This window comes from Mycobacterium sp. SMC-21 (genome assembly GCF_045310825.1).
Lineage (GTDB): Bacteria > Actinomycetota > Actinomycetes > Mycobacteriales > Mycobacteriaceae > Mycobacterium.
The window spans coordinates 1-57,671 of record NZ_JBJIAO010000025.1; the positions used below are offsets into that span (position 1 = coordinate 1).

Sequence of the window (57,671 nt, forward strand, 5' to 3'; positions counted from 1 at the left end):
CACCCACTACATCGCCCGATCCCTACTCGAAACCGGCGGATTCAGACCCCAACTACACCGTCAATCATGAAGAGCCGAATTACACCGAATTCGGGGCCCTTGGAAAGGCTTTTATTAGCTGCTCGGTCAATAAGTGTTGTGCACCGGTCCGGCAAAGTCATTTGCCGGACGACGCAGCGCTGTCGTGTGCGCGTTGGGCACCGCGGTCCGGGCGTCGGGTGCGGGGCCGGAAATCGGGCCCCGATACAAAAGGACCGGCCTGGTCAGGCCGGTCCCATGGAGCGGGCGACGGGAATCGAACCCGCGTAATCAGTTTGGAAGACTGAGGCTCTACCATTGAGCTACGCCCGCGTGCGCTGCTGCGATCACAGTACCGGCAGACAGTACCGGGACAGCGGCCGCCAATCCAATTGATGGTGTCGCGTGTCTAGGACGTAGTATCTCGACCGCGGTAATGCGACCGCGACGAGGCACGGGGTGTAGCGCAGCTTGGTAGCGCATCCGCTTTGGGAGCGGAAGGCCGCAGGTTCAAATCCTGTCACCCCGACCACCGACTGATGGCAAGTATCAAAAAACAAGGAGTAACGCTGTGAAGAGCACCGTGGAGCAGTTGAGCCCGACTCGGGTTCGCATCAACGTGGAGGTGCCCTTCACCGAGCTTCAACCCGAGTTCGACCAGGCCTACAAGGAGCTGGCCAAGCAGGTCCGCCTGCCCGGCTTCCGTCCCGGCAAGGCCCCGGCCAAGCTGCTCGAGGCCCGCGTCGGCCGCGGCGCCGTGCTGGAGCAGGTCGTCAACAGCGCCATCCCGGCCCGCTACGGCGAGGCCGTCACCGCCCAGGACGTCAAGCCGCTGGGCCAGCCCGAGATCGACATCACCAAGCTCGAGGACAACGACGAGCTCGTCTTCACCGCCGAGGTCGACGTCCGTCCGGAGATCACCCTGCCGGACCTGAAGGCCATCAAGATCACCGTCGACCCGATCGTCATCAACGACGACGAGGTCGATGCCGAACTGCAGAACCTGCGCGCTCGCTTCGGCACCCTGACCGGTGTCGAGCGCGCCGCCGCTGACGGCGACTTCGTCTCCATCGACCTGTCGGCCACCGTCGACGGCGAGGACGTGCCGGAGGCCAAGACCGAGGGCCTGTCGCACCAGATCGGTTCCGGTCAGCTGATCGAGGGCCTCGACGAGGCCATCATCGGCCTGAAGGCCGGCGAGTCCAAGGACTTCCCGACCACGCTGGCCGCCGGCGAGCACGCCGGTAAGGAAGCCCAGGTCACCGTCACCGTCAAGTCGGTCAAGGAGCGCGAGCTGCCGGAGCCGGACGACGACTTCGCCCAGCTGGCCAGCGAGTTCGACACCATCGATGAGCTCAAGGAGAGCCTGGTCACCCAGGTTCGCCGCGTGAAGCAGATCGGTCAGGCCGAGCAGATCCGCGACAAGGCCGTCGAGGCCCTGCTGGAGCAGATCGAGGTGCCGCTGCCCGAGGCCATCGTCCAGGCGACCGTCGATGAGACCGTCCACAACGCGGTCCACGGACTCGACCACGATGAGGCCAAGTTCGAGGAGCAGCTCAAGGAGCAGGGCAGCAGCCGCGAGGAGTTCGACGCGGACACCCGCACCAACGCCGAGAAGGCCGTCAAGACCCAGCTGCTGATGGACGCCATCGCCGACGAGCTGGACGTCAAGGTCGGCCAGGGCGACCTGATGGAGCGCATCGCTCTGATGGCCCGCCAGTACGGCATCGAGCCGCAGCAGCTGATCCAGATCCTGCAGCAGAACAACCAGCTGCCGTCCATGTTCGCCGACATCCGTCGCGGCATGACGATCGCCGCTGTCGTCTCGGGCGCGACCGTCACCGACACCGACGGCAACACCGTCGACACCGCGGAGTTCTTCGGCCCGGCCGGCGACGCCGCTGAGGCCGAAGCCGCCGATGAGGCCGAAGCCGAGGCCCCCGCCGCGGACGAGGCTCCGGCCGAGGACGAGAAGCCGGCCAAGGCCAAGAAGGCCAAGGCCGAGGCGAAGGACGAGAAGCCGGCCAAGGAAAAGAAGGCCAAGAAGGCGAAGGACTCTGAGGACTGAGTCCTCGAACTCTGATCGTGGTACAGGTGCCGCAGGTGTCTTCAGTGATGCCTGCGGCACCGTCCGCTCTCCGGCGACTGTGACGCTGTGAGCGAACTAGACCGCGTCGGGGAGTCGCGGCCGTCGGCCGTTGGTTAATGTCGTGTGGACGAACTCGAGAAAGCAGGTATCCAGTCGTGACTGACATGCGTTCAAGCGCACCGGGGCTCAACCTCACGGACTCGGTCTATGAGCGTTTGCTTGCCGAGCGCATCATCTTCCTGGGCTCGCAGGTCGACGACGACATCGCCAACCGGCTGTGCGCCCAGATCCTGCTCCTGACGGCGGAAGACCCGTCCAAGGACATCCACATGTACATCAACTCGCCGGGTGGCTCGATCAGCGCCGGCATGGCGATCTTCGACACCATGGAGTTGTCGGAGTGCGACATCGCCACCTACGCGATGGGCATGGCCGCGTCGATGGGTGAGTTCCTGCTGGCCGCCGGCACCAAGGGCAAGCGCCACGCGCTGCCGCACGCCCGCGTCCTGATGCACCAGCCGCTCGGTGGCGTCACCGGTAGCGCGGCGGACATCGCGATCCAGGCCGAACAGTTCCACGTCATCAAGAAGGAGATGTTCCGGCTCAACGCCCAGTTCACGGGCAAGAGCGTCGAGCAGATCGAGGCCGACTCCGACCGTGACCGCTGGTTCACGGCGCAGGAGGCGCTGGAATACGGCTTCGTCGACCACATCATCACCCGTGCAAACCTCAACGGCGGCAAGGGAGCCTCGAAGTGATCTCCAAGCATCTGAACCCTGAGCTGGCTCCGCAGGCGCGTTACATCCTGCCGCAGTTCAGCGAGCGCACCCACCTCGGTGAGCGCATCGTCGACCCCTACGCCAAGCTGTTCGACGAGCGCATCATCTTCCTGGGCGCCCAGGTCGACGACGTGTCCGCCAACGACGTGATGGCCCAGTTGCTGGTGCTCGAGTCGCAGGACCCCGATCGCGACATCACCATGTACATCAACTCGCCGGGTGGCTCGTTCACCTCGCTGATGGCGATCTACGACACCATGCAGTACGTCCGCGCCGACATCCAGACCGTCTGCCTCGGTCAGGCCGCGTCGGCCGCCGCGGTGCTGCTGGCGGCCGGTACGCCGGGCAAGCGCATGGCGCTGCCGAACGCCCGCGTGCTGATCCACCAGCCCTCGCTCGGTGGCGTCATCCAGGGTCAGTTCTCCGACCTGGAAATTCAGGCCGCCGAGATCGAGCGCATGCGGACCCTCATGGAGGAGACGCTGGCACGGCACACCGGCAAGGAAGCCGCCGTCATCCGCAAGGACACCGACCGCGACAAGATCCTGACCGCGGCCGACGCCAAGGAATACGGGATCATCGACACGGTCCTGGAGTACCGGAAGCTCTCGGCCCAGAAGGCCTGAGTCTCACAACGCACAGCGGCCGCCAACCTGTTCAGGTTGGCGGCCGCTGACGTTTGTTCAGTCCTTGGCCGAGGAAGCCTTCGAGGCGGCGGACGATGCGCCGCCCTTGGCGGCCTTCTTGTCCTTGGCCTTCTTGTCGGAGGCCTTCTTGCCCTTCGTCGAATCGTGTTGCGGTGCCGACGAATTGTCGGTGCCGGGCTTCTCCGACTTTTCGGGCTTGTCCGACTTCGCGGGCTTCTCCGGCTTGCCGGCCGGCGCCGGATCGCTGTCGGTCTTGGTGGGTGAATCGTCCGTCGCGTCGGTCGTCTTGGCCGGCGTGGTGCTTGCGGTCGGCGTAGGCGAGGTCCGACGGGTCCGCGGCATGCTCACGGTCTTGGTGGACTTCTTCTCGGTCTGGGTGGACGGCTTCTCGGCGCCGGCGGCGTCGTTCGTGCCGGCGTTACCGGTCGCGGGGGAGTCCGGCTCCGACGACTTGTCGGTCGCCGCCGTCGCGCGCGGAGCGGTGGCCGCCACCGACAAGACGGACGACAGCTGCGGCTTCACCACGTTGAACGGCAGCGCCTTGCCCGTCACCAGGACCGAGATGAAGTTCGCGACGGCGATCGCCGGTGACAGGGCCGCGTAGGCCGCGCCGGCGATGGGTGCGAGCGGAGCGAGTGCCGACGGCAGCTGCAGCCCGGATGCCAGCGCGGACGGCGCGGCGGCCAAGGCCGAGCCGGCGGCGTTGGTCGCGTCGGTCACGCGCGTCTTGACGGTGTCGATGGCCTGTTGGACCGGGTTGGCCGCGGTCGGCGACGGGTTGGCCGCGACCGATGCCGGGCTGTCGGCCGCGGCCGGTGCCGGGCCGGCGGCCGCCGGCACCAGTGCCGTCACCACCTGCGTCAGGTTCGCGACCAAGTCGTACGCGAACGTTCCCACCACCTGGAACGGGAGCGTGAACGCATAGGCCACCAACCCGATCGGCAACCACGGGAGGTAGAAGGGATCGGTGGCCGCGCGATTCAGCATGATCAGCGGTATGGAAACCACGGACACGGCGGTGCTCTTGGCTGCCTCGACAACGGCCACCCCGAGGGCTTTGATCGCGTCGACGACAACACCGCCGGCCGTCGCGAGCGGGTCGGTGGCGGCCAGGGACACCGGCCCCGCGAACGTGTTCGTCGCCGCAGCGGCAGTGAGCTGATCGCGCAACTCCTGCTCGCGGGTCGTCATCTCCTGGACGAACGCGGCGAACTGGACCGCGCGAGTATCCAGTCGCGGGGCGCTGATGGGCGCGGCGTGCGTCTGGATTGCGAGCTGGCCGTTCGGCGTCAGGACGCAGGCGGCCGCGACGACGCCCGCCAAGAATTCACCAAGACGCCCACCGCACCCTGTGACGCGACCACGAATTCCGGCCACTGAACAGGACCTGCCATGAGCCGACACTCACACCGCACCGCCGCGCTGGCCGCAGCCGCGCTCGCAGTGTCCATGACGGTCGGATTGCCTGTGGCCCAGGCGAATCCCACTCCTGAGACCGCGAAGCAGGTGCCGTGGAACGAGGTGGGCGACGGCTGGACCCTGGCGACGTGGAACCCGGTCGCCGGGCACCGTCCGGGTGAGCGCCCGGCGCCCGACGAGCCGCGGCCCGAGAACGCCGCCAACACACTGTTTCTGATCGATCCGGTGGGGCGCCGGTACGCCGTCACGACGTTCGCGCCGAACGACAAGGGGTGGAAGCCGCACCTGCTGGACTGGTCGGGCGACGGCGGCCGGGCGCTGTTCTCGATGGGCGACGACACCGTCATCGTCGTCGATCTGCACACCGGCCGGCAGACGTCGTTCCCGTCTCGGGCGTCCGCGCGGTTCAGCCGCCCGAACGGTGAAGCGATCGTGCTGTCGAGCAGCAGCCAGGGCCAGCCCAGCACGCTGCAGCGCGTTGACCTCGCGGGCAACGTCCAACTGACCTACCCGACCGAGAACCTCGCCGGCGCCGGCCGATTCGGCGGCGACTACCTCGAGACTCCCGACGGCACGACGCTCGTGCTGTCGACGGCCAACCGTGGCAACGACGCGGCCCCGCGAACCGACAACAGCTTCGTCCTCATGGGCAACGACGGCACTGTCGGGCGGGTGCTGCCGGTACCGATGCCGAATGGCGTGTGCATGACGACCCGCTGGCTGACACCGACGGATTTCGTCGCCCGGTGCAACATCGAGAACTCTGCGGCAAGCCAACTGTGGAAGGTGCCGCTCGACGGATCGGCGCCGACCGCGCTCACTGCCCTCAACAACGCCAAGAACGAACCCGGATTCGACGGCGACTACGGCGACGTCGGGCTCTGGCAGTTGCCCAGCGGCACCTTCGTGCAATCCCTCGGCGCCTGCGGCGTCGTGTTCCTGTCGCGCGTGACCAGCGACGGCCACACGCAGCGCGTCAAGGTGCCGAGGGCCGGCAACAACATCGACGTTGTCGGTTCGTCCGGCGGTTCACTGGTTCTGAAGTCGACGACAGGTTGCAGCCCGTCGACGGCGCTGCTGTCCTACGACCCGGCGGCGAACGCCACGAAGGTACTGCTCGGCCCCACCGTGAACGACGGCCGCGTCGTCGACGCCATGACCTTCGGGCAGGGTTACCGGTCATGAGGCGGCTCGCGTCCGCACTGACGGCAATGGCCGTCGCGGTCACCCTGTCGGCGGCCGCGCACGCCGACGCCGACACGACCACCGAAGCCTGCAGCTGGGTGCACACCGATGAAGCCGCGGTCTTTCTCGAAGGTCCGGCGACTGCCGAACCGATCCGAACCCAACTCCCCGAATTGTCTTGCGCCTACCGGGTATTGGACGGACCGGTGGGTGGCCGCAGCCTGCTGTCCGACGTCCGGTTCGCCGATGCGTTTCCTTGGGACGCGGCAACGACATTCAAGGAGGTGGCTGCGTGGCCCAGGGCCACCGAGGTCGATGGCGTGGGCCTGCGAGCGGTCTGCACGTATGAACCGAACGTCACGCCGCCGTCGACGACGCTCACGGTGTTGTTGACGGGCGAACGGCTCTATCGCGTCACGGGCAGCTACGTGTGGCGCTGCGACACTCTGAAGACGTTCGCGGAACTGGCAATAGCCCGCATCGGCCGATAGCACCGGATACCCTCGGCCCATGCGGCCGACCGGAATCGATTTCGGTGTTCTGGGCACGCTGCGGATGGCCGTCGACGACCGCGTCGTCCCGCTGGGCGCACCCAAGCAGCGTGCGGTGTTCGCGATGCTGCTGCTCAACCGAGGGCGCCCGGTGTCGGTGGACGCGTTGATCGACGCGGTGTGGGAGCAGTCCCCGGCCGCGGCCGCCCGTACCGCATTGCACTCCTACATCTCCAACCTGCGAAAGATCTTGGCGGAGTCCGGAATGCCGCGAGAGACGCTGGCCGCCGCTCCGCCGGGATACCGGCTCGACGTGCCGGAGGACGCCACCGATCTGGGGCGCTTCGAGAAGGAGAAGGTCGCCGGGGTACGGGCGGCGGCCGCCGGCCACTTCCCGTCCGCGGCGGTGCACCTGTCGGCGGCCCTGGCGCAGTGGCGGGGTCCGGTCCTCGGCGATCTGTCCGACTTCGCCTTCGTCGACGCCGTCGCCGCCGCCCTGGTCGACGAGCGCATCGTCGTGGAGACCGCCCGTGCGGAAGCCGAAATCGCCTGTGGCCAGGCAGCTCTGGTGATCGGGCCGCTGGAATCCCTGGTCGCCGAGCAGCCCTACCGCGAACCGCTGTGGGTGCAGCTGATCACCGCCTACTACAGCTGCGGACGGCAGGCGGACGCACTCGAAGCGTTCCGGCGCGTGAAGTCGATCCTGGCCGAGGACCTCGGCATCGATCCCGGTGCGGCGATAAGTGCCCTGCAGCAACGCATTCTGCGGCAGGAACCACTCGACGTGCAGGGCACCGCGCAGGCGACGGCGGTGCACACCATCGGCCGGCTCCGGTCGGGCTCCACGCGGACGAGCGCGTCCAGGGCGGGCCTGCGCGACGCGTCGGGGCAGTGGTTCGCCTTGCGCGCGATGGCAACCCGCATCGGTCGCCTCGCCGACAACGACATCGTGCTCGACGCCGCAGACGTCAGCCGGCACCACGCCGTCATCGTCGATGCGGGCAGCGGGTCGGTGATGGTCGACCTGCGCTCGGCCAACGGCGTCTATGTGCAGGGCACTCGCATCGAGGCCAACACCAATCTGTTCGATGGCGATCGCATCCGCATCGGCGCGCATGAATTCACCCTCGAACTCGGGTAGCCGCACACCAAGAATCTGCCAAGGGCAGCGGCCAACCATGAGGGCATGAGGATTTCGGCTCTTGCCCTGGCCGCGACGGCGGCGTTCCTGAGCCTGGCGCCGGCTGCGTCGGCGCAGCAGTCGTGTGGCGCGCTGGGCGGGACGCCCGACGTCACCGGCATCTGCCGCATGCATGAGGTCGGCACCGGGTATGAACGGACCGCCGCCTTCCCGGTCGACTATCCCGATCAGCAGGCGGTCGCGGACTTCCTGGTCGAGGACCGCGACGGCTTCGTCGGCTGGGTGGAGCAGTTCGGCCGCGGCCGGGTGTATGAGGAGACCGTGACGCCGACGATGTACCGCTCGGCGCGGACGCAGAGCCTGGTGCTCAAGATCGTCGACCCGACGGGGCTGGCCCACGAAGGACATCCCGATATCCGGTACCGGACCTTCACCTACGGGGCGGGCGGGCCGATCACCATCGACACGCTGTTCGGTCCCGGTTCTGATTCGGCGGCGATCCTGACGCCGGTGGTGCAGCACGCGTTGAAGGCGCGCAATGCGGCGTTGATCGAACCGGACCGCGGCTCGTACCGGAATTTCGCGATCACCGACGAGGCCGTCACCTTCTTTTTCGGCGAGAGTCAGCTCGTGGGCAACGGCGGCCCGCTCACGGTCGCGGTGCCGGTCGGTGAGCTGGGCGGTCGGCTGCAGGGATAGGCAGCCGGGCCGCCGGCTTGCGCTGGCCGCGAAATGCGTCGGCGGCTTCGATGTGCACACGGTAGGGTTGCGGATAGGTGAACAGCCCTGATCAGAGGCCTGCCGAGCCAACGCCACCCGGCGCCGGAAAGACACGCCAGAATCACGGTCAGCGCGCCGAGGGGTGGCAAGCCACCGATCGGGCTATGTTCTCCTGCACACGGATAAATACCACCGGAGCGATTCGGCCCTTTCGGTCGCACCGCAACGGAGCGAACGGGTAGCGTCGGGATCACACCCGGAATAACCCACTATCTGGTGTAACGACTGACGGAGACCGGAGAAAGTAGGGCCTCACCCCATGGCGCGCATCGGAGACGGCGGTGACCTGCTGAAGTGCTCGTTCTGTGGAAAGAGCCAGAAGCAGGTCAAGAAGCTGATTGCTGGACCTGGCGTCTACATCTGCGACGAGTGCATCGACCTCTGCAACGAGATCATCGAAGAGGAGCTGGCCGACGCTGACGACGTCAAGCTCGACGAGCTGCCCAAGCCCCAGGAGATCCGGGACTTCCTCGAGGGCTACGTCATCGGTCAGGACAACGCCAAGAAGACGCTCGCCGTGGCTGTCTACAACCACTACAAGCGCATCCAGGCGCAGGAGAAGTCGCGTGACTCCCGGGGTGAGCCGGTCGAGCTCGCCAAGTCGAACATCCTGATGCTCGGGCCGACCGGCTGCGGCAAGACGTACCTGGCGCAGACGCTCGCCAAGATGCTCAACGTGCCGTTCGCCATCGCCGATGCGACGGCGCTGACCGAGGCCGGCTACGTCGGCGAGGACGTCGAGAACATCCTGCTGAAGCTGATCCAGGCGGCCGACTACGACGTCAAGCGCGCCGAGACCGGCATCATCTACATCGACGAGGTCGACAAGATCGCCCGCAAGAGCGAGAACCCGTCGATCACCCGCGACGTGTCCGGTGAGGGCGTGCAGCAGGCACTGCTGAAGATCCTCGAGGGGACGCAGGCGTCGGTGCCGCCGCAGGGCGGTCGCAAGCACCCGCACCAGGAATTCATCCAGATCGACACCACGAACGTGCTGTTCATCGTGGCCGGTGCGTTCGCGGGCCTGGAGAAGATCGTGTCCGACCGGGTCGGCAAGCGCGGTCTGGGCTTCGGCGCCGAGGTGCACTCCAAGGCCGAGATCGACACGCAGGACCACTTCGCCGAGGTGTTGCCCGAGGACCTGATCAAGTTCGGTCTGATCCCCGAGTTCATCGGCCGGCTCCCGGTCGTGGCGTCGGTGACCAACCTGGACAAGGAATCGCTGGTGTCGATCCTGTCCAAGCCGAAGAACGCGCTGGTCAAGCAGTACGTGCGGCTCTTCGAGATGGACGGGGTGGAGCTGGAGTTCACCGACGACGCCCTCGACGCGATCGCCGACCAGGCCATCCACCGCGGGACCGGTGCCCGTGGCCTGCGCGCCATCATGGAAGAGGTCCTGCAGCCGGTGATGTTCGACATCCCGAGCCGCGACGACGTCGCCAAGGTGGTCGTCACCAAGGAAACCGTGCAGGACAACGTGCTGCCGACCATCGTGCCGCGCAAGGCGCCCCGCTCGGAGCGTCGCGACAAGAGCGCCTAGCTCTCTCAAACGGAAAAGCCCCCGCTTCCCGGCGGGGGCTTTTGCGTATCACGGCTACCGGACGATGCGGTCCGGCCGGGTGTAGACGTTCATCGACTCGCCGCGGAGGAAGGCCACCAACGTGAGCCCGGCCTGGCTGGCCAGGTCGACCGCCAACGACGACGGCGCGGATACGGCCGCCAGCAGCGGGATGCCGGCCATGACCGCCTTCTGCGTCAGTTCGAACGACGCCCGGCCGCTCACCAGCAGGACGGTGCCGGTCAGCGGAACGCGGCCCTGCTCCAGCGCCCACCCGATCACCTTGTCCACCGCGTTGTGCCGCCCGATGTCCTCGCGGGCGACGAACATCTCACCCTCGGCGCTGAACAGCGCGGCGGCGTGCAGCCCGCCGGTGCTGTTGAACACCTTCTGGGCTTGGCGCAGCTGCTGGGGCAGCGCCGACAGGATGGCGTTGGTGACGGTGGTCGGGTCGTCACCGGGGGAGTAGTGGCTGACGGTCCGGACGGCGTCGATGGAGGCCTTGCCGCACACGCCGCACGACGAGGTGGTGTAGAAGTTGCGGGTCACGTCGACCGACGGCGGCGGGACGTGCGGCGCCAACATCACGTCGAGCACGTTGTAGGTGTTGCTGCCGTCTTCGGTGGCGCCGCGGCAGTAGGCGACGCGGGCGATGTCATCGCGGCGGGCGATCACGCCCTCGGTGAGCAGAAACCCTTGGGCGAGTTCGACATCCGAGCCCGGCGTCCGCATGGTGACGGTGAGGGGAGTGCCGTTGACCCGGATTTCCAGGGGCTCCTCGACAGCCAGGGTTTCCGGGCGGGAGACGGCGCCGCCGGCGGTGACGTGTTCGGCTCGGCGCCGTGCGGTTACCCGACCCATGGTTCCAACCTGATCACCACGGCCTTGGACACCGGCGTATTGGATTTGCGGGCAGTGTGGTCCAACGGGATCAAGGGATTGGTCTCCGGGTAGTAGGCCGCGGCATTGCCGACGGGTGTCGAATAGGGCACCACCAGAAAGTCTTTCGCGCGGCGCTCGTGGCCGTCGAATTCGGAGACCAGGTCGACGCGGCTGCCCTCGGCGAGACCGAGGGCAGCGATGTCGGCCGGGTTGACGAACACCACGCGCCGGCCGCCCTTGACGCCGCGATAGCGGTCGTCCAAGCCGTAGATGGTGGTGTTGTACTGGTCGTGGCTGCGCAGGGTCTGCAGTACCAGCCGGCCCTCGGGCACCGGCACCCATTCGACGGGTTCGACCGAGAAGTTGGCTTTGCCTGTGTGCGTGGGGAATTCGCGGGAGTCCCGGGGTGGGTGAGGCAGCTGGAAGCCATCCGGCTGACGGACCCGGGTGTTGTAGTCGGCGCATCCGGGAACCACGTCCGCGATGGCGTCGCGGATGCCGTCGTAGTCGGCGTTGAAGGCTTCCCACGGCACCGGGTGCGCCGGCCCGAGCAGGGTCCGGCCCAGTTGGCAGACGATCGCGACCTCACTGCGCACCTGGTCACTGGGCGGTGTCAGGCCGCCGCGCGACAGATGCACCATCGACATCGAATCCTCCACCGACACCACCTGTTTGCCGCCGGCCTGGAAATCCTTGTCGGTGCGGCCCAGCGTGGGCAGGATGAGTGCGGTGCGGCCGTGAACGACATGGCTGCGATTGAGCTTCGTCGAAATCTGCACCGTGAGAGCGCAATTGCGCATGGCTGCGGCGGTGACGTCGGTGTCCGGGGTGGCCGAGACGAAGTTGCCGCCCATCCCGATGAAGACCTTGGCGTGCCCGTCACGCATGGCCCGGATTCCGTCGACGGTGTCGTGACCGTGCTTGCGCGGTGAGGTGATGCCGAACCGGGCGTCCAGCGCGGCCAGGAACTCTTCGGGCATCTTCTCCCAGATGCCCATGGTCCGGTCGCCCTGCACGTTGGAGTGGCCGCGCACGGGACACACGCCCGCGCCGGGCTTTCCGATCATGCCGCGCATGAGAAGCAGGTTGGTGGCCTCGCCGATGGTGGCCACCGCGTGCTTCTGCTGCGTCAGGCCCATCGCCCAGCAGATGATGGTGCGCTCCGAGCGGATCAACGCGTCGGCGACCCGCTCCAACTGGTCCCAGCTGATGCCGCTCGCCGCGGTGACGGTATCCAGATCGACTGCGCGGGTGCGGCTTTCGTAGTCCTCGAAACCGGCGCAGTGCCGGTCGATGAAGTCGCGATCCAATACGGTTCCGGGCGAACGGTTCTCGGCTTCCAGCAGGAGCCGGCCCAGACCGGCGAACAGCGCCATGTCGCCGCCGATGCGGATCTGTACGAACTCGTCGGCGATGGGCACGCCGTGGCCGACGACGCCGTGCACCTTCTGCGGATCCTTGAACCGCATGAGTCCGGCCTCGGGCAAGGGGTTGATCGCGATGATCGTGGCGCCCCGCGCTTTTGCCTTCTCCAGCACCGACAGCATGCGCGGGTGGTTGGTGCCCGGGTTCTGCCCGGCGATGACGATGCAGTCGGCGTGGATGACGTCGTCGACGGTCACCGAGCCCTTGCCGATGCCGATCGACTCGACGAGCGCGGTGCCCGACGACTCGTGGCACATGTTGGAACAGTCCGGCAGGTTGTTGGTGCCGAAACTGCGCGCGAGCAATTGGTAGAGGAACGCGGCCTCGTTGCTGGTGCGGCCGGAGGTGTAGAACAACGCCTCGTCGGGGCCGGCGAGGGCGTTGAGCTCGCGGGCGATCAGTGCGTACGCGTCGTCCCAGTCGATCGGGCGGTAATGGCTGTCGCCGGGCGCCAGCACCATCGGGTGGGTCAGGCGGCCCTGCTGGGACAGCCAGTATTCGGGCTTTTCGGCGAGTTCGGCGACCGGATGCCGGGCGAAGAATTCCGGGGTGACCCGGCGCCGCGTCGCTTCCTCGGCCACTGCCTTGGCGCCGTTCTCGCAGAACTCGGCGAGCTTGCGTCCGCCATGTTCCTCTGGCCACGCGCAACCCGGGCAGTCGAAGCCGTGCCGCTGATTGATCCTGGTCAGTGTCTCGGCGGTGCGCAGCGGACCCATCTGCCGGAGCCCGCGCTGCATGCTGACCATCACGGCCTTGACCCCGGCGGCTTCGTGTTCGGCGCCGGTCACCGCTATGTCGTGTTCGTCGTAGGTGGCGTCGACATCGTGGCCGTCTCTGACGGTGGTCATCTCTCCAATCTAATCCGGGAAATCTGGGATTCAGGTCCGGAATGAGGCATCGGTCATCGGCATTTCAGATGCCCTGATAGGTGGCGCCTATCGCCGGGTGGTACGGCGCCCGTGACCAGCACCACCCGGTGCGCGGGACCTAAGCCTCTACGCCGGGTATACGGGCCGGGGTACTTTTCAGGAGAGCGCGACAGATACCCCCGCCCGTATTTTCGAGGTTGGAATAAGATACCCCCAGGGGTATATTGAATACCCATGAGGGTGTAGCTCGAAGTGGTGCTACCCAACGAGGAGAAAGAAGCCGCTGATGATCCTGCAGCAGTATTACCTGGATTGCCTGTCGCACGCGTCCTACCTGATCGGTGACGAAACCACCGGGCGCGCAGTGGTTGTGGACCCGCAGCGCGATGTGGCCGGATACCTTGCCGATGCCGAGGAGCATGGGCTGACCATCGAATTGGTCATCGAGACGCACTTTCACGCAGACTTCCTCTCCGGTCACCTCGAGCTGGCGAAGGCCACCGGGGCCAAGATCGTCTACTCATCTGTCGCCGAGACCGAGTTCGAGTCGACGGGTGTCGCCGACGGTGAGCGCTACTCGCTGGGCGACGTGATGCTCGAGTTCCGGCACACCCCCGGACACACTCCCGAGTCGATGAGCGTGGTGGTGTACGAGCACGCCGACGACCAGACGCCCTACGGCGTCATGACCGGAGACACGCTCTTCATCGGCGATGTCGGCCGCCCCGACCTGCTGGCCTCGATCGGTTTCACGCGAGAAGAACTGGCGGACAAGCTCTATGAGTCGCTGCACAACAGGCTGATGACGCTGCCCGATGCGACCCGGGTGTACCCGGCGCATGGCGCCGGCTCGGCCTGTGGCAAGAACCTGTCGACCGACCTGTGGTCGACGATCGGTGATCAGAAGGCGACGAACTATGCGCTGCGCGCCACCGACAAGGCCTCGTTCATGAACCTCGTCACCGAGGGGCAGCCGCCCGCGCCGGGCTACTTCGTCTACGACGCGATCCTCAACCGCAAGGATCGCGAGCTGCTGGACGAGACGAAGCTGCCGTCGGCGCTGACCTACGAGCAGGCTCGTGCGGCGATCGACGCCGGCGCCGTCCTGGTGGACGGCCGTGGCCCCGAAGATTTCGCGCTGGGTCACCTGCGCGGCGCCGTCAACATCGGCCTGCAAGGCCGTTACGCGGAGTTCGCCGGTTCCGTCCTGCCGTCCGACGTCGACATCGTGCTGTTCACCGAGCCCGGCGAAGAACTCGAGGGCAAGAACCGGCTCGCCCGGATCGGTTTCGACCGGGTGATCGGCTACGTGGCGGAGCCGTACGCGGCGTTGGTCGCCCACCAGGGTGACGTCCAGGGGGCCTCGCGGTTGACCGCCAAGGCTTTTGGCGAACGGGTCGCCGCGCTGCCGAACCTGCAGATCGTCGATGTCCGCAACCCCGGTGAGGTCGCTGCCGGGACCATCCCGAATGCCATCGGCATCCCGGTGGGTCAGTTGCCCGCGCGGCTCGGTGAGCTCGACCCCGCCAAACCGACCGTCGTCTACTGCGCCGGTGGGTACCGCTCGTCGGTCGCGGCAAGTCTGTTGCGGCGGAACGGATTCAACGACGTGAGTGACATCTTGGGTGGCTATGGCGCCTGGGCAGAAGCCGTCGAGAACGCCTGAAGACAGGAGACATCACAGATATGACCAGCACTGCCAAGCACCAGATCGTGATCGTCGGCGGCGGCACCGCCGGCATCACGGTCGCGGCCCGGTTGCTGCGCAAGGGCTACACCGACGTCGCGGTCATCGAGCCCTCGGACAAGCACCACTACCAACCGCTGTGGACCCTTGTCGGCGGCGGACAGGCGCAGGCCGCCACGACCGAACGCGCCGAGTCCGCGGTGATGCCCAAGGGCGCAACGTGGATCCGGAACGCCGCGAGCGCCTTCGATCCCGACGCCAACACGGTCACCTGTGTCGACGGCGCCACCTACGAATACGACGCGCTCGTGGTCTGCCCGGGCATCCAACTCGATTGGGATCGCACCGAGGGGCTGGCGGAGACCCTGGGACGTGACGGAGTCTCCTCGAACTATCGCTTCGACCTCGCACCCCGGACCTGGGATTTCATCCGGAACCTGCGTTCGGGCACCGCGGTGTTCACCATGCCTTCCGGAGCCATCAAGTGCGCCGGCGCTCCGCAGAAGATCGCGTATCTGGCCTCCGACTACTGGCGGTCACAGGGCGTGCTCAAGGACATTGACGTCCACCTGGTCATGCCGGGCGCGCGGCCGTTCGGGATTCCCGCGATCGCGGACAGTCTCGACAAGGTGATCGCCGACTACGACATCACCCTGCACACCAACTCCGAGGTGACCCTGGTCGACGCGGCGTCGCACAAGGTCGGCGTCACCAGTGTGGGGGAGGGCGGAACCGACGCCATGCTGCCGTACGACGTCCTGCACGCCGTGCCGCGGCAGTCCGCACCGGACTGGATCAAACGCAGCGCGCTGTCGACGGGTGACGCCATGGGCTACGTCGACATCGACAAGCACACCATGCAGCACGTGCGGTACCCCAACGTCTTCAGCCTCGGTGACGCCGGTTCGTCGCCGAACTCGAAGACCGGCGCCGCGATCCGCAAGCAGGCCCCGGTGGTGGTCGAGAACATCGACTCCTTCTTGACCGGCCGTCCGCTGGGGGCGTCGTACGACGGCTACTCGTCGTGCCCGATCGTCACGTCGTCGGACGCGATGCTGCTCGCCGAATTCGACTACGACTTCAACCTGAAGCCGTCGTTCCCGCTGCTCGATCCGGTCATCCCGCACCGGGCGTACTGGTACCTGAAGAAGTACGGACTGCCGTTCATGTACTGGAATCTGATGTTGAAAGGCCTTGCTTAGCAAGGTAATTGCTCGACCATGAAAGGAATTCGTCATGACCACCAAAACCCTGACCGCCGCCGACTTCGAGGCGACCATCACCGGCAATCCCATTGTTCTCATCGATTTCTGGGCGTCGTGGTGCGGTCCGTGTCGTGCATTCGCTCCGGTTTTCGACCGATCGGCGCAGTCGCACCCTGATGTGGTGCACGCCAAGGTCGACACCGAAGCGCAGCAGCAGCTTGCCGCGGCGCTCGAAATCCAGGCGGTCCCAACGATCATGGCGTTCCGCGACGGCATCCTCGTGTACCGCCAGCCCGGTGCGATGCCGGCCGCGGCGCTCGAGGATCTGATCACCCGGGTCAAGGCGCTCGACATGGCCGATGTGCGTGCCCAGATCGCAGCCAAGACGCACTGACCGAGATGTCGTCGCGCGCATGCGCGCGACGCGTCCCGCCGTTTCCGTTTGAGGAGAGTGACGTTCCGTGAATATCGTTCTCGCCCTTGGCCTGGGCGCCGTCATCGGCGTCCTGCTCGGCCTGCTCGGCGGCGGAGGTTCCATTCTGGCGGTACCGGCGTTGGTCTATGTGCTGGGGCTCGGCATCGAGCAGGCGATTCCGATGTCGCTATTGGTCGTCGGCATCGCCTCGGCGGTGGGCGCGCTGCCGAAGATTCGGGCCGGCCACGTCCAATGGCGGTTGGCCGCAGTCTTCTCGGCGGCCGGTATCCCGGCGACCTTCATCGGCAGCGCCATCGGCCGCCACCTGCCGCAGCCGGTGCTCCTCGTCGGCTTCGCCGCGGTCATGGTGCTCGCCGGAATCCGGATGCTGCAGGACAACGGCGGCACCGGTACCGCCTGCAGAGTCGGTGATTCCGGCATCGACTGGCGCCGCTGTGCCTCCAGATCGATTCCTGCGGGTTTCCTCGTCGGGCTGCTCACCGGACTCTTCGGCGTCGGCGGCGGCTTTCTGATCATTCCGGCGCTCGTGTTGATGCTCGGGGTGGAGATGCCCATCGCGATCGGTACCTCGCTGCTCATCATCGTCGCGAACTCGTTGGCGGGCCTGCTGTCCCACCTCAGCGGCACCAGCATCGATTGGACGGTCACCGCGGCGTTCGTCGGTACCGCGATCGTCGGTTCGCTGGTCGCCGGCCACCTGGGCACCCGGCTCGACACCGGGCGACTGCAGCGCTGGTTCGCCTACCTGGTCTTCGCGATCGCCGCGTATGTGCTCATGGACACCGTCGCCGTGAGCTTCTTGTGACGTGACCAGCGGTGTCCGCAAATCTTCACCGGACCGACATGTCGGCGTCCCGTCGCGTGACGTGCGCGGTTGCCCAGCTTCTGGACAATGGCCGTATGGATACCGATACCGGACGTGGTACGCCGGGTCGCCGCGCCTGGGCCGACCCGCTGGCGTTGGGGTTCCAGGCACACCGGCAGCTGATGTTGCTCCGCCTGCGGTGGCACGGCCGCCGTCTGGACACCCGTCCAGACGGGCAACCGGACTGACGCCTAATCGCTTGTGCCGCCGGATGTTTCCGATGCGGCCGAGTGCTAGCGCGGACCGCTACCGATCGGTAACCGCGTTCTTAGGAATTCCACCTGCCGGAACGTGATGAAAGCCACATTTTGACAGGTGTCAAGCGGCCGCAATCGATTTGACGTGCGCATTTGTGGGGCCGCCACACCGCCTGCAATGGCGCGTCCTGGCGAGTGCACCCTAAGAGAAGTGCAATAATCGGTACTAGCAGTGACATCAAAATTTTGGCGGGCGCCGGGCTGGCGATCGTGAGCACCGTTCTGCGGCGTCTCCGAAACAGTGCGACGGACGGTCGAAACAGAGTGTGAAAGGCAGGCGTCGTGGGTCTCAACGACGACGACAACGGCACCGGCGCCGGGAGTGGCGCAGCCTCGCGGCAGAAGCTCGAGAAGGTCGTCATCCGCTTCGCCGGTGACTCCGGCGACGGTATGCAGCTGACCGGTGACCGGTTCACTTCGGAAGCCGCGCTCTTCGGCAATGACCTTGCGACGCAGCCGAATTACCCCGCCGAGATCCGCGCACCACAGGGCACTCTGCCCGGTGTGTCGTCGTTCCAGATCCAGATCGCGGATTACGACATCCTCACCGCCGGTGACCGTCCCGACGTGCTGGTCGCCATGAACCCGGCCGCACTCAAGGCCAACGTCGCCGACCTGCCGCGCGGCGGCATGATCATCGCCAACTCCGACGAGTTCACCAAGCGCAACCTGGCCAAGGTCGGGTACGAGGAGAACCCGCTCGAGAACGACGAGCTGTCCGAGTTCGTCGTCATCCCGGTGGCGATGACCACGCTGACCCTGGCCGCCGTCGAGGCCATCGGCGCGACCAAGAAGGACGGTCAGCGCGCCAAGAACATGTTCGGGCTCGGCCTGCTGTCCTGGATGTACGGCCGCGAGCTGGAGCACAGCGAGGCCTTCATCCGTGAGAAGTTCGCCCGTAAGCCCGAGATCGCCGAGGCCAACGTGCTGGCGCTCAAGGCCGGCTGGAACTACGGCGAGACCACCGAGGCCTTCGGCACCACCTACGAGGTGGCCCCGGCCAAGCTCAAGTCCGGTGAATACCGCCAGATCTCCGGCAACACGGCCATGGCGTACGGCATCGTCGCCGCCGGTCAGCTGGGTGACATCCAGGTGGTGCTCGGCACCTACCCGATCACCCCGGCCAGCGACATCCTGCACGAGCTGTCCAAGCACAAGAACTTCAATGTCCTGACCTTCCAGGCCGAGGACGAGATCGCCGGTATCGGCGCGGCCATCGGTGCCTCGTACGGCGGCGCGCTCGGCGTGACCAGCACGTCGGGCCCCGGTGTCTCGCTGAAGTCGGAGGCCATCGGCCTCGCGGTGATGACCGAGCTGCCGCTCATCGTCATCGACGTGCAGCGCGGTGGCCCGTCCACCGGTCTGCCGACCAAGACCGAACAGGCCGACCTGCTGCAGGCGCTGTACGGCCGCAACGGCGAATCGCCCGTCGCGGTGCTGGCGCCCGCCTCCCCGTCGGACTGCTTCGACGTCGCGGTCGAGGCCGCGCGGATCGCCATCACCTACCACACGCCGGTGATCATCCTGTCCGACGGCGCCATCGCCAACGGTTCGGAGCCGTGGCGGATCCCGGACATCGCCGGCTACCCGGCCATCGAGCACACGTTCGCCAAGGCGGGCGAGCCGTTCCAGCCGTACGCGCGTGACCCCGAGACGCTGGGCCGCCAGTTCGCCATCCCCGGTACCGCGGGTCTGGAGCACCGCATCGGTGGTCTCGAGGCGGCCAACGGCTCGGGCAACATCTCCTACGAGCCCAAGAACCACGACCTCATGGTCCGGTTGCGCCAGCTCAAGATCGACGGCATCAAGGTGCCCGACCTCGAGGTCGACGACCCGAGCGGCGAAGCCGAGCTGCTGATGCTCGGTTGGGGCAGCTCGTACGGCCCGATTGGCGAAGCCTGCCGCCGCGCCCGGCGCAACGGCGTCAAGGTTGCCCACGCGCAGCTGCGCCACCTCAATCCGTTCCCGGCGAACCTCGAAGAGGTGCTGCGTAGGTACGACAAGGTCGTCGTGCCGGAGATGAACCTCGGCCAGCTGGCGCTCCTGCTGCGCGGCAAGTACCTGGTCGACGTCCAGTCGGTGACCAAGGTCGAGGGCATGGCGTTCCTGGCCGACGAGGTCGAGGGCATCATCAGCGCGGCGCTGGACGGATCGCTGCGCGAGAAGGAAACTGACAAGGCCAAGTTCGCACGGCTGGCAGCCGCCACCGTGGAAACCGGTGTGGGAGCAAACGCATGACGGATCTGATCGGTGCTGATCTGGGCCTGACCGAAGCCCTCAGCAAGACTGCCCTGGTTCCGACCACGGACCAGCCGCAGAAGGGCAAGGACTTCACCAGCGACCAGGAGGTGCGCTGGTGCCCGGGTTGCGGTGACTACGTCATCCTCAACACCATCCGCAACTTCCTGCCGGAGCTGGGCCTGCGCCGCGAGAACATCGCGTTCGTCAGCGGCATCGGCTGCTCGAGCCGGTTCCCGTATTACCTGGAGACCTACGGCTTCCACTCGATCCACGGTCGTGCCCCGACCATCGCCACCGGTCTGGCGCTGGCGCGCCCGGACCTGTCGGTGTGGGTCGTCACCGGTGACGGTGACTCGCTGTCGATCGGTGGTAACCACCTGATCCACGCGCTGCGCCGCAACATCAACATCACGATCCTGCTGTTCAACAACCGGATCTACGGTCTGACCAAGGGTCAGTACTCGCCGACCTCCGAGGTCGGCAAGGTCACCAAGTCGACCCCGATGGGCTCGCTGGATCAGCCGTTCAACCCGGTGTCGCTGGCCCTGGGTGCCGAGGCGACGTTCGTCGGCCGCGCGCTGGACTCCGACCGCAAGGGTCTGACCGAGGTGCTCAAGGCCGCGGCCCAGCACCGCGGTGCCGCCATCGTCGAGATCCTGCAGGACTGCCCGATCTTCAACGACGGTTCGTTCGACGCGCTGCGCAAGGAAGGCGCCGAGGAGCGCCTGATCAACCTGCAGCACGGCCAGCCGATCACCTTCGGCGCGGAGAACGAGTACTGCGTGACCAAGTCCGGCTACGGACTGGAGATCGGCAAGACCGCCGACGTCGATCCGTCGGACATCGTGGTGCACAACGCTCACCTCGACGACCCGGCGTACGCCTTCGCGCTGTCGCGCCTGTCGGAGCAGAACCTCGAGCACACCGTGATGGGCATCTTCCGTCAGGTGAACCGCCCGACCTACGACGACGAAGCGCGGGCTCAGATCGCCTCTGCGCGGGAATCCAAGGCGCACGACACCGCCGCTCTGCAATCCTTGCTGCGTGGCAAGGACACCTGGACCGTCGAAGAGTAACGACACCTTGAACGAAGACGCCCCGCTGGCCGCAGTTGTACTGGCCGGCGGGGCGTCTCGTCGTATGGGGCGCGACAAGGCCACCGTGCGGTTCCGCGGGCCGGCGGGGGAGATCACGTTCGTCGAGCAGACGGTGGCGACGCTGCGGTCCCGCTGCCAGGCGGTGTTCGTCATCGCCGCCCGCGGCCAGGCGCTGCCTGACCTGGACGCGGAAGTGCTGCGCGACGCGACCCCGGGGGTCGGACCGCTGCTGGCCACCGCCCGTGGTTTGCGCGCCGCGGCCGACGCCGGATACCCGCGCGCGTTCGTATGTGCCGTCGACATGCCGTATCTGACGGCCGAGCTGATCGACGAGCTCGCCGAACACGCGGCCCGGGTGGACGCCGACGTGGTGCTGCCCTGGGACGGGCGGGACCACTACCTGGCGGGCATCTACCGGACCGCACTGGCCACTCGGGCCGACGAGCTGGTGGCCCACGGGCGGCGCAGCATGCGGGCCCTGGTCGACACCTCCGACACCCAGCGCGTGGTGATGGACCGGCAGCGGGCGCTGGTCAACGTCAACAGCCCGGACGATTTCGTCTGACCCCTCAGCAAAGGTCCATCGCCCGGCTGTGAATCCCTGAATTCCTCGCTGTTCCACGAATTCGAATAACTGCTATTTCCGCGCTCTGCGCCCAATTCGGAAATTCATCGTCGCAATTCCGAACAATTCGTCAACTGTGACATTCGCGAATTCGTAACCTGTTGCAGTGCAACAGGTTTGGTTGTTCACCAGCGTAGGTGGTCGGTTAACGCTGCTCGAACAGCGCGCATCGGACGCATGAAAAGTGCTGATTGGCGGCGGTGTCGAGCGGCGCTGGCGAGTCCCGCGGGGATTGACGCGTCCGTCGGCAGCGAACTGCGGCGCCGGTGCAACTGGATTTCACCGGGCGACACGCCGGATGTTTAGCGGCGGCACTGCCAAAATGTGCCGCTGACCTGCGACAACTGTGACTCGTGTGAATTGAATTCTGTGTGCCACGCCACAATTTCATGGTGACCTCTATCACGAAATGTTGCCGAACCGTGATTTGTTAGGGGTGCTTTATACATCGCGTGACCTGCTTATGTTCCTCTCAGGTTCGGCTGTGATCTGCTTGTTATCTGGCTGGGACCGGTTCGACATTGCCGCGCGAATTCTTGCTACGGTCCTCGTGCTGCTCCAAGAGAGCAAACAACTGAAAAACCATGAACCTGCGTGTGAGCGGGATCGCGGTGGGACCAGAGCAGATGGCCTGTTGCCCGTGGCGTCCGCCGGCCTCGAGCCCGGACCGATCAAACCGCCCCCGCTGTCGTGTCCGACCGAGACGACACGATTCAGCCCCCTAACGCCTGCCCGGCAGGCAGCAGTTCGCACCGCCTATGCGCGGGCGATGTTTGGCGCGCGCTCGGCGAGAGGAACAACGTGAAGAACATCCGCACAACGCTTGGACTGGTTGCCGTTGCTGGGGCAGTTGCTGTGGCCCCGATGGTCATCGGAACCGGTACCGCGAATGCGGACGGCGGCCACAACTGGGACGCCGTTGCAGCCTGTGAGTCTGGTGGCAACTGGTCCATCAACACCGGCAACGGTTACTACGGCGGGCTGCAGTTCAACCTCGGCACCTGGCGTGCCAACGGTGGTTCGGGCATGCCCCACACCGCCAGCAAGGACGAGCAGATTCGAGTCGCCGAGAACGTCGCCGCCCGTCAGGGCATGGGCGCTTGGCCGGTCTGCGGCCGTCGGGGCTGATTCCCGAAGGCTCAGGGCGCCACAACCGCGCCGACGAGACAAGCAGAGGGCGCCGGACCACAAGGTCCGGCGCCCTTTGTCGTCGTCACCGCCGTTGCCCCGGCGTCCACGGATGATCCGTCACTTGATGAAACTATGGGGACATGGGCACGCATGACATCGCGACCGGCCTCGGCACCCTGCAGGTCCACGTCAGCGGCTCCGGTGCCCCGATTCTCCTGATGCCGAGCCTGCTGACCGATCACACGCTGTACGACGCTCAGGTGGCGCACCTCTCCGCCCGATACACCACGATCGCGGTCGACCCGCCGGGGCAGGGGCGCAGCGAGCCGCTGCGCAGCGCCTTCACCTTCGCGGACAGCGCCAGGGCGTATATCGACGTCCTGGACGCGCTGGGGCTGCCGTGGGCGCACCTCGTCGGCAATTCGTGGGGCGCCATGATCGGCGGCACGATGTCGGCGACGTTCCCCGACCGGGTCGGGTGTGCGGTCCTGCTCAACGGCACGGCGTCCGAGGGGCCTCGCTGGGACCGTCTGCAGCTCGCGCTCGCGGCCCGGATGACCCGGCTGGCCGGGCGCCCACTCCTCGTGCGGTCGACGGTCGTGCCGCGCTTCCTCGGGAAGACGACGCGGCGGCGGCGTCCGGATCTGGTCGCCGGGCTGGTGACGATGATCAAGCGCAACGATGCCCGGTCCGCCAGCTTCGCGGTGGAGAGCATCGTGGTCAGGCGTCCCGACCAGCACGCGCTGTTCGGCCACATCGCCGTCCCGACACTGGTGGTGGCCGGTCGCGAGGACGCAAGCTTCCCCGTCGCCGAGGTACGCCGGATGGCCGAGGCGATTCCGGGCTCGGAGTTGGTGGTCCTGGATCGGATCGGCCACCTGGCCGCCTATGAGGCGCCCGACACCGTCAATGCCCTCATCGACGACTTCCTCGACCGCCACCCCAGGTAATGATCGCGCGAGGCGGCGCCCCGTCATGTGCTAACAACGGAGCATGGCCCTGACACCGTTCGACGACCTGGATACGTACTTCTCACTGCCCCGGGTGTCCGGGCTCGCGGTCTCACCCGACGGCCGTCGCGTCGTCACGATGATCAGCGAGCTGAATTCCAAGGGCACCGAATTCGTCACCGCGGCTTGGGAACTCGACCCCGACGGTCAGCGCGAGGCGCGCCGGCTGACGTACGGAGCCAAGGGGGAGTCCCAGCCGGCCTTCACCGCGGCCGGTGACCTGCTGTTCGTCGCGGCCCGTCCCACCGACACCGACGACGACCCGCCGGCGGCGCTGTGGCAACTGCCCGCCAACGGCGGTGAGGCACAACGACTTCTGGAGCTGGCGGGCGGCGTCACGGGCGTGCACGCCGCCCGCGCAGCCGACGTCGTCGTGGTGACGGCGCCGATGCTCCCGTCGGCCGGCACGCCCGAGGACGACAAGCGGCTGCGCACCCTCCGCAAGGACAAGAAGGTGTCGGCAATCCTGCACACCGGGTACCCGGTGCGGCACTGGGACCACGACCTGGGTCCCGATCACGCGCACTTGCTCCGCGTCGAATCGGGTGCGGCCCATGACATCACGCAGCAGCCGGGGATGGCATTGAACGAGGCCGCAGTCGACGTCAGCGCCGACGGCAGCTTCGCCGTCGCGTCGTGGCAGGTCTCCGCTGCGGGGGCCGCACTGCGCAGCGTGCTGGTCCGCATCGACATCGCGACGGGGGAGCGCACCGTGATCGCCGACGACCCGGGTGCCGACCTGGGGCACCCGGCGATCTCGCCCGACGGCACCACCGTCGCGTACCTGCGGGAGACGCACTCGACACCCGAGCAGGCGCCGCGGATCACCCTGTGCCGCCAGGTCTTCGGTGCCGAGCCGGTGGAGCTCACCGGGCACTGGGACCGCTGGCCGGCCTCGGTGACCTGGTCGCACGACGGGTCGGCCCTGCTGGTCACCGCGGACGACAACGGCCGGGCGCCGATCTTCTCCGTCGACCCGTCGAGCGGCGTGGTCACCCAGCTGACGCGCGACGACTTCGCGTACGGCGAGGTGCGGCCCGTCGCCGGTGGTGCGCTGTATGCGCTGCGCAGCAGCTACCTGACGCCGCCGCATCCGGTCCGTGTCGACGCCGACGGATCCGTCACCGTGCTGCCGTGCGTCGAATTTCCGGCACTGCCAGGCGAATTGGTCGAGCTGACGGCAACCGCGGACGACGGCACGCCCGTTCGTTCCTGGCTGACACTGCCGGCCGGCGACGCGCCCGCGCCGCTGCTGTTGTGGGTGCACGGCGGGCCGCTGGGCAGCTGGAACACCTGGCACTGGCGGTGGAATCCCTGGCTGCTCACCGCGCTCGGCTATGCAGTGCTGATGCCGGATCCAGCGCTGTCCACCGGCTACGGTCAGGACTTCGTCCAACGTGGCTGGGGTGCTTGGGGTTTCGCGCCGTATACCGACCTGATGGCGGCCGTCGACGCGGCCTGCGCGCACCCGCGCATCGACGCCGGCCGGATCGCCGCCATGGGCGGCTCGTTCGGTGGCTACATGGCCAACTGGATCGCCGGGCACACCGACCGGTTCGCCGCCATCGTCACGCACGCCAGCCTGTGGGCGCTCGACCAGTTCGGGCCGACGACCGACGGCGCCTACTGGTGGGCCCGTGAGATGACACCCGAGATGGCCGAACGCAATTCGCCGCACCGCCATGTCGAGAACATCAGGACGCCGATGCTGGTGATCCACGGCGACAAGGACTATCGCGTCCCCATCGGCGAAGGACTGCGGTTGTGGAACGACCTGCTGACCCGGTCGGGGCTACCGGCCGACGACACCGGTGAAACTGTGCACCGCTACCTCTATTACCCGTCCGAAGGTCATTGGATCGCCGCGCCGCAGCACGCCAAGATCTGGTATCAGGTGGTGACGGCGTTCCTGTCCGAGCACGTGCGCAAAGAACACGTCGACCTGCCGGAGACCCTCGGTTAGGTTGGCACCATGACCGCACCGCAGCGCGAATTCGACATCGTCCTCTATGGCGCCACCGGCTTCGTCGGGAAGTTGACCGCCCAATACCTGGCCGAGAACGGAGGGCAGGCGCGGATAGCGCTGGCGGGCCGGTCGATGGACAAACTGGCCGCGGTCCGCGACTCGCTCGGCGCGGCCGGGCAGAACTGGGGCCTGATCCAGGCCGATGCCGCGTCGCAGCACACCCTCGATGCCATGGCCGAGCGGGCCCAGGTGGTCGTCACCACGGTCGGGCCGTACCTCAAATACGGCCTGCCACTCGTGGCAGCGTGTGCCGCCGCCGGCACCGACTACGCCGACCTCACCGGCGAGAGCCTCTTCATCCGCGAGAGCATCGACCTGTTCCACAAGCAGGCCGCCGACACCGGTGCGCGCATCGTGCACTCGTGCGGATTCGATTCCATCCCTTCGGATCTCACCGTCTACGCGCTGTACAAGGCGGCCGCGGCGGACGGCGCCGGCGAGCTCACCGACACCGACTACGTGCTCCGCGGATTCTCCGGTGGGGTATCCGGCGGCACCGTCGCCTCGATGCTCGAGCTGTTCACGCGGACGTCCGGTGACGAGGAACTGCGCCGGACCATGATGGACCCGTACACGCTGACAACCGATCGCGGTGCGGAGCCCGACCTCGGCCACCAGACCGACACCCCATGGCGCCGGGGCCGCGACATCGCCCCCGAACTCGCCGGCACGTGGACCGGTGCCTTCGTCATGGCGGTGGCCAACACCCGCATCGTGCGGCGCAGCAACGCACTGCTGGGCTGGGAGTACGGGCGCCGCTTGCGGTACGCGGAGCACATGAGCCTGGGGTCGTCGCCCATCGCGCCGGTGGCCTCCGCGCTGGGTACCGCGGCCAACGCGGCCGTCATGAACCTCGGCAGCCGATTCTTCAACAAGCTGCCCCGCGGCCTGATCGACCGTGTCGTGCCGAAGCCCGGGACCGGCCCCAGCGAGCAGGCGCGGGACAAGGGCTACTACCGCGTCGAGACCTACACCCGCACCACCAGCGGCGCCCGGTACCGCTCGGTCATGGCGCAGCAGGGTGACCCGGGCTACAAGGCGACCGCGGTGCTGCTGGGCGAGAGCGGGCTGGCGCTGGCCCTCGACCGCGACCGGCTGTCGGATCTGAAGGGCGTGCTGACGCCGGCCGCGGCGATGGGCGATGTGTTGCTGACGCGGCTGCCGGCCGCCGGCGTCACGTTCGAAACCGAGGCGCTGGGGCGCTGATTCGCGCAGCAAGCGCCGAAGTGCTGTGCCTCGCCGCCGACCCGGCTAGTGTCGGCGGCGAGGCGCTTCACACACATCGGTGACGAGGGGAACATGCCATGGCTGGTCTTGACGAACTGCTCAATCAGATTCCGACACAAGAGATTGCGGCCAAGCTCGGCGCTGATGAAGGGGAGGTGAACAGCGCCGTACAACAGCTGGTGCCGTTGCTGCTCGGCGGTGTACAGCAGACCGCGCAGGACCACCCCGACACCGCGGCCGGCCTCGAAAGCGAAGCCGCCGATCACGCGGCGAGCGGGCTGCTCGACGGTGGGGTGACGGTCGACCAGGTCAACCAGGACCAGGGCGCCGACGCCGTCGCGAAGATCTTCGGCGGCAACGACAGCGGCCAGGTGGCGTCGGCGCTGGCCGGCGGTGGCGCGGGTAACAGTGAGCTGATCCAGAAGCTGCTGCCGATCCTGGCGCCCATCGTGCTGGCGTACATCGGCAAGCAGCTCACCGGCGGCGGCGCAGCGTCCACTCCCGCGGCGTCCGGCGGCGGTGGTCTCGGCGACGTGCTGGGCAACATCCTCGGCGGCGCGCTGGGCGGTAACAACGCCGGCGGCAATACGAACTCCGGTGACAACCCGCTCGGCAGCATCCTGGGCAGCGTCCTCGGCGGTGGCGGCAACCAGGGCGCCGGCGGCGTGCTCGGCAGCGTCCTGGGCGGGCTGTTCGGCAACAAGAAGTAGGCCCCGAGGGGCAGTTTTACGTCCGGTCACCGGGTTTACCTAGAATTGGCCGGTGACTGCCAGCGATACGCCTGATCCCACGACCGTGAACGCGGCCGATGCCCTGCCCAAAACGTGGGATCCGAGCGCGGTAGAAGCTGACATGTACCAGGGCTGGGTCGACGCCGGGTACTTCACCGCCGACCCGACCAGCGACAAGCCGCCGTACTCCATCGTGCTGCCGCCGCCGAACGTCACCGGCAGCCTGCACATGGGCCACGCGCTCGACCACACCCTGATGGACGCGCTCACCCGGCGGAAGCGCATGCAGGGTTACGAGGTGCTGTGGCTGCCCGGCATGGACCACGCCGGTATCGCCACGCAGACCCTGGTCGAGAAGCAGCTCGCCGCCGACGGCAAGACCAAAGAGGACTTCGGCCGCGAGGGCTTCGTCGAGAAGGTCTGGGAGTGGAAGCGCGAGTCCGGCGGCACCATCGGCGGCCAGATGCGCCGCCTGGGCGACGGCGTCGACTGGAGCCGGGACCGCTTCACCATGGACGAGGGCCTGTCGCGCGCCGTCCGCACCATTTTCAAGCGGCTGTTCGACGCCGGCCTGATCTACCGCGCCGAGCGGCTGGTGAACTGGTCGCCGGTGCTGGAGACCGCGATCTCCGACCTCGAGGTGAAGTACGACGACGTCGAGGGCGAGTTGGTCTCGTTCCGCTACGGCTCGATGAACGACGCCGAGCCCCACCTGGTCGTGGCCACCACGCGACTCGAGACGATGCTCGGTGACACCGCCATCGCGGTGCATCCCGACGACGAGCGCTACCGCGCACTGGTCGGCAAGACCCTGCCGCACCCCTTCCTGGACCGCGACATCATCATCGTGGCCGACGAGCACGTCGACCCCGAATTCGGTACGGGCGCAGTCAAAGTCACGCCGGCCCACGATCCGAACGACTTCGAGATCGGACTGCGGCACAACCTGGCGATGCCGACCATCATGGACACCAAGGGCGCCATCGCCGGTACCGGAACCGAATTCGACGGCATGGATCGGTTCGAGGCCCGCGTCAAGGTGCGCGAGAAGCTGGCCGCCGAGGGGCGGATCGTCGCCGAGAAGCGGCCGTACCTGCACAGCGTCGGGCACTCGGAGCGCAGCGGCGAGGCCATCGAGCCGCGGCTGTCGATGCAGTGGTGGGTCAAGGTCGAATCGCTGGCCAAGGCCGCCGGTGACGCAGTCCGGAACGGCGACACCGTGATTCACCCGACCAGCCTGGAACCCCGCTGGTTCGCCTGGGTCGACGACATGCACGACTGGTGCATCTCCCGTCAGCTCTGGTGGGGACACCGCATCCCGATCTGGCACGGCCCGGACGGCGAGACCGTGTGCGTCGGCCCCGACGAGGAGCCGCCGGCCGGCTGGGAGCAGGACCCCGACGTGCTCGACACGTGGTTCTCCTCGGCGCTCTGGCCGTTCTCGACCATGGGCTGGCCCGACAAGACGCCGGAGCTCGAGAAGTTCTATCCGACAACGGTTCTGGTCACGGGCTACGACATCCTGTTCTTCTGGGTGGCCCGCATGATGATGTTCGGCACCTTCGTCGCCGACGATCCGGTGCTGGGCGGCGCGAAGGTGCCGTTCGAGAACGTCTTCCTGCACGGGCTGATCCGCGATCAGTTCGGGCAGAAGATGAGCAAGTCCAAGGGCAATGGCATCGACCCGCTGGACTGGGTCGAGACGTTCGGCGCCGATGCGCTGCGCTTCACCCTGGCCCGCGGTGCCAGCCCCGGTGGCGACCTGTCGATCGGTGAGGACCACGCCCGCGCGTCCCGCAACTTCGCGACCAAGCTGTTCAACGCAACGCGTTTCGCGATGATGAACGGTGCGGCGCCGGCTCCGCTGCCGGAAGCCGCTGAGCTCACCGACGCCGACCGCTGGATTCTGGGCCGTCTCGAAGAGGTCCGGGCCGAGGTGGACAACACGCTCGAGCGCTACGAATTCAGCCGGGCCTGCGAGGCGCTGTACCACTTCGCGTGGGACGAGTTCTGTGACTGGTACCTCGAGCTCGCGAAAGCCCAACTGTTCGAAGGTGGTTCGCGCGCCGAGCACACCAAGGCGGTCCTGGCCGCGGTGCTCGACGTGCTGCTCAAGCTGCTGCACCCGGTGATGCCGTTCGTCACCGAGGCGCTGTGGAAGTCGCTGACCGGTGGCGAGTCGCTGGTCATCGCGGAATGGCCGCAGGCCTCCGGTGTCGCGCTCGATCAGGATTCCGCGCAGCGGATCACCGACATGCAGAAGCTCATCACCGAGGTCCGCCGGTTCCGTAGTGACCAGGGCCTCAACGACCGGCAGAAGGTGCCCGCCCGCCTGGTGGGCATCAGCGAGGCCGACCTGGATGCCCAGGTGGCCGCGGTGACCTCCCTGGCCTGGCTGACCGAGCCGGCCGACGGCTTCAATCCCTCGGCGGCGGTGGAGGTCCGGCTGTCCAAGGGCACCGTCGTCGTCGAGGTGGACACCTCGGGCACCGTCGACGTCGCCGCCGAGCGGCGCCGGCTGGAGAAGGACCTGGCCGCCGCGCAGAAGGAACTCGCCCAGACCGCAGGCAAATTGGGTAACGAGGCGTTCCTCGCGAAGGCGCCGGAGGATGTGGTCGCCAAGATCCGGGCCCGCCAGCAGCTCGCCCAGGAAGAGGTCGACCGGATCAACACCCGGCTGGCCGGCCTGCCGTCCGCATGAGCACCCCCACACCCGACGAGATCGCCGAACTGCTGCAGGTCGAGTACCTGCTCGACCAGCGGTGGCCGGAGACCAAGATCGAGCCGAGCACCGTCCGGATCGAGGCACTGCTGGAGATGCTCGGTTCGCCGCAGCGCGGCTACCCGAGCATCCACGTGGCCGGCACCAACGGCAAGACCTCGGTCACCCGGATGATCGACGCGCTGCTGACGGCGTTCTCGCGGCGCACCGGCCGGACGACGAGCCCGCACCTGCAGGCCGCCACCGAACGCATCGCGATCGACGAAAAGCCCATCAGCCCAGCGCAATACGTCGCCACGTACACCGAGATCGAGCCGTTCGTCGAGATCGTCGACCGGCAGTCGGAAGCGGGTGAGCTGGGTGAGCCCGGCCCCAAGATGAGCAAGTTCGAGGTGCTCACCGCCATGGCGTTCGCCGCGTTCGCCGACGCACCCGTGGACGTCGCGGTCATCGAAACCGGCCTGGGCGGACGGTGGGATGCCACCAACGTCGTCGACGCGCCGGTCGCCGTCATCACGCCGATCGGCCTGGACCACACCGATTATCTCGGCGACACCATCGCCGCGATCGCGGGGGAGAAGGCCGGCATCATCGCCCGCCAGCAGCCCGACCTGGTGCCCGCCGGCACCGATCCCAGCACTGTCGCGGTGATCGCCCGCCAGGTCCCCGAGGCCATGGAAGTGCTGATGGCGCAGGCGGTTACGGCCGACGCCGCCGTGGCCCGTGAGGACTCCGAGTTCGCCGTGCGCGCCCGGCAGGTCGCCGTCGGTGGGCAGCTGCTGGAACTGCAGGGCCTCGGCGGTGTCTACACCGACATCTTCCTGCCGCTGCACGGCGAGCATCAGGCGCACAACGCCGTCCTGGCGCTGGCCGCTGTCGAGGCGTTCTTCGGCGCCGGTGCCGACCGTCAGCTCGACGTCGACACCGTCCGTCAGGGCTTCGCGTCGGTGACCACCCCCGGTCGCCTGGAGCGGATGCGCAGCGCCCCAACGGTGTTCATCGACGCCGCGCACAACCCGGCCGGCGCCGCGGCGCTCGCCGACGCGCTGCAGACCGAGTTCGAGTTCCGGTTCCTGGTCGGCGTCATCTCGGTGATGGCCGACAAGGACGTCACCGGCATCCTGGCCGCGCTCGAGCCGGCGTTCGACCTGGTGGTGGTGACGCACAACGGGTCGCCGCGCGCCATGGACACCGAGACGCTGGCGTCCCTGGCCGAGGAGACCTTCGGCCCCGAACGCGTCGTCACCGCACCGAACCTGCCCGACGCGATCGAGGCGGCGACGGCGCTGGTGGAGCAGTCGGGCAACGACTACGGCTCGTCCGACGGGTTCTCCGGCGCGGGCATGGTGATCACCGGTTCGGTCGTGACGGCCGGCGCGGCCCGCACCCTGTTCGGAAAGGACCCGGCATGACCGCCCCGAACCAGCCCGACCCCTGGAAGAGCTTCCGCGGCGTGATGGCCGGCACCCTGATCCTGGAAGTCATCGTGGTGCTGCTGGCGCTGCCGGTGGTGTCGGTGTTCCACGGTGGCCTGACGCCGCTCAGCAGCGGCTACCTCATCGGCATGGCGGTCGTGCTGGGCCTGTTGTCGGGCATGCAGGGCCGGTCGTGGGCGCTCTGGGTCAACATCGGGATGCAGTTCGTGCTGATCCTCGGCGCGTTCATCGACGTCACCATCGGCATCGTCGGCATCATCTTCCTGCTCGTCTGGGTCCTGATCGCGTACCTGCGGTCCGAGGTCAAGCGCCGCCAGGATCGCGGCCTGCTGCCCGGTCAGCAGTGAGCTGCGCCCGAATCGCTCGATTCGGTTACTGACTAGTACGCTGTCCGCCGTGACTGAGCAGACCCTTGTTTTGATCAAGCCCGACGGCGTCAAGCGCAACCTGATCGGCGAAATCATCAGCCGGATCGAGCGCAAGGGCCTGACCTTCGCTGCACTGGAGCTGAAGACCGTCAGCGTGGAGCTGGCGACCAAGCACTACGCCGAGCACGAGGGCAAGCCTTTCTTCGGTGACCTGCTGGAATTCATCACCTCCGGCCCGGTGGTGGCCGCCATCGTCGAGGGCCCGCGGGCCGTCGCCGCCTTCCGGCAGATCGCCGGCGGCACCGACCCGGTGGAGAAGGCCGCGACCGGCACCATCCGTGGTGACCTGGCCCTGATCACCCAGGACAACCTGGTGCACGGCTCGGATTCCCCGGAGTCCGCGGCCCGTGAAATCGCCCTGTGGTTTCCCGCTAACTGACACTGTGGTCCGCCGGTAGCTGAGCTACCGGCGGCACCTCGTCGGAGATTGGCCGACGATGTGGGATACTGGCCTACGGGTGACCTGCTTCATACCAGGAGCGGACGCCCGGATGAAGACTTAGACGACGCGACCACCCGGAGTAATCCGGGTGCGGCGCCGACCGTCCAGCCATCATTCAGCCAGGCACCGAGGGCTCCCCGTGGGCCGCTAGGTGCGAGACCACAACAATCTCGGGAGAAGTTCCCCGAGCCAATACAAGAAGCCCTCGCGTGGCCGCGTCGCACGACGCGCCCGGGGGCTTGAGGAGAATACGTGGCCGACGATGCCCAACTTGAAGCCCGATCCGAAGACGCCAGCAGCGCAGCGGAGCCGATAGAGCTCCCCGAGCGCCTGCGGATTTTCTCGCTCGCCCGGATCCTCGGGACGACCAGCAAGAAGATCACCGAGACCCTCGCCGGGGTCGACGGTAGGCCCCGCAACCCGGCGTCCACGGTGACGCGCGCCGAGGCCGAGCGGGTCCGTGACCTGCTGGGACTCGGTGGCGAGGCGACGCAGGACCCCGCACCGGCCGCGACCGTCGAGCCGGCGGCCGAAGTGCTGGTCGAGGTCGTCAGCGAAAGCACCGAAGTGACCGCCGAGGTCGCCGTCGAAGCCGTCGACGTCGCCGAAGCCGCCGTCGAGATCGCCCGCGAGGCGGCCGATGCCGGTGCCGCGGAGCCCGACGAAGACGAGCCCGAGTCCCGCCTGCTGCTCGAGACGGTCCCGGCGCCCGCTGCCGAGCCCGCCGACTACCTGCCGCTGTTCGTGGCGCCGCAGCCCGTGACATTCCGGCCGCCCGCCGAGCCCGACGACTTCGCCGACGACGACACCGCCGACGATGCGGCCGACGCCGCCGACGAGGGTGGCGAGGACGGCACCGACGAAGACGGCGAGCGGCCCGCCAACCGGCGCCGCCGTCGTGGCCGCCGGGGTCGTGGCCGCGGCCGGGGTGAACAGAGCAGCGACGACGCCACCGACGGTGACGCCGAAGGCGAGACGCAGGATGCGTCGGCCGAAGGTGACGAGGACACCGACGGCGAGGCCGACGAAGACGCCGGTGACGACGACGCGAACGCGTCCGACGGTGCCAGCCGCCGTCGCCGCCGTCGTCGCCGCCGCAAGTCGGGCGGTGCCGGCGGTGACGATGCCGACGGTGAGGCCGGTTCGCCCGACGACCCGCCCAACACCGTCGTCCACGAGCGCGCCCCGCGCACCAAGTCGGACAACAACGAAATCCAGGGCATCACCGGGTCCACCCGGCTCGAGGCCAAGCGTCAGCGCCGTCGTGACGGCCGGGACGCGGGCCGGCGCCGGCCGCCGATCCTGAGCGAGGCCGAGTTCCTGGCCCGCCGCGAAGCCGTCGAGCGCGTGATGGTGGTGCGCGACAAGATCCGCACCGAACCGCCGCACGAAGGTGCCCGGTACACCCAGATCGCCGTGCTGGAAGACGGCGTGGTGGTCGAGCACTTCGTGACGTCCGCCGCGTCGGCCAGCCTGGTCGGCAACATCTACCTCGGCATCGTGCAGAACGTGCTGCCCTCGATGGAGGCGGCGTTCGTCGACATCGGCCGGGGCCGCAACGGTGTGCTCTACGCCGGTGAGGTCAACTGGGAGGCTGCCGGCCTCGGCGGCAACAACCGCAAGATCGAGCAGGCGCTCAAGCCCGGCGACTACGTCGTCGTCCAGGTCAGCAAGGACCCGGTCGGGCACAAGGGCGCGCGCCTCACCACGCAGATTTCGCTGGCCGGTCGCTACCTGGTGTACGTGCCGGGGGCGTCGTCGACCGGCATCAGCCGCAAGCTGCCGGACACCGAGCGCCAGCGCCTGAAGGAAATCCTCAAGGAGGTCGTGCCCGCCGACGCCGGTGTGATCATCCGCACCGCGTCCGAGGGCGTGAAGGAAGAGGACATCCGCGCGGACGTCAACCGGTTGCAGGAACGCTGGACCGAGATCGAGACGACGGCTGCCGAGACCAAGGCCAAGGCCGCCGGCGCCGCGGTGGCGCTGTACGAAGAGCCCGACGTCCTGGTCAAGGTCATCCGCGACCTGTTCAACGAGGACTTCTCCAAGCTCGTGGTGTCGGGTGACGAGGCCTGGAACACCATCAACGGCTACGTGAACTCGGTTGCGCCCGAACTGCTTTCGCGCATCTCGCAGTACGAGCCCGCCGGCGGGCCCACGGGTCCGGACGTGTTCTCCGTGTACCGCATCGACGAGCAGCTGGCCAAGGCGATGGACCGCAAGGTCTGGCTGCCCTCGGGTGGCACCCTGGTGATCGACCGCACCGAGGCCATGACCGTCGTCGACGTCAACACCGGCAAGTTCACCGGTTCGGGCGGCAACCTGGAGCAGACGGTCACCCGCAACAACCTCGAAGCGGCCGAGGAGATCGTCCGTCAGCTGCGGCTGCGGGACATCGGCGGCATCATCGTCATCGACTTCATCGACATGGTGCTCGAATCCAACCGTGACCTGGTGCTGCGCCGTCTGACCGAGGCGCTGGCCCGGGACCGGACCCGCCACCAGGTGTCCGAGGTCACCTCCCTCGGACTGGTGCAGCTGACCCGCAAGCGGCTCGGCACCGGCCTGATCGAGGCGTTCTCCACGACGTGTCCGCACTGCGCGGGCCGCGGCATCATGCTGCACGGCGATCCGGTGGACACCGCGTCGGCGAACGGCCGGAAGGCCGAGGCCGCCGGCGGCGCCGGTGGTGGCGGCCGGCGCAGCAAGCGCGCCAAGAAGGCCGCGCCGCGCGCCGAGGAGACGCCGGTGGCCAAGGTGCCGTCGCATCCGCAGGGCGAGCACCCGATGTTCAAGGCCATGGCGGCCGCGAACGGCAAGCACGAGGACGAGCTCGACGACGAGGACGCCACCGAGGACACCGAGGGCCTGGCCGACGAAGCGGCCGACGGCGACGCCGTCGAGTCCGCCGAGGTGCTGACCGAGCTGGACGCCGACGAGGACGTCGAGGACGACGACGCGGACGAGTCGGAAGACGACGAGGACTCGGAAGACGATGAGCTCGAAGTCGAGCTCGACGAGGACTTCGAGGACGGCGACGACGACAGCGATGAGCTGGACCTCGACGACGACACCGACGAAGACGACGACTCGGACGAGGACGACTCGGATGAGGACGACGAAGACGACGAGGACGACGACGAGGACGAGGCTGATCAGCCCGCTGAACCGGTCGTCGCCCAGGTTCCCGTCGTCCGGCAGCGGCGCCGCGCTGCGGCCCGTCCCGCCGGTCCGCCGGTCGGAGGTGTCGATGGCTGATGCCGTGAGGGTCCACGCGGTTTGACCCTCGATTAACTGGTCACGTACCCTTGACCAGTTGTCGCCTGGCCGACACCGGCGACATGGAGAGCTGCGGACGCCCGCGCCGCTCCAACCTAAGACCCGCGCTCGCAGCCTTCGGGTGGCGCGCGCCCCGCAGTAGACGAAACGAAGAACAGAGGAACACCAACGATGGCAGCCGATAACGCCACGTACGCAATCGTCAAGACTGGTGGCAAGCAGTACAAGGTTGCCGTCGGTGACGTGGTCAAGATCGAGAAGCTCGACGCTGAGCAGGGCGCCTCGGTGTCGCTGCCCGTCGCTCTCGTGGTCGAGGGTGCGAAGGTCACCACCAGTGCCGACGCGCTGGCCAAGGTCGCTGTCACCGGTGAGGTGCTCGAGCACACCAAGGGCCCGAAGATCCGTATCCACAAGTTCAAGAACAAGACCGGCTACCACAAGCGCCAGGGCCACCGTCAGCAGCTGACGGTCGTCAAGGTCACCGGCATCAAGTAAGTAAGGGAGCGAACAGACATGGCACATAAAAAGGGCGCGTCCAGCTCTCGTAACGGTCGCGATTCAGCCGCCCAGCGACTGGGCGTCAAGCGTTTCGGCGGCCAGGTCGTCAAGGCCGGCGAGATCCTCGTCCGTCAGCGCGGCACTCACTTCCACCCGGGCGTGAACGTCGGTCGCGGTGGCGACGACACCCTGTTCGCCACGGCCGCCGGCTCGGTGCTCTTCGGCTCCAAGCGTGGTCGCAAGACGGTCAACATCGTCCCGGTCGAGGCTTAACCTTTTCCCACGAGGTGTGAAGCTGCCACGAGGTTTCGCCTCGTGGCAGCTTTTCTTTTTCTTGAGGGAGAGGACGTCAGATGGCACCCCGGTTCGTTGACCGTGTGGTGATCCACGCACGCGCCGGCAACGGCGGCAATGGCTGTGCATCGGTACACCGGGAGAAGTTCAAGCCGCTCGGTGGGCCGGACGGCGGTAACGGCGGCAAGGGCGGCAGCATCGTCCTGGTCGTCGACCCGCAGGTGCACACCTTGCTGGACTTCCACTTCCGCCCGCACGTCGACGCGCCGTCCGGTAAGCCCGGCGCCGGCAGCAACCGCGACGGCGCCGCGGGCGCCGATCTCGAGGTCCACGTGCCCGACGGCACCGTCGTGCTCGATGAGCAGGGCCGCATGCTGGCCGACCTGGTGGGCGCCGGTACCCGCTTCGAGGCCGCCGCGGGTGGCCGCGGTGGGCTGGGCAACGCCGCGCTGGCCTCGCGGGCCCGCAAGGCGCCCGGTTTCGCGCTGCTGGGGGAGAAGGGCGAGATCCGGGATCTCACCCTCGAACTCAAGACGGTCGCCGATGTGGGCCTGGTCGGTTTCCCGTCGGCCGGTAAATCCTCTCTGGTGTCGGCCATCTCGGCCGCCAAGCCGAAGATCGCGGACTACCCGTTCACCACACTCGTGCCCAACCTGGGAGTGGTGTCGGCGGGCGACAACACCTTCACCGTCGCCGACGTCCCGGGCCTCATCCCCGGTGCTTCGGAAGGCCGCGGCCTGGGCCTGGACTTCCTGCGGCACATCGAGCGCTGCGCCGTGCTGGTGCATGTGGTCGACTGCGCGACCCTCGAACCGGGCCGCGACCCGATCTCCGACATCGAGGCGCTCGAGGCCGAGCTGGCCGCGTATACGCCCACGCTGCAAGGGGATTCGACCCTGGGTGACCTGGCCGAGCGCCCCCGCGCGGTGCTGCTCAACAAGATCGATGTGCCCGACGCCCGCGAACTCGCCGACTTCGTGAAGGACGAGGTGGCGGCCAAGTACGGCTGGCCCGTCTACGAAATCTCGACCGTGAGCCGAGATGGTCTGCGCCCGTTGACCTTTGCCCTGTGGGACATCGTCGCGGCATACCGTGCCGCGCAGCCGGTCGTGGCCCCGCGCCGGCCGATCATCCGGCCCGTCGCGGTCAACGAGACCGGCTTCACCGTCGAATCGGACGGCTCGGGCGGCTTCATCGTGCGCGGCACCCGGCCGGAACGCTGGATCGCCCAGACGGCCTTCGACAACGACGAGGCCGTCGGCTATCTCGGTGACCGCCTGGCGCGCCTGGGCGTCGAGGACGAACTGCTCAAGATGGGCGCCCGCGCGGGCTGCGCGGTGACCATCGGCGACGTCACGTTCGACTGGGAGCCGCAGACGCCCGCGGGTGTCGACATGCAGATGTCCGGTCGCGGCACCGACATTCGCCTGGAACAGACCGATCGCGTCGGGGCCGCGGAACGCAAGGCGGCCCGTAAGGAGCGCCGTCGGTCAGCGGAGGATGCCGAGGAAGACCTGTGACGCAGGGCTCCGGCACGGTCTCGGCGCATCGCGAGGCCGTGCGCACCGCACGCAGCGTCGTCGTCAAGATCGGCACCACGGCCCTGACCGCGCCCAACGGCATGTTCGACGCCGGCCGGCTGGCTACGCTGGCCGACGCCATCGAGAAGCGGATGAAGGCCGGTTCGGACGTCGTGATCGTGTCGTCCGGCGCCATCGCCGCGGGCATTGAGCCGCTCGGTCTGAGCCGGCGCCCGACGGACCTGGCCACCAAGCAGGCCGCGGCCAGCGTGGGGCAGGTGGCCCTGGTCAACTCGTGGAGCGCGGCGTTCGGCCGGTATGACCGGACCGTCGGGCAGGTACTGCTCACCGCCCACGACATCGCCCAGCGCGCGCAGCACAACAACGCGCAGCGCACGCTGGACCGGCTCCGGGCGTTGCACGCGGTGGCGATCGTCAACGAGAACGACACCGTGGCCACCAACGAAATCCGGTTCGGCGACAACGACCGGCTGTCGGCACTGGTGGCGCAGCTGGTGGGGGCCGACGCGCTGATCCTGCTGAGCGACATCGACGGTCTGTATGACTGCGACCCCCGCAAGGGCAACGCGCGCTTCATTCCCGAGGTCGCCGCGTCGGGTGACCTCGACGGCGTATCGGCGACCGGGGGCAGTCACCTGGGCACGGGCGGTATGGCCTCCAAGCTGTCGTCTGCGCTGCTGGCCGCCGATGCCGGTGTGCCGGTCCTGCTGGCGGCCGCCAGCGACGCTGCCGCCGCGCTGACCGACGCGTCGGTGGGTACGGTCTTTGCGGCGCGTCCCGAGCGCATGTCGGCGCGGCGGTTCTGGGTGCGCTACGCGGCCGAGACGACGGGGACCCTGACGCTGGACGCCGGCGCGGTGCGGGCCGTCGTCGGGCAAAGAAAATCGTTGCTGCCCGCCGGGATCACCGCGGTTGCCGGGCGCTTCCACGGCGGCGATGTCGTCGAGCTGCACGGTCCCGACGGCACCGCGGTGGCGCGGGGCGTCGTGGCCTACGAAGATTCCGAGCTCGCGGGCATCATCGGCCGGTCCACGCCCGAACTGCCCGTCGAGCTGCGCCGACCCGCGGTGCATGCCGATGATCTGGTAGCAATTTGACGTCGACTTCGTGTGTATTTGGCTAGAATCGACGCCTCGTTCGGTGTTTTCCCTGCTGGAGAAGGCCTACCCATTAAATTAGGGTTATGCTGCCTTCGACACCTGACGCAGCAAACAGAATTGAGGGGGCGATGGCGAGACAGTCCGTGCTGGCGGTCGGCGCGCATCCCGATGACATCGAACTGGGCTGCGGGGGTGCGCTGGCAAAGCATGTCGCGGCCGGCGACCGGGTCACGATGTTGGTGGTGACCCGCGGCGAGGAGGGGCCCGGCGACTCGCAGGAGCGGGTGCGTGAACAGCTCCGCGCGGTGGAGGTGCTCGGCGTCCACGAACTGCTGTGGGGTCAGGGCTTCGGCGACTGCCGCGTTTCGCTGCAGGAGTTCGAGCTCGTCCACCTGATCGAAGACGCCATCGAAAAGTCTTCTGCCACAATCGTTTACACCCACACGGCCAACGACAGTCACCAGGATCACCGGGTGGTCTCGCGGTGTACTCTCGGTGCCGCGCGCTGGGTGTCGTCGATCATGACGTACGGCGGACCGTCGGCCATCGGTTTCAATCCGACGGCGTTCGTCGACATCTCCGACTCGCTGGACAAGAAGATCGAAGCCCTGATGTCGCACGTGTCGCAGGCCGAGGCCAGCGAGAAGGTCAGTGCCTCGTGGGTGCGCAGTTCCGCTGAGCACTACGGCTTCCTGTGCCGCCGGGCATTCGCCGAGGGCTTCGAACCGGCCCGACTGGTCGTCGATTTCTGACCCTGTGCCGACCTTTCTCATTGTCGGCGCCGGCCCGACGGGGTTGGGCGCTGCCGTCCGGCTGACCGAACTCGGGGTCGACCATCTGGTGGTGGATGCCGGCGATCAGGTCGGCGGCATGGCCACGTCGGTCCGCGACGAACACGGCTTCACCTGGGATCTTGGCGGCCACGTGCTGCACAGTCACTTCGCGGAGTTCGACCGCGCGGTCGACGCCTCGGGCGTGAAGATGAACGACGTCGCCCGTAACGGCTGGGTGTGGCTCGAGGGCAGCGGGCCGCAGAGTCTGGTGCCCACACCCATCCAGCAGCAACTCGCCGAGATGCCGACCGACCTGTACCCGGATGCCCCGCTGCACAACCTCGCCGACTATTACCGGAACAATTTCGGTGGCAAACTTTTTGACGAGTTTTTCGGCCCCTACAACTACAAGATGTGGACGGCCCCACTCGAGGACATCGACCACGAATGGACGTCGTTGCGCAGCGGCAGCGCCGCGCCGAACGTGCCGCGCCTCGGTTTGGCCGGTTCGGCGCCGGCAGCCGCGGGCAGTTTTCCCTATCCGATCGGCGGCACCGGTGCGCTGTGGCAGGGCGTGCACGATCAGCTGCTGGAGCCCGGGACGGTGCGGCTGCGCACCCGGGTGGTCGACGTCGACGTCGTGCGGCGGGTCGCCACCCTGGACGACGGCTCGACCGTCGGGTACGACCACTGTGTCAGCTCGGCGCCGTTGACGACGGCCTGGGGCTGGCTCGGTGGCGCCGGCGCCGAAGGGACGGCCGAGCGAAACAGCTTGTGCGCCAGTCGCATCTACGCGGTCGGATTGGGGTACCGCGGTGCGGCGCCGGAGGCGCTGGCCGACAAGACCTGGCTGTACTGCCCCGACCTGGGCGTGCCGTGGTACCGGGCCACGATGCTCAACAACTACGACCCAGCCAACGCCGGCGACGGCCGCTGGAACGTGCTGTGCGAGGTCCCGCTGCTGCCCGGGCAAACACTGACCGCCGACGACGCGGTGCGGCGCACCGAGGAGTCACTGCGGGCGCTGGGGGCCGAGTCGGCGTACGTGGTGAGCCGGTTCGTGCGGGAAGTGCCGATGGGCTATCCGGTGCCGACCCTGGGCCGTGACGACATCGTGCGGACCGTCGACGAGCGGCTGCGCGCGCACGGCATCCACAGCCGGGGCCGCTTCGGTGGCTGGCGCTACGAGTCGTCGAATCAGGATTACGGCTACATGCAGGGCCGCGAGGCCGTGGACAACGCGTTGTCCGGCACACCCGAGGACGTCTACTGGCACCCGGACAGGTTCTGAGCCGGCAGTTCACTGGCCAGCAGGGCGAGGATTTCCGAACAGCCACTGTCGATCTTGACCGTGGCCAGGTCGTCGCCCCGGGTGGGCCCGCGGTTGATGATCGCGACGGGTTTGCCGGCCGCCGCGGCGTGCCGGACGAACCGGTAGCCCGAGTACACCGTCAGCGACGAGCCCGCGACCACCAGCGCGTCGGCGTCGTCGACCAGGCCGTACGCCTGTTGCACCCGGTCTTTGGGCACGCTGTCGCCGAAGTACACGATGTCGGGCTTGAGGATGCCGCCACAGCGCGGACAGTCGAGGTACCGGAATGTCGCGGTGTCCTCGACCGTCGCGTCGGCGTCGGGCGCGACGCCGATACTGCCGACTTCGGCGCGTTCGGTGAACCCGGGATTGAGCCGTTCCAGCTCGACGGCCAGCGCGGCGCGGGTCATGGTGTGGCCGCAGCTCAGGCAGACGACCTGCGCGTACGTGCCGTGCAGGTTCACCACCGTCTGGGAACCGGCCTTGGTGTGCAGCAGGTCGACGTTCTGGGTGATGACGCCCGTCACCAGCCCGGCCCGTTCCAGGGCGGCCACGGCGCGGTGGCCGGCGTTGGGCCGGCGGGCAGCCATGTGCCGCCACCCGATGTGGTTGCGGGCCCAGTACCGCTGCCGGAATGCCGGACCGGACAGGAACTGCTGGATGGTCATCGGATTGCTCGGCGGCGAGTCCGGCCCGCGATAGTCCGGAATACCCGAATCGGTGGAGATGCCGGCGCCGGTCAGCACGGCGAGCCGCCGGTCGGCCAGCAGATTGACCAGTTCAGGAGCCTGCACCTCATCGAGGGTAGGCCGTCCACGGAGTTGCACCACGTGTCGATGCAACAATCGAGACGTGGACTTCTACTCCGCCTACCGGCACGGATTCGTCCGCGTCGCCGCGTGCACGCACCACACCGCACTCGCGGACCCGGCGACCAACGCCGCGTCGGTGCTGCGCATGGCCCGCGAGTGTCACGACGACGCCGTCGCACTGGCGGTGTTCCCGGAACTGACCCTCTCGGGGTACTCGATAGAGGACATCCTGCTGTCGGACACGCTGCTGGAGTCGACGACCGAGGCGCTGGCGTCGATCGTCGAGGCATCGGCCGACTTGCTGCCGGTTCTGGTGGTGGGCGCGCCGCTGCGGCACCGGCACCGCATCTACAACACCGCGGTGGTGATCCACCGCGGTTCGGTACTCGGCGTGGTGCCCAAGTCGTACCTGCCGACCTACCGCGAGTTCTACGAATCGCGTCAGATCGCGGCCGGCGATGATGCCGAGGGCACGATCCGGCTGAACGGTATCGACGTGCCGTTCGGCCCCGACCTGTTGTTCGCCGCCGCTGATCTGCCGAATTTCGTGCTGCACGTGGAGATCTGCGAGGACATGTGGGTGCCGGTGCCGCCGAGTGCGACGGCCGCGCTGGCCGGTGCGACGGTGCTGGCGAACCTCTCCGGCAGCCCCATCACCATCGGCCGGGCCGACGACCGCAAGCTGCTGGCCCGCTCCGCGTCGTCGCGATGCCTGGCGGCGTACGTGTATGCCGCCGCGGGGGAGGGTGAGTCCACAACAGACCTGGCCTGGGACGGCCAGACCATGATCTACGAAAACGGCGTGCTGCTGGCCGAATCCGAGCGTTTTCCGTGCGGCGAGCGACGGTCGGTGGCCGACGTCGACACCGAGCTGCTGGCCGCCGAGCGGTTGCGCATGGGGACGTTCGACGACAACCGGCGCACCTTCGCCGACCGGACATCGGATTTCCGCCGCATCGAGTTCACGCTCTCGCCGCCGGCGGGCGACATCGGCCTGCTCCGGGAGGTCGAGCGCTTCCCGTTCGTGCCGGCGGATCCCGCGCGGCTGCAACAGGATTGCTACGAGGCGTACAACATCCAGGTGTCCGGTCTGGAGCAGCGCCTGCGGGCGCTGAACTTCCCGACCGTGGTGATCGGCGTGTCCGGCGGGCTGGACTCCACGCACGCGTTGATCGTGGCGGCCAAGGCGATGGACCGCGAGGGCCGGCCGCGCAGCGACATCCTGGCCTTCACCATGCCGGGTTTCGCGACCGGCGATCGCACCAAGAACAACGCGACCGCGCTGGCGAAGGCGCTCGGAGTCACGTTCTCGGAGTTGGATATTCGGGACACCGCGCGGCAAATGCTGGGCGAGATGGGGCATCCGTTCGCCCGCGGTGAGGCCGTCTACGACGTGACGTTCGAGAACGTGCAGGCCGGCCTACGGACGGACTTCCTGTTCCGGTTGGCCAACCAGCGCGGCGGCATCGTACTGGGCACCGGCGACCTGTCCGAGCTCGGCCTGGGCTGGTGCACCTACGGCGTCGGCGACCAGATGTCCCACTACAACGTCAACGGCGGGGTGCCGAAAACCCTGATCCAGCATCTGATCCGGTGGGTGATCTCCTCGGGTCAGTTCAACGCCGACGTCAACGAGGTGTTGCAGTCGGTGCTGGACACCGAGATCACCCCGGAGCTCGTTCCGGCGACCGACGGTGAGGCAGTCCAGAGCAGCCAGGCCAAGGTGGGACCGTATGCACTGCAGGACTTTTCGCTGTTCCAGGTGTTGCGGTACGGCTTCCGGCCGTCGAAGATCGCATTCCTGTCCTGGCATGCGTGGCACGACGCCGACGCCGGTGACTGGCCGGCCGGCTTCCCGGACGACGAGCACGTCGCCTACTCGCTCGCCGACATCCGGCACTGGCTGAAAGTCTTCGTCCAGCGGTTCTATTCGTTCAGTCAGTTCAAGCGGTCGGCGCTGCCGAACGGCCCGAAGGTGTCCGCCGGCGGCGCGCTGTCCCCGCGCGGGGACTGGCGGGCGCCGTCGGACATGTCGGCGCGCATCTGGCTCGACGAGATCGACCGTAACGTGCCGGAGGCCTGAACGGGCCGGCGTTCCTGACCCCGCAGCAGAAAACCTACCCTGATCATCCACGGCACGGTCGACGACCTCATCACGCTCGATCCGGCGAGCCCCATCCAGAACCAGCTCCTGGCGAGCGAGACCTCAACTGACTGGACCGCTTCCAATGGGTCGACCAGGATGGGCAGTTCTACACATCCGACGTGATGCCGACCGACCCGAGTTTCCACGGCACCCCGATCAACTCGCCTCGACCACGCCGTACCAGAGCTTCACGTCGGCCGGGTCATCAACGTGTCCTCGGTGGCCGTGTAGCCGCACCGCCTTCAGAACGGTGGTGAGCTGTCGCCGTCGATGAGTTGTTGGGCGAGTTGGAGTTTGGCTTCGGCGGTCGACTCCGACGCCAGGAGCTCGGCCCAATTGAGTTTGCGCTCGTGCCGGGTACGTCGAGCGCGGTCGCCGATGCGGGTGCGCCGGCGGGTGGGCATCATGAGGTCGCGACCGGGTTGATCGCTGGTGGTCGCCGTAGCCGATGGTGGCGGCGCTGCCGATGGTGGCGGCGCTGCGGTAGGGAAGTGCCTGTCGGGAAACAGGATTCGGCTACCGGGCACGGTCGTGTAGGTATGCCCGGTGGGTGCGGTCCACACGATGGTGCCGTCCTGGTTCTGGCGGGTGTGCCATCCGGTCGCGCCGCTGTAGAACGTTTTGACCAGGTGATGCTTGCGGCACTTCGGGCTGAGATTGCCGGGATGCGTGGCTCCGGCCGGCCAGGGGATGGTGTGGTCGAGGTCGGCGTCCACGGCGGGGCGGTCGCAGCCGGGGTGCATGCAGGTGATGTCCCGCATCCGCACGTAGTGGTCGAGCGCGGTCGACGGCCGGTACCGCGGTTGCCCGTCGGCCGGAACCTGCGGCGTGGTAACCGTTTTCACGCTGGCGCCGCGGGCGGCCAGGTCTGCCATGACCACCGCGGGTATCACCGGCCCGCCGGGCAGATAGCCGACCGCGCTCTGGTCGACGACAGGCTCGGGCTCAGGCAGAGGCGCGAGTGCCTCGGCGACCGGGGTGTCTGCAGTGACCGGCGGCGCGGCCTCCGGCGCGTCGAGCAGAGGATCGCTGATCGGTTGTGGCGCAGTGCCAGTCAAGACATTTATGACGACGGCTGCGGCGCGCGGATCGGTACCGGCCGCGGGGCAGTCGGGTTTGCCGCAGTGGCAGGGCAGCCGATCGCCACGGACGGCCAGGATGCCCAACGCGTCGGCGCGGCGCTGGGCGAGGCTGCGGGGATCGTCGTCGCAGACCTCGTAGGCCATGGCGGTGAGGGTGCGCTTGAGCAGTTCGGCGTCGGTGGTCAGCAACAGAGCCCAGACCGAGGTGACGCCTGCGGGGTCACCCGGCTTGCCGAACTCGACATCGCGACCGCGGACGGCGTTACGGGTGCGACGCACCGCGGCCGGGTCGAACTTCTCGATCCAGCTGTCGATCTGCCGGATCGTGTCAGCTTTCGACAATGGACCCCATTCGTGCGCGCTGCCGGCCATGGCGGTGTCGATGAGGGCGAGCGTTGCGGGGTCTTGCACGAGCTCGGTGTGCCAGCAGATCAGGGTGACCAACGGAAGTGATAGGTCCCCGCGCGCCAACAGGGCGCCGACGAGTGGGAGCCGGTCACGCAGTGCGAGCGCGAGGTGCATCTGACTGGCGGCTTGCCAGCGATTGATCGTCAGGGCTGCGCCGATTTCGCACGCCGCGGCGTCCCAGCCGTCGCACGCCCATAGGTCGCGGTCCTCGTGGTCGATGCAGCGGCGGTGGGTGAGTTCGGCGATGGCAGCCAGCCGGCGGGCGGCACTCTGGGCTTCGGCCCGTGTTGCGCTGGTCATCGTGTCGACCAGGGAAGCGTCGTCGGCTTCCCTGGTTTCGATCACCAGTTCCTCGTACATATGTTCGATTTTAGCGATCTCGACCGCTTCAAACTATGTGGCAGGCGCAGATTGTGGATGAATCGCGTTCTGTGGATAACTTGCCCCCGCGCTCACGCGGCGGCGAGCACGTTCGGCTCATCAAGGTCGTCGTCGGTCCGACGCTGAGACCGCGCGGCCGCATGCACCACCAGCGCGAAGGCGACGGTGATCGGGATGACCGGGCCGTCCATGCCGCCGGCGAGGACGGCGTCGGCCGTCGTGAAGGCCGGCGGCACGATCTGCGCGTACAAGGCGGCCGCCGTCGGGGCCGCGGCGAAGCCCCACAGCAGCCAGCGCCACTGCCGTTCGCGCGCCACATCGCCCGCGGCGCGGGCACGGAACACCCCACGCGCGGCGATCGCGAGCGTGATCCAGGCCGGTACGAGATGAAAGAGCGCGAGGCTGTGCGGAATCGGCGCCGGCAGCCGCATCACGAGGCCGGCGTAGGCGAGTGAGCCGACAATCGCCAATCCCGCGGCAGCGCCGTACATCCACCTTGGAGTCAAACACCTTGGCGTCGAACCGATTTGGGTGTCGGGTGACGATCGTTGCGTCAGCATGAACGCGAACACCGCGCTGCCGGGCGCGGCGACACCGAGGACGATGGAGCCCACGCCGATGTTGGTCAGCAGATCGTGCTGCGGGATCAGCGGCTGAATCCCGATCCAGATCACCCGCAGCAACGGCGCTGTCATCATCAGGGCGATGCCGTAGGTCATCCAGGCCCGGTGTGTGATCACGTCGCGGCGGCGGATCGCGTAGACCGCGTACCACGCGCTACCGAGGGTGCCGATTGCCAAGGCGCGCAACTGCGTTTCGAATGCCGGGCCGATGAAGTGCTGAGCCGGCGGCGTGACGTACAGGAACACCAACGCGGTCAGCATGCTGACCGACATCAATGCCAAATAGCTGCGGCCGGTCCAGCGGTGTACCACCGGCCAACGGGTGCGCAGTCGCGACGAGAACTGAAACAGCCCCAGCGTCAAGGCAAGTCCGGCCAGCGTGGTGTGCACCATGAGCACCACGCGATGCTCGGCGTAGGCGCCGTGGCGTACCGATTCGACCGACCCGTCACCGATCGCGTAGTGATCACCGTTGATGACGGTGTTGACGGCGTCCTGCCAGCGCGCCAAGCCGGGGGCGAAAAGTGGCCAGGTGTAATTGAGTGCGAGCGGTACATAGAAGACGGCGATGGCGACCGTGAGCACGAAGAATCGCCGTGACACCGCGATTCCCTTGTGACCGTCCATTTGAACGTCAGATTCTAGGACCACCCACGGCAAACCCGCAGTATTTGCTGAATCGCAACAGCTGCGTGGTTTTGGGCGGTGGCACCCTCACTCGGCGCGCGCAGACAGGTCGCTCAGGAAGCCGCCCGCCACGACTGATCGACGCGGTCGAAGGCGATGGGCAGGGTGAGCGGTCCGCTCAGACCCACCAACGGTTTCCACGGCACCGGCCCGGTCACGCGGGCATTGGGCATGCGCTGCGTCATGAGGGCGAGCGCTTCGGCCAGCTCCATCTTGGCCAGGTGCACGCCGAGGCAGTAGTGCATCCCGGCGCCGAAGGTCTGCATCGCCGGGGCGCCGGCGCGGGTGATGTCGAGGCGGTCGGGATCGTCGTACACGGCGGGGTCGCGGTTGGCCGCGCCGGTGTTCACCTGCAGGAAAGTTCCTGCGGGGAAAAGCATTCCGGCGAGTTCGACATCCTCGCGGGCCATCCGCAGCGAGCTGATCACGATGGGGGAGTGCCGCATGGTCTCTTCGACGGCACGGTCGGCCATATCCGGGTGCGCCCCCAGGAGCGCCCACTGGTCGGGGTGCTCGCACAGGACCTGTACCGAAGCGGCCACCTGGTTGCGGGTGGTGTCGGTGCCGGCCGCCAGCAGGCCGGTGGACAGCATGCGCAGTTCGTCGGCACTGAGCCGGTCACCGTCCTCCTCGGCGCGGATGAGATCCGAGATCAGATCGTCGGTGAGATTGTCGCGCCGACGGGCAACCATGTCGTCGATGTAGTCATCGAGCGCGTCCCACGCGGTCAGGATCGCGGTCTCGTGCTCGGCGACGTGCCAGTCGAAGGCCTGCATGAAATCGTCCACCCAGGCCGACAATTGCGCCCAGTCCTCGGCGGGGGCGCCGAGCAGGGCACAAATGACCGGGGTCGGGTACTGGCGCGCGATGTCGGTCACCACGTCGCAGTGCCCGCGGGCCACCTGGCGGTCGATCAGATCGCTGACGACGTCGACGACCGTGGCGCGCAGTCGTTCGATGGCGCGGCGGCTGAAGGCCGTCGCGATCAGTCGGCGCAGGCGGGTGTGTTCGGGACCGTCGATGCTGATGATCGATGCGCTGACCCGGTCCCACACCGGGCCCGACGTGATGCCCTGCGCCACGAGGAACATGCCCTGGGGAATCCGGAATCGCGGATCGCGCAGCACTTCGTGCGCGAGGTCGTAGGTCAGCACCTCCGGCCCGTGCGGGCCCATCGCGATCGGTGACTGCGCGCGCGCCGGCGCGAGGATCGCCTGCGCTTCGTCGGGGCTTTGCGCGCCCGAATAGTCGATCGCCGGAAGCGTGACGTCGAAGACGCTCGGAATACCGCTGGCAATGGTCATGCGTCGACTATCCGGCGTCGCGGCCGGCAGATCATCCGCCAAGTGGCGTATATCTGCGCGTCAGTTTGGCGCGTCGTCTTCCAGCGCGTCCTCGATGACCTCGTCTCGCGGTGCGCAGTCGCCGGCACCGGGGGTCAGGGTGGCGAGCGCGCCGGCTGTGACGGCCCGCCGGAGGGCATGTGCGGGGTCCGTGGTCCAGCCCGCAGCCAGGACGCCGGCGAAGACATCACCCGCGCCGGTGGTGTCGACGGCTTCGACCTGGGGCGCCGGGACATGTGTCTCACCGTCGGCCGTGCGGTGCTGCGCGCCGTCGGCGCCGCGCGTGATCACCAGGTGTGGGACGGGCCAATGCCATTGGGCGGCTTCGGTTTCGTTGACGATCACCACGTCGGTGACGGCGGCCAGCGCGGCGAGCACCTCCGGATCGGTGCCGGCGGGAGAGGCGTTGAGCACGACCGTCGCGCCGGCGTCCTTCGCCAGCCGCGCCGCCGCCAGCGCGGTGGCCGGCGGGATCTCCAGCTGCAGCAAGAGCACGTCGCAATCGGCGACGACGGCGCGAACGTGTGCGGAGTCCAGGGTCAGGTGCCCGTTGGCGCCCGGCGCCACCACGATCATGTTTTCGGCGTTGTCGCCGACCATGATTGCCGCGGTACCACTCGGGACCGGCAGGCTGACGGTCCCGACCAGGCCGACGCCGTTGTCCTGCAAGTGCTTTCGCAGCGCGCCGCCCGTGGCGTCGGCCCCGAGCGCGGCGACAAGCTGGACATCGGCACCCGCACGGGCCGCCGCGACGGCCTGATTGCCGCCCTTGCCGCCGGGCTCCGAATGCAATGACGACGCCAGCACGGTCTGTCCCGGTCCCGGCAGGTCGGCCAAATCGAAGACCAAGTCCATGTTCACGCTGCCCACGACAGTGATGCGAGTCACCGGGCCACCGTAGCCCCGACCGGCCCGGACCGCCGATACCTCGTTACCCTGGGTTAATGAGTGTGCACGCAGCTACGGACACCGATCTGCGCCAGCAGGTGCATGACGCCGCCCGGCGGGCCCGCGTCGCGTCGCGCGTGCTGGCCACGCTGACCACCGAAGCCAAGAACCGCGCGCTGCACGCCGCGGCCGATGCAGTGCTCGCCGCCGCGGACCTGGTGCTCGCCGCCAACGCCGAGGACATCGACGCCGCACGCGCCGCCGGCACCGCCGAGGCGATGATCGACCGCCTGGCCCTGAACCCCCAGCGCCTCGACGGCATCGCCGCCGGATTGCGGCAGGTCGCCGGGCTGCCGGACCCCGTGGGTCAGGTGCTGCGCGGAAGCACGCTGCCCAATGGCCTCCAGATTCGTCAGCAGCGGGTGCCGCTCGGCGTGGTCGGCATGGTTTACGAGAGCCGGCCCAACGTGACGGTCGACGCCTTCGGCCTGGCGCTGAAGTCCGGCAACGCGGCGCTGCTGCGTGGCAGCTCGTCGGCAGCCCGGTCGAATGCGGCTCTGGTCACCGCACTGCGGGCGGCGCTGGCCGCCGAGGGCCTGCCCGAGGACGCGGTGCAGCTGCTGCCCAGCGAGGACCGCGCCAGCGTCACCCACCTGATCCAGGCTCGCGGGCTGGTCGACGTGGTGATCCCGCGCGGCGGCGCCGGCCTGATCGACGCCGTGGTGCGCGACGCCACCGTGCCGACCATCGAGACCGGCGTCGGTAACTGCCACGTCTACGTCCACGAGGCCGCCGATCTCGACATGGCCGAGAGCATCCTGCTGAACTCCAAGACCCGCCGTCCCAGCGTGTGCAACTCGGCCGAGACCCTCCTGGTGGACCGGGCCATCGCCGACACCGCGCTGCCGCGGCTGGTGACCGCGCTGCAGGACGCCGGGGTGACGGTGCATCTGGACCCGAGCGAAGACGAGCTGCGCGCCGAGTTCCTGTCGCTCGACATGGCGGTTGCCGTGGTGGACGGTGTCGACGGCGCCATCGCGCATGTCAACGAGTACGGCACCGGGCACACCGAGGCGATCGTCACGACCAATCTTGCTGCGGCCCAGCGGTTCTCCGAACAGGTGGACGCTGCCGCCGTGATGGTCAACGCGTCGACGGCCTTCACCGACGGTGAGCAGTTCGGCTTCGGCGCCGAGATCGGCATCTCGACCCAGAAGCTGCACGCGCGCGGTCCGATGGGGCTGCCGGAACTGACCTCCACCAAATGGATCGTGTGGGGCGACGGCCAGACCCGGCCCGTGTAAGAGGAGAAGAACTTGAGTACACCCGCTCGTTCGGTGCCGCTGTTCGGCGAAAATGCCGCCATCGATGACGTCGCCAAGCGACTCACCGAAACCGGATACCTGCCCGACACCGCAACGGCCACAGCGGTTTTCCTGGCGGACCGGCTGGGCAAGCCGCTGCTGATCGAAGGACCGGCGGGTGTCGGCAAGACCGAACTGGCCCGGGCCATCGCCCAGTGCACGGGGTCGGAGCTGGTGCGGCTGCAGTGCTACGAGGGCGTCGACGAGGCCCGCGCGCTGTATGAGTGGAACCACGCCAAGCAGATCCTGCGGATCCAATCGGGTCAGCAGTCTGGTGACTGGGACCAGACCAAGATGGACGTGTTCAGCGAGGAGTTCCTGCTGAGCCGGCCGCTGCTGACGGCCATCCGCCGCACGGAGCCCACCGTGCTGCTGATCGACGAGACCGACAAGGCCGACATCGAGATCGAAGGCCTGCTGCTGGAGATCCTGTCCGACTTCGCCGTCACCGTGCCCGAACTCGGCACCATCAAGGCGCAGCAGACACCGCTGGTCGTGCTGACGTCGAACGCCACCCGCGAACTGTCCGAGGCGCTCAAGCGTCGCTGCCTGTTCCTGCACATCGACTTCCCCGACCCCGATCTGGAACGGCGCATCCTGTTGTCCCGGGTGCCCGAGCTGCCGGAGAAGATCGCCGACGAGCTGGTCCGGATCATCGGCGTGCTGCGCGGCATGCAGCTCAAGAAGCTGCCGTCGGTCGCCGAGACCATCGACTGGGGCCGGACGGTATTGGCGTTGGGCATGGACACCATCGATGACGAGATGATCGCCGCGACGCTGGGTGTGGTGCTCAAACACCAGTCAGATCAGCAGCGCGCCATCGGCGAGTTGAAGCTGAACTAGGGGAGTCCGCATGGCCGTCGCCCGCACGCCCGCGCAACCGCTTGCCCCGCACGGCATTCCGGGCCACCTCGTGGGGTTCGTCGAGGCCCTGCGCAAGGTGGGCATCAACGTCGGGCCGTCGGAGACCGTCGATGCCGGCCGGGTGATGGCCACCCTGGGACTGGGTGACCGCATGGTGCTGCGCGAGGGTCTGGCGTGTGCGGTGCTGCGCCGGCCCGACCATCGCGAGACGTACAACGCGCTGTTCGACCTGTGGTTCCCCGCGGCCATGGGGGACCGGGCGGTCTTGGAACTCGACGACGACGAGGATCCGGAGCACCGGCCCGACCGGATCCCGCCCGAGGACGTCGAGGGCATGCGCGCGGCACTCGTCGACCTGCTGTCCGACGCGGACATGGCGAACCTCGACGACCGCCTGATGGCGATGATCGCGCAGATCGTCGACGCCTACGGCAAGTACAACTCGAGCCGGGGCCCGTCGTACTCGTCGTATCAGGCGCTCAAGGCCATGGGTCTGGACCAGCTCGAAGGCAAGCTGCTGGCCGGACTGCTGGCGCCGTACGGCGACGAGCCCACGCCGACGCAGGAGCAGATCGCCAAAGCGATTGCCGCCAAGCGTATTTCGCAGCTGCGGCACATGGTCGAGTCGGAGACCAAGCGGCGCACCGCCGAGCAGATCGGCCGCGACCACGTGCAGACCTACGGCATCCCGCAGCTGGCCGAGAACGTCGAATTCCTCAGGGCGTCAGGCGATCAGCTGCGGCAGATGCGCAATGTCGTTGCGCCGCTGGCCCGTACGCTGGCCACCCGGCTCGCGGCGCGCCGGCGTCGTTCCCACGCCGGCCAGATCGACCTGCGCAAGACCCTGCGCAAGTCGATGTCGACCGGCGGCGTGCCCATCGAGGCCGTCCTCAAGAAGCCGCACCCGGCCCGTCCCGAGCTGGTGGTGCTGTGCGACGTGTCCGGCTCCGTCGCGGGCTTCAGCCACTTCACGCTGATGCTGGTGCATGCCCTGCGTCAGCAGTTCTCGCGGGTGCGGGTCTTCGCCTTCATCGACACCACCGACGAAGTCACCGAGCTGTTCGGCCCCGACGCCGACCTGGCCGTCGCGGTGCAGAAGATCACCCGCGAGGCCGCCGTCTACACCCGGGACGGGCATTCGGACTACGGCCACGCGTTCGTCTCGTTCCTGGACAAGTGGCCCAACGCGCTCTCGCCGCGCACGGCCCTGCTGGTGCTCGGCGACGGCCGCAACAACTACCGCAACCCGCAGGCCGACCTACTGGCACACATGGTGAACGCCAGCCGGCACGCGCACTGGCTCAACCCCGAGCCCAAGCACCTGTGGGGCAGCGGCGACTCCGCGACGGCCAAGTACCAGGACGTCATCACCATGCACGAATGCCGGTCGGCCAAGCAGCTCGCGTCGGTGATCGACAACCTGCTGCCGGTCTAGCCGCCGAGGTCCTGCCCCCGAGTTGGCTCCGAACACTGCCGTAAGCTGGCCAATCGTGACTCGACGCAGGCTGGGAGTGATGGGTGGGACGTTCGATCCCATCCATCATGGACACCTCGTCGCGGCCAGTGAGGTGGCCGACCTGTTCGAGCTCGACGAAGTGATCTTCGTGCCGACCGGGCAGCCCTGGCAGAAGCGGGATCGCCACGTCACCGCCGCCGAGGATCGGTACCTGATGACGGTCATCGCGACAGCCGCGAACCCGCGGTTCTCGGTCAGCCGCGTCGACATCGACCGCGGTGGCCCCACCTACACCAAGGACACCCTGCGGGATCTGGCCCGGCAGAACCCCGACACCGACCTGTTCTTCATCACCGGCGCCGATGCGCTGGCCTCGATCCTGTCCTGGCAGAACTGGGAGGAGCTGTTCTCCACGGCCCGGTTCATCGGCGTCAGCCGGCCCGGCTACGAGCTGGACGGCAAGCACATCGAGGAAGCGCAGAAAGAACTGCCGGCCGACGCCCTGACCCTCGTCGAGGTGCCCGCGCTGGCCATCTCGTCGAGCGACTGCCGTCGCCGCGCCCAGGACAACCGGCCCATCTGGTACCTGGTGCCCGACGGCGTCGTTCAATACGTATCCAAACGTGGCCTCTATCAAGCCGCGGACAAGCAGGAGAGTTCATGACCGCCACCCCCGAAGCCCTCGACATGGCGACGGTCGCCGCCCGTGCGGCGTCCGCCAAGCTCGGCGAGAACATCAGCGTCATCGACGTCTCGGATCAGTTGGTCATCACCGACTACTTCGTCATCGCTTCCGCGTCCAACGACCGCCAGGTCAACGCCATCGTCGACGAGGTCGAAGAGAAGATGCGCTGGGCGGGCCACAAGCCGGCCCGTCGCGAAGGCGCCCGCGAGGGCCGTTGGGTGCTGCTCGACTACGTCGACATCGTGGTGCACATCCAGCACCAGGAAGAGCGCGAGTACTACGCGCTGGACCGGCTGTGGCGGGACTGCCCGGCCATCGAGGTCGACCTGGAGGGCGAGTTGCCGGTGAACCCGGACGGTGACGACGCGTCCGACGAGGACGGCGAGTGAGGAACCGCCGTCTCCTGCTGCTGCGTCACGGCCAGACGGAATACAACGCCACCAGCCGGATGCAGGGCCAGCTCGACACCGACCTGAGCGATCTGGGCCGGGCCCAGGCGGTCGCCGCCGCCGAGGTGCTGGCCAAGCGTCAGCCCCTGGTGATCGTGTCGTCCGATCTGCGCCGGGCTCTCGACACCGCGACGACGCTGGGGGACCAGGCCGGCATGCCGGTGTCGGTCGACGAACGGCTCCGCGAGACGCACCTGGGGGACTGGCAGGGTCTGACGCACCAGGAGGTCGACGCCGTCGCCCCCGGCGCGCGGCTGGCCTGGCGTGACGATGCCCGCTGGGCGCCGCACAACGGCGAGAGCCGGGTGGACGTGGCGCACCGCAGCCTCCCCGTGGTGGCCGAGCAGCTGCGCAAGCTGCCTGAATGGGGTATCGACGAGGTCGACCGGCCCGTGGTGCTCGTGGCGCACGGTGGGTTGATCGCCGCGCTGACTGCGGCCTTGCTGGAGCTGCCGGTGGACAACTGGCCGGTGCTCGGCGGCATGGGCAATGCCAGCTGGGTGCAATTGTCCGGGCACAGTGCCGGACTGGCCGACGACGATCCCGTGAAGTGGCGTCTGGATGTCTGGAACGCCTCGGCCCAGGTGGCGAACGATGTCCTCTGACACTCCGACCACTCCGGCTACTCCGACCAGGCCCGTTCTCCTGGTCTTCTGCGACTCGTTGTCCTACTACGGGCCGACCGGCGGACTGCCGTCTGATGATCCCCGCATCTGGCCCAACATCGTTGCGTCCCAACTTGGTTGGGAGCTGGAGCTGATCGGCCGGATCGGCTGGACGTGCCGCGATGTGTGGTGGGCCGCGACGCAGGATCCGCGGTCGTGGGCGGCCCTGCCCAAGGCTGGTGCGGTGATCTTCGCGACGTGCGGCATGGATTCGCTGCCGTCGCCGTTGCCGACGGCGCTGCGGGAGCTGATCCGCTACGTGCGGCCACCGTGGCTGCGCCGCATCGTGCGGGACGGCTATGGCTGGCTGCAGCCGCGGCTGTCGCCGATCGCCCGGCCTGCGCTGCCGGCGCACCTGACGGTCGAGTATCTCGAAGAGACCCGCGGGGCAATCGATTTCAACCGCCCCGGCATCCCGTTCGTGGCGACGATTCCATCGGTGCACATCGCGGAGACCTACGGCAGCTCGCACCGGTGGCGCGACGCGACGGTTTCGGCGATCACCGATTGGGCCGACGCCAAGCAGATTCCGATCGTCGACCTCAAGGCCGCAGTCGGTGACGAGGTGATGTCCGGCCGGGCCAATCCGGACGGGATCCACTGGAATTTCGAGGCGCACCGCGCGGTCGCCGAACTCATGCTCAAGGGGCTGGCCGAGGCCGGTGTGGTGTCGCAGCGGACCGACGGCTAGCCATGACAGTGGTGGTGGTCACCGACTCGTCGGCTCGGCTTGACCCAGAAGAGTTGAAGCGCTGGGACATTCGGGTGGTCCCGCTGCACGTGCTGCAGGACGGCATCGACTACCAGGACGGGATCGACCCGATTCCGCAGGACATCCAGGACCGGTCGCATGTGTCCACGTCCGGTGCGGCGCCCGCGGATCTGACTGACGTCTACAAGCAGGCGCTGGCCGACAGCGGCGGCGACGGCGTGGTGGCGGTGCATCTGTCGGCCGGTCTGTCGAGCACGTTCAGTGCCGCGGCGGCCGTGGGCCGTGAGATGGGTTCGTCTGTGCGCGTGGTCAATTCGCGGTCTGCCGCGATGGGCGTCGGGTTCGTCGCCGTGGCTGCGGCCCGGGCCGCAGCGGCCGGTGCTGATCTGGATACCGTTGAGGCGCAGGCGCGTTCGGAATCCGGCAGGCAACACGGGTTCATCGTCGTGCACCGCCTGGACAATCTGCGGCGCAGTGGCCGCATCGGCACCGCGGCCTCCTGGCTCGGTACCGCGTTGTCGCTGAAGCCGTTGCTGCAGTTGGACATCGACGGCCGGCTGGTACTGGATCAGCGGATTCGGACCGTCGCCAAGGCGCATGCCGCGATGATCGAGCGGGTGGTCGCGCTCGTCGGCGAGCGGCCCGCATCCATCGCCGTGCACCACGTCGACAATCACGACGACGCCGCGTCGATCGGCGCCGCACTGACTTCCCGTCTACCCCAGGTCGAATCACTGGTGGTGACCGACATGGGGCCGGTGCTGGCTGTGCACGTCGGCTCCGGCGCGGTCGGTGTCATCGTCAACACGCAGGGCTAGCGTCCGTCCGTCAGTGACCCGGTTCGAACGCAACCGGCAGCGTGGCCGGCTCCGTCACCCCCAGGTCATGTTGTGCGGCAGCCAGTTTCGCCTCGCCGATGCGGTAGATGCCGGCAAGTGCCGACGGCTCGACGCCGACGTACTCGCAGATCAGGTCCGCCGCGACGCGTGCGTCGCGCAACCGCAGGGCAAGTGAGTAGGGCAACGGCAGCCGCCGCAGCGCCTGCTCGCGGGAAGTTGACGTGGCCATGTGATGAGCCTGTGCGTTACTGGGCACGCAGGACTGAGTAGGCGGGTACTCGAATCGGGCGGGGGCGTCCCTACCGCCGCAGCAGCGCGGCGAGTTCGTCGCGGTTGGTGGTGCCGGTCTTGGCCATGGCACGGTAGATGTGGCCTTCGACGGTGCGGGGGGACAGGGTGAGTCTGTGGGCGATGGCGGGGCTGGAAAGGCCGTGGCCGAGGAGGATGACGATCTCGCGTTCGCGATCGGTGAGAGGGAGCGGTTGGGCGGCCCGCCGGAGTGCGGGTGTACTGGCGCCGCAGTGTTGGGCGAGTGCCTGCGCGCGGGTCACGCAGGTGAGCGCCGAGCCGCGTTGGTCGTGTTTGCGGTAGGCCAGTGCCGCGTGGGCGGCTGCGTCGATC

Annotated in this window: 50 protein-coding genes, 2 tRNA genes and 1 pseudogene (1 of these 53 running past the window's edge); 42 read left to right on the forward strand and 11 right to left on the reverse strand. The window is 67.9% G+C overall.

The window, feature by feature from the left end:
• Positions 1–277: 277 nt before the first annotated feature.
• Positions 278–351, reverse strand: a tRNA-Gly gene (locus tag ACJH6H_RS20830).
• Between the two features lie 122 nt (positions 352–473).
• Here ACJH6H_RS20830 and ACJH6H_RS20835 point away from each other — a divergent pair.
• The 4 genes from ACJH6H_RS20835 (at position 474) to ACJH6H_RS20850 (ending at position 3,512) form a co-directional block, all read left to right on the forward strand.
• Positions 474–550: transfer RNA gene (locus tag ACJH6H_RS20835), tRNA-Pro, on the forward strand.
• Positions 551–589: 39 nt separating this feature from the next.
• Positions 590–2,086 (forward strand): trigger factor, encoded by a 1,497-nt coding sequence (gene tig, locus ACJH6H_RS20840; protein ID WP_406775697.1) that lies wholly within the window; start codon positions 590–592, stop codon positions 2,084–2,086.
• A 185-nt stretch (positions 2,087–2,271) separates the two neighbouring features.
• A complete protein-coding gene (locus ACJH6H_RS20845; protein WP_064859779.1) occupies positions 2,272–2,865 on the forward strand; it encodes an ATP-dependent Clp protease proteolytic subunit in 594 nt (197 codons plus the stop codon).
• 11 nt (positions 2,866–2,876) lie between these two features.
• Positions 2,877–3,512: an ATP-dependent Clp protease proteolytic subunit gene (locus tag ACJH6H_RS20850; RefSeq protein WP_064859782.1), complete on the forward strand. Its 636-nt coding sequence runs from the start codon at positions 2,877–2,879 to the stop codon at positions 3,510–3,512.
• A 57-nt stretch (positions 3,513–3,569) separates the two neighbouring features.
• Here the strand turns inward: ACJH6H_RS20850 and ACJH6H_RS20855 are convergent, their stop codons facing one another.
• Positions 3,570–4,856 (reverse strand): hypothetical protein, encoded by a 1,287-nt coding sequence (locus ACJH6H_RS20855; RefSeq protein WP_406775698.1) that lies wholly within the window; start codon positions 4,854–4,856, stop codon positions 3,570–3,572.
• Positions 4,857–4,925: 69 nt separating this feature from the next.
• On the opposite strand from ACJH6H_RS20855, the gene ACJH6H_RS20860 reads away from it, so the two are divergent.
• From ACJH6H_RS20860 to clpX, 5 genes are all read left to right on the forward strand, one after another.
• Positions 4,926–6,137: a hypothetical protein gene (locus tag ACJH6H_RS20860; protein WP_406775699.1), complete on the forward strand. Its 1,212-nt coding sequence runs from the start codon at positions 4,926–4,928 to the stop codon at positions 6,135–6,137.
• Positions 6,134–6,628, forward strand: a complete 495-nt coding sequence (locus ACJH6H_RS20865) for a hypothetical protein (RefSeq protein WP_133427213.1) — start codon at positions 6,134–6,136, stop codon at positions 6,626–6,628. The genes ACJH6H_RS20860 and ACJH6H_RS20865 overlap by 4 nt, the downstream gene beginning before the upstream one ends.
• A 19-nt stretch (positions 6,629–6,647) precedes the next feature.
• Positions 6,648–7,769 carry a BTAD domain-containing putative transcriptional regulator gene (locus tag ACJH6H_RS20870; protein WP_406775700.1) on the forward strand — a complete coding sequence of 374 codons (1,122 nt, stop codon included), beginning with the start codon at positions 6,648–6,650 and terminating at the stop codon, positions 7,767–7,769.
• Positions 7,770–7,814: 45 nt separating this feature from the next.
• Entirely contained in the window at positions 7,815–8,468 is a 654-nt protein-coding gene (locus tag ACJH6H_RS20875; RefSeq protein WP_133427215.1) for an RsiV family protein, read from the forward strand.
• A gap of 340 nt (positions 8,469–8,808) precedes the next feature.
• Positions 8,809–10,089, forward strand: coding sequence for an ATP-dependent Clp protease ATP-binding subunit ClpX (gene clpX, locus ACJH6H_RS20880; RefSeq protein ID WP_020102203.1), 1,281 nt, complete (start codon positions 8,809–8,811; stop codon positions 10,087–10,089).
• 54 nt (positions 10,090–10,143) lie between these two features.
• Here clpX and fdhD read toward each other — a convergent pair whose 3' ends face one another.
• Both fdhD and ACJH6H_RS20890 read right to left on the reverse strand, forming a co-directional pair.
• Positions 10,144–10,968, reverse strand: coding sequence for a formate dehydrogenase accessory sulfurtransferase FdhD (gene fdhD / locus ACJH6H_RS20885; protein ID WP_406775701.1), 825 nt, complete (start codon positions 10,966–10,968; stop codon positions 10,144–10,146).
• Positions 10,956–13,262: an FdhF/YdeP family oxidoreductase gene (locus ACJH6H_RS20890; RefSeq protein WP_406775702.1), complete on the reverse strand. Its 2,307-nt coding sequence runs from the start codon at positions 13,260–13,262 to the stop codon at positions 10,956–10,958. Before ACJH6H_RS20890 ends, fdhD begins: the two co-directional genes overlap by 13 nt.
• A gap of 307 nt (positions 13,263–13,569) precedes the next feature.
• Between ACJH6H_RS20890 and ACJH6H_RS20895 the strand changes: the two genes are divergently transcribed.
• The 24 genes and pseudogenes from ACJH6H_RS20895 (at position 13,570) to ACJH6H_RS21010 (ending at position 41,625) form a co-directional block, all read left to right on the forward strand.
• A complete protein-coding gene (locus ACJH6H_RS20895; protein WP_406775703.1) occupies positions 13,570–14,949 on the forward strand; it encodes a rhodanese-like domain-containing protein in 1,380 nt (459 codons plus the stop codon).
• A 20-nt stretch (positions 14,950–14,969) separates the two neighbouring features.
• Complete coding sequence (locus tag ACJH6H_RS20900) at positions 14,970–16,172, forward strand: FAD-dependent oxidoreductase (RefSeq protein ID WP_406775704.1); 1,203 nt, start codon at positions 14,970–14,972, stop codon at positions 16,170–16,172.
• Positions 16,173–16,206: 34 nt separating this feature from the next.
• Positions 16,207–16,569, forward strand: a complete 363-nt coding sequence (trxA, locus tag ACJH6H_RS20905; protein WP_212812322.1) for a thioredoxin — start codon at positions 16,207–16,209, stop codon at positions 16,567–16,569.
• A 67-nt stretch (positions 16,570–16,636) separates the two neighbouring features.
• Complete coding sequence (locus ACJH6H_RS20910; protein ID WP_212812321.1) at positions 16,637–17,416, forward strand: sulfite exporter TauE/SafE family protein; 780 nt, start codon at positions 16,637–16,639, stop codon at positions 17,414–17,416.
• 95 nt (positions 17,417–17,511) lie between these two features.
• A complete protein-coding gene (locus ACJH6H_RS20915; RefSeq protein WP_020102196.1) occupies positions 17,512–17,664 on the forward strand; it encodes a hypothetical protein in 153 nt (50 codons plus the stop codon).
• A 351-nt stretch (positions 17,665–18,015) separates the two neighbouring features.
• Positions 18,016–19,971, forward strand: a complete 1,956-nt coding sequence (locus ACJH6H_RS20920; protein WP_212812320.1) for a 2-oxoacid:acceptor oxidoreductase subunit alpha — start codon at positions 18,016–18,018, stop codon at positions 19,969–19,971.
• Positions 19,968–21,050 carry a 2-oxoacid:ferredoxin oxidoreductase subunit beta gene (locus ACJH6H_RS20925; protein ID WP_212812319.1) on the forward strand — a complete coding sequence of 361 codons (1,083 nt, stop codon included), beginning with the start codon at positions 19,968–19,970 and terminating at the stop codon, positions 21,048–21,050. The genes ACJH6H_RS20920 and ACJH6H_RS20925 overlap by 4 nt, the downstream gene beginning before the upstream one ends.
• 7 nt (positions 21,051–21,057) lie before the next feature.
• A complete protein-coding gene (gene mobA, locus ACJH6H_RS20930; RefSeq protein ID WP_212812318.1) occupies positions 21,058–21,636 on the forward strand; it encodes a molybdenum cofactor guanylyltransferase in 579 nt (192 codons plus the stop codon).
• Between the two features lie 966 nt (positions 21,637–22,602).
• Positions 22,603–22,824: pseudogene (locus ACJH6H_RS20935) on the forward strand (transglycosylase family protein); the annotation flags it as partial.
• Between the two features lie 143 nt (positions 22,825–22,967).
• Positions 22,968–23,777: an alpha/beta fold hydrolase gene (locus ACJH6H_RS20940; RefSeq protein ID WP_406775705.1), complete on the forward strand. Its 810-nt coding sequence runs from the start codon at positions 22,968–22,970 to the stop codon at positions 23,775–23,777.
• Positions 23,778–23,820: 43 nt separating this feature from the next.
• Positions 23,821–25,800, forward strand: a complete 1,980-nt coding sequence (locus tag ACJH6H_RS20945) for an alpha/beta fold hydrolase (RefSeq protein ID WP_406775706.1) — start codon at positions 23,821–23,823, stop codon at positions 25,798–25,800.
• A gap of 9 nt (positions 25,801–25,809) precedes the next feature.
• Positions 25,810–27,069, forward strand: a complete 1,260-nt coding sequence (locus ACJH6H_RS20950; RefSeq protein ID WP_406775707.1) for a saccharopine dehydrogenase family protein — start codon at positions 25,810–25,812, stop codon at positions 27,067–27,069.
• A gap of 98 nt (positions 27,070–27,167) precedes the next feature.
• Positions 27,168–27,800, forward strand: a complete 633-nt coding sequence (locus ACJH6H_RS20955) for a DUF937 domain-containing protein (protein ID WP_406775708.1) — start codon at positions 27,168–27,170, stop codon at positions 27,798–27,800.
• A gap of 52 nt (positions 27,801–27,852) precedes the next feature.
• Positions 27,853–30,522, forward strand: a complete 2,670-nt coding sequence (locus ACJH6H_RS20960) for a valine--tRNA ligase (protein ID WP_212812312.1) — start codon at positions 27,853–27,855, stop codon at positions 30,520–30,522.
• On the forward strand, positions 30,519–31,955 hold the full coding sequence (locus ACJH6H_RS20965; RefSeq protein WP_406775709.1) for a bifunctional folylpolyglutamate synthase/dihydrofolate synthase: 1,437 nt from the start codon (positions 30,519–30,521) through the stop codon (positions 31,953–31,955). Before ACJH6H_RS20960 ends, ACJH6H_RS20965 begins: the two co-directional genes overlap by 4 nt.
• On the forward strand, positions 31,952–32,326 hold the full coding sequence (locus ACJH6H_RS20970) for a DUF4233 domain-containing protein (RefSeq protein ID WP_212812310.1): 375 nt from the start codon (positions 31,952–31,954) through the stop codon (positions 32,324–32,326). The genes ACJH6H_RS20965 and ACJH6H_RS20970 overlap by 4 nt, the downstream gene beginning before the upstream one ends.
• Before the next feature lie 49 nt (positions 32,327–32,375).
• A complete protein-coding gene (ndk, locus tag ACJH6H_RS20975; RefSeq protein WP_406775710.1) occupies positions 32,376–32,786 on the forward strand; it encodes a nucleoside-diphosphate kinase in 411 nt (136 codons plus the stop codon).
• A gap of 315 nt (positions 32,787–33,101) precedes the next feature.
• Positions 33,102–36,107: an Rne/Rng family ribonuclease gene (locus ACJH6H_RS20980; RefSeq protein WP_406775711.1), complete on the forward strand. Its 3,006-nt coding sequence runs from the start codon at positions 33,102–33,104 to the stop codon at positions 36,105–36,107.
• 192 nt (positions 36,108–36,299) lie between these two features.
• The gene (gene rplU, locus ACJH6H_RS20985; RefSeq protein ID WP_020102181.1) at positions 36,300–36,623 is read left to right on the forward strand and encodes a 50S ribosomal protein L21; all 324 of its coding nucleotides are present in this window, start codon (positions 36,300–36,302) and stop codon (positions 36,621–36,623) included.
• 18 nt (positions 36,624–36,641) lie between these two features.
• Complete coding sequence (gene rpmA / locus ACJH6H_RS20990) at positions 36,642–36,899, forward strand: 50S ribosomal protein L27 (RefSeq protein WP_020102180.1); 258 nt, start codon at positions 36,642–36,644, stop codon at positions 36,897–36,899.
• Positions 36,900–36,979: 80 nt separating this feature from the next.
• Entirely contained in the window at positions 36,980–38,440 is a 1,461-nt protein-coding gene (obgE, locus tag ACJH6H_RS20995) for a GTPase ObgE (protein ID WP_406775712.1), read from the forward strand.
• Positions 38,437–39,558 carry a glutamate 5-kinase gene (gene proB, locus ACJH6H_RS21000; RefSeq protein WP_212812306.1) on the forward strand — a complete coding sequence of 374 codons (1,122 nt, stop codon included), beginning with the start codon at positions 38,437–38,439 and terminating at the stop codon, positions 39,556–39,558. Before obgE ends, proB begins: the two co-directional genes overlap by 4 nt.
• A 131-nt stretch (positions 39,559–39,689) precedes the next feature.
• Positions 39,690–40,313, forward strand: a complete 624-nt coding sequence (locus tag ACJH6H_RS21005; protein ID WP_020102177.1) for a PIG-L deacetylase family protein — start codon at positions 39,690–39,692, stop codon at positions 40,311–40,313.
• A gap of 4 nt (positions 40,314–40,317) precedes the next feature.
• Entirely contained in the window at positions 40,318–41,625 is a 1,308-nt protein-coding gene (locus tag ACJH6H_RS21010) for a protoporphyrinogen/coproporphyrinogen oxidase (RefSeq protein ID WP_406775713.1), read from the forward strand.
• On the opposite strand, the gene ACJH6H_RS21015 is transcribed toward ACJH6H_RS21010, so the two are convergent.
• A complete protein-coding gene (locus ACJH6H_RS21015) occupies positions 41,601–42,440 on the reverse strand; it encodes an NAD-dependent protein deacetylase (RefSeq protein WP_406775714.1) in 840 nt (279 codons plus the stop codon). The genes ACJH6H_RS21010 and ACJH6H_RS21015 overlap by 25 nt on opposite strands.
• Positions 42,441–42,498: 58 nt before the next feature.
• Between ACJH6H_RS21015 and ACJH6H_RS21020 the strand changes: the two genes are divergently transcribed.
• On the forward strand, positions 42,499–44,541 hold the full coding sequence (locus tag ACJH6H_RS21020) for an NAD(+) synthase (RefSeq protein ID WP_406775715.1): 2,043 nt from the start codon (positions 42,499–42,501) through the stop codon (positions 44,539–44,541).
• Positions 44,542–44,846: 305 nt separating this feature from the next.
• Here ACJH6H_RS21020 and ACJH6H_RS21025 read toward each other — a convergent pair whose 3' ends face one another.
• From ACJH6H_RS21025 to ACJH6H_RS21040, 4 genes are all read right to left on the reverse strand, one after another.
• On the reverse strand, positions 44,847–46,454 hold the full coding sequence (locus tag ACJH6H_RS21025) for a DUF222 domain-containing protein (protein ID WP_406775716.1): 1,608 nt from the start codon (positions 46,452–46,454) through the stop codon (positions 44,847–44,849).
• Between the two features lie 92 nt (positions 46,455–46,546).
• Positions 46,547–47,725, reverse strand: coding sequence for a DUF2306 domain-containing protein (locus ACJH6H_RS21030; protein ID WP_406775717.1), 1,179 nt, complete (start codon positions 47,723–47,725; stop codon positions 46,547–46,549).
• Between the two features lie 113 nt (positions 47,726–47,838).
• Positions 47,839–49,089, reverse strand: coding sequence for a cytochrome P450 (locus ACJH6H_RS21035; protein WP_406775718.1), 1,251 nt, complete (start codon positions 49,087–49,089; stop codon positions 47,839–47,841).
• A 60-nt stretch (positions 49,090–49,149) separates the two neighbouring features.
• A complete protein-coding gene (locus ACJH6H_RS21040; protein WP_406775719.1) occupies positions 49,150–50,016 on the reverse strand; it encodes a ribokinase in 867 nt (288 codons plus the stop codon).
• A gap of 56 nt (positions 50,017–50,072) precedes the next feature.
• On the opposite strand from ACJH6H_RS21040, the gene ACJH6H_RS21045 reads away from it, so the two are divergent.
• The 8 genes from ACJH6H_RS21045 to ACJH6H_RS21080 all read left to right on the forward strand — a co-directional run bounded on the left by ACJH6H_RS21045 (position 50,073) and on the right by ACJH6H_RS21080 (position 57,029).
• Positions 50,073–51,320, forward strand: a complete 1,248-nt coding sequence (locus ACJH6H_RS21045; RefSeq protein ID WP_212812297.1) for a glutamate-5-semialdehyde dehydrogenase — start codon at positions 50,073–50,075, stop codon at positions 51,318–51,320.
• 12 nt (positions 51,321–51,332) lie between these two features.
• The gene (locus tag ACJH6H_RS21050) at positions 51,333–52,223 is read left to right on the forward strand and encodes a MoxR family ATPase (RefSeq protein ID WP_212812296.1); all 891 of its coding nucleotides are present in this window, start codon (positions 51,333–51,335) and stop codon (positions 52,221–52,223) included.
• Between the two features lie 10 nt (positions 52,224–52,233).
• Entirely contained in the window at positions 52,234–53,679 is a 1,446-nt protein-coding gene (locus ACJH6H_RS21055) for a vWA domain-containing protein (protein WP_406775720.1), read from the forward strand.
• Positions 53,680–53,749: 70 nt separating this feature from the next.
• Entirely contained in the window at positions 53,750–54,364 is a 615-nt protein-coding gene (nadD, locus tag ACJH6H_RS21060) for a nicotinate-nucleotide adenylyltransferase (protein WP_406775735.1), read from the forward strand.
• Complete coding sequence (gene rsfS / locus ACJH6H_RS21065; protein ID WP_406775721.1) at positions 54,361–54,774, forward strand: ribosome silencing factor; 414 nt, start codon at positions 54,361–54,363, stop codon at positions 54,772–54,774. The genes nadD and rsfS overlap by 4 nt, the downstream gene beginning before the upstream one ends.
• Positions 54,771–55,439, forward strand: a complete 669-nt coding sequence (gene gpgP, locus ACJH6H_RS21070; protein ID WP_406775722.1) for a glucosyl-3-phosphoglycerate phosphatase — start codon at positions 54,771–54,773, stop codon at positions 55,437–55,439. Before rsfS ends, gpgP begins: the two co-directional genes overlap by 4 nt.
• Positions 55,429–56,190 (forward strand): diglucosylglycerate octanoyltransferase, encoded by a 762-nt coding sequence (octT, locus tag ACJH6H_RS21075; protein WP_406775723.1) that lies wholly within the window; start codon positions 55,429–55,431, stop codon positions 56,188–56,190. The genes gpgP and octT overlap by 11 nt, the downstream gene beginning before the upstream one ends.
• A gap of 2 nt (positions 56,191–56,192) precedes the next feature.
• Entirely contained in the window at positions 56,193–57,029 is an 837-nt protein-coding gene (locus tag ACJH6H_RS21080; protein ID WP_406775724.1) for a DegV family protein, read from the forward strand.
• A 10-nt stretch (positions 57,030–57,039) separates the two neighbouring features.
• On the opposite strand, the gene ACJH6H_RS21085 is transcribed toward ACJH6H_RS21080, so the two are convergent.
• Both ACJH6H_RS21085 and ACJH6H_RS21090 read right to left on the reverse strand, forming a co-directional pair.
• Complete coding sequence (locus tag ACJH6H_RS21085; protein ID WP_064859578.1) at positions 57,040–57,279, reverse strand: hypothetical protein; 240 nt, start codon at positions 57,277–57,279, stop codon at positions 57,040–57,042.
• 70 nt (positions 57,280–57,349) lie between these two features.
• A protein-coding gene (locus tag ACJH6H_RS21090; RefSeq protein ID WP_406775725.1) for a LuxR C-terminal-related transcriptional regulator crosses the window boundary here: on the reverse strand, positions 57,350–57,671 show its final stretch. The gene runs 2,276 nt beyond the window's last position; 322 of the gene's 2,598 nt are visible here — the last part of the coding sequence; its start codon lies off the right edge, out of view — the gene reads right to left on this strand; its stop codon occupies positions 57,350–57,352.

Excerpts from the sequence above, each read along its gene's own strand:
- ACJH6H_RS20845 (WP_064859779.1), top strand. The coding sequence starts at position 2,272 with ATGCGTTCAAGCGCACCGGGGCTCAACCTCACGGACTCGGTCTATGAG.
- ACJH6H_RS20860 (WP_406775699.1), top strand. The coding sequence starts at position 4,926 with ATGAGCCGACACTCACACCGCACCGCCGCGCTGGCCGCAGCCGCGCTC.
- ACJH6H_RS20865 (WP_133427213.1), top strand. The coding sequence starts at position 6,134 with ATGAGGCGGCTCGCGTCCGCACTGACGGCAATGGCCGTCGCGGTCACC.
- ACJH6H_RS20870 (WP_406775700.1), top strand. The coding sequence starts at position 6,648 with ATGCGGCCGACCGGAATCGATTTCGGTGTTCTGGGCACGCTGCGGATG.
- ACJH6H_RS20875 (WP_133427215.1), top strand. The coding sequence starts at position 7,815 with ATGAGGATTTCGGCTCTTGCCCTGGCCGCGACGGCGGCGTTCCTGAGC.
- clpX (WP_020102203.1), top strand. The coding sequence starts at position 8,809 with ATGGCGCGCATCGGAGACGGCGGTGACCTGCTGAAGTGCTCGTTCTGT.
- fdhD (WP_406775701.1), bottom strand. The coding sequence starts at position 10,968 with ATGGGTCGGGTAACCGCACGGCGCCGAGCCGAACACGTCACCGCCGGC.
- ACJH6H_RS20890 (WP_406775702.1), bottom strand. The coding sequence starts at position 13,262 with ATGACCACCGTCAGAGACGGCCACGATGTCGACGCCACCTACGACGAA.
- ACJH6H_RS20895 (WP_406775703.1), top strand. The coding sequence starts at position 13,570 with ATGATCCTGCAGCAGTATTACCTGGATTGCCTGTCGCACGCGTCCTAC.
- ACJH6H_RS20900 (WP_406775704.1), top strand. The coding sequence starts at position 14,970 with ATGACCAGCACTGCCAAGCACCAGATCGTGATCGTCGGCGGCGGCACC.
- trxA (WP_212812322.1), top strand. The coding sequence starts at position 16,207 with ATGACCACCAAAACCCTGACCGCCGCCGACTTCGAGGCGACCATCACC.
- ACJH6H_RS20915 (WP_020102196.1), top strand. The coding sequence starts at position 17,512 with ATGGATACCGATACCGGACGTGGTACGCCGGGTCGCCGCGCCTGGGCC.
- ACJH6H_RS20925 (WP_212812319.1), top strand. The coding sequence starts at position 19,968 with ATGACGGATCTGATCGGTGCTGATCTGGGCCTGACCGAAGCCCTCAGC.
- ACJH6H_RS20940 (WP_406775705.1), top strand. The coding sequence starts at position 22,968 with ATGGGCACGCATGACATCGCGACCGGCCTCGGCACCCTGCAGGTCCAC.
- ACJH6H_RS20945 (WP_406775706.1), top strand. The coding sequence starts at position 23,821 with ATGGCCCTGACACCGTTCGACGACCTGGATACGTACTTCTCACTGCCC.
- ACJH6H_RS20950 (WP_406775707.1), top strand. The coding sequence starts at position 25,810 with ATGACCGCACCGCAGCGCGAATTCGACATCGTCCTCTATGGCGCCACC.
- ACJH6H_RS20955 (WP_406775708.1), top strand. The coding sequence starts at position 27,168 with ATGGCTGGTCTTGACGAACTGCTCAATCAGATTCCGACACAAGAGATT.
- ACJH6H_RS20965 (WP_406775709.1), top strand. The coding sequence starts at position 30,519 with ATGAGCACCCCCACACCCGACGAGATCGCCGAACTGCTGCAGGTCGAG.
- ACJH6H_RS20970 (WP_212812310.1), top strand. The coding sequence starts at position 31,952 with ATGACCGCCCCGAACCAGCCCGACCCCTGGAAGAGCTTCCGCGGCGTG.
- rplU (WP_020102181.1), top strand. The coding sequence starts at position 36,300 with ATGGCAGCCGATAACGCCACGTACGCAATCGTCAAGACTGGTGGCAAG.
- rpmA (WP_020102180.1), top strand. The coding sequence starts at position 36,642 with ATGGCACATAAAAAGGGCGCGTCCAGCTCTCGTAACGGTCGCGATTCA.
- obgE (WP_406775712.1), top strand. The coding sequence starts at position 36,980 with ATGGCACCCCGGTTCGTTGACCGTGTGGTGATCCACGCACGCGCCGGC.
- ACJH6H_RS21005 (WP_020102177.1), top strand. The coding sequence starts at position 39,690 with ATGGCGAGACAGTCCGTGCTGGCGGTCGGCGCGCATCCCGATGACATC.
- ACJH6H_RS21025 (WP_406775716.1), bottom strand. The coding sequence starts at position 46,454 with ATGTACGAGGAACTGGTGATCGAAACCAGGGAAGCCGACGACGCTTCC.
- ACJH6H_RS21030 (WP_406775717.1), bottom strand. The coding sequence starts at position 47,725 with ATGGACGGTCACAAGGGAATCGCGGTGTCACGGCGATTCTTCGTGCTC.
- ACJH6H_RS21035 (WP_406775718.1), bottom strand. The coding sequence starts at position 49,089 with ATGACCATTGCCAGCGGTATTCCGAGCGTCTTCGACGTCACGCTTCCG.
- ACJH6H_RS21045 (WP_212812297.1), top strand. The coding sequence starts at position 50,073 with ATGAGTGTGCACGCAGCTACGGACACCGATCTGCGCCAGCAGGTGCAT.
- ACJH6H_RS21055 (WP_406775720.1), top strand. The coding sequence starts at position 52,234 with ATGGCCGTCGCCCGCACGCCCGCGCAACCGCTTGCCCCGCACGGCATT.
- rsfS (WP_406775721.1), top strand. The coding sequence starts at position 54,361 with ATGACCGCCACCCCCGAAGCCCTCGACATGGCGACGGTCGCCGCCCGT.
- octT (WP_406775723.1), top strand. The coding sequence starts at position 55,429 with ATGTCCTCTGACACTCCGACCACTCCGGCTACTCCGACCAGGCCCGTT.
- ACJH6H_RS21080 (WP_406775724.1), top strand. The coding sequence starts at position 56,193 with ATGACAGTGGTGGTGGTCACCGACTCGTCGGCTCGGCTTGACCCAGAA.
- ACJH6H_RS21085 (WP_064859578.1), bottom strand. The coding sequence starts at position 57,279 with ATGGCCACGTCAACTTCCCGCGAGCAGGCGCTGCGGCGGCTGCCGTTG.